Raw genomic sequence first — 57,671 nt, forward strand, 5'->3', positions numbered from 1 at the left:
ACATCCACGGCGAACGCTTCAAGCCGTTGCCGCACAACCGAAAGCTCGTCAGGGGTCACCGCAACATCGAACTACCCAGACCGCCCCGATGACCCCACGACACGCCGACCTAACAAAGCACTACTAGTCGGCGTTCTCCTCGGAGCGGGCGTCGTCCGGCGCCCGGGCGTCGTCGTCGGTCAGCGCGTCGTCCGACGAGGTGGTGAGGTTGGCGAGCCGGCGCTCGGCCTCCCGGATCTCCTCGTCGAGCCTGGGGTTCTCCTCATCGGGGCCCTGCGACATGGGCGACCTCCATCGGGCGCGACCGGTAGCCCTCCGAATACCCAGCCTGCGGGCGGAGACACGAGGTCTGCCGCCATCCCTTGATGATGTGATGAAAAGTAACTGAATCCGCTCTCCGAAACCTATTCCTCAACACCTGATCACGTAGATGGAACGTCCTCGGCGACCCACAGGCCGCGGCCCTGTAGACCCACCACCAGGCCACGAGTCTGGAGAACGATGATCGCCCGCTGGACCGTGGTCACGCTGACGTCGTAAAGGTCCGATAGTTCGTTGTAGGTGGGCAGACGCTCCCCTGCCGCGTACTCGCCGCTCTTGATGCGAGCGGCGAGGTCCTCGGCCACCTCGCGGTATCCGCCGGTAGGTATGGGCATGTGAAGGTTCCTTCGTTCGGCACCTTCCATCGGATCACGCTGCCAACACGCCCTCAAGACCAACATTGCCTTAGGTACTAAAGGTCTCTAAGGTCGACAGCAGTGGTCGTTCCTTCGTTCGGCAAGCGGCGGGCCCGACCACCCCCGCCCGGAGACGACGCTGAACACGTTGCCCCTTGGGCGAGCCTGATCGCGTCTCGCGGAAGGTTACCGATCATGCCGATCGACGAGCCCATATCCAAGGCGACCGAGTTGTTCACGGCCGAACGGGTACTGAATACGCACTGGACTCGGGCGCATGACAGACCGTGGCGAGCCGGCGGTTGCCTTGAGTGCAGGGGTCGCGACAACTGCCCGCAACTGGATTGGGCATTGGCGCTTCTGGCCGACGTCGCTTCCGTCATGCTGCAGAAGCGGTGACCTGCGAGCTGGACGCGGCCAGAGGAAGACCGCTGCGCGCTTTCAGCACCAACGTACCGAGCGCCGGGCCGGTCGGCGGTCGCGCCGGGCTGGAACCCGGGAGCGTTGCCGACCCGGCCCGGTGCCGGATCAGCGCTGCTTCAGCTCGCGCCAGGATGGGTGGGTGCCGCGCCAGGCGTCGGCGAGGATGGCCGCCGAGGCCCGGCTGGGGCACTGCTGCACCCGCTCACGACCCGACGCCCCACCGATCTGGGCGCGGACCTCCCAACCCTGCCCGTCAGTACGGATATACACGTCCCGGCGCCCGCGCGGGGTCGTGTCTCCGTTCCACCAGTGCTCCTCCACCTTCATTCGCCGACCGTATAGCAATTCCCGCGCCGAGGGTACGGCGCAGGTATGCCCGGACCGGGGCAGGAGCGACAATCCGGGCGCATTTCGGCCCAACCGTTGGCGGTTCGCAACCATAACGGGCGGTTCTCCCGCCCCTGACTTGCGAATCAGGAACCCCCACTCTGCCTCCTCCCCGCAACTCCCACCGCCAAACCCGCTGTTGATCAAGAAGTCTGCGTCACGAATCGAGCCCCCGATGACGCAAACTTCTTGATCAACGCGGAGAGGGTGGGGGTGGGGGTCAGGGGTGGGTTGTCAGGAGGTAGTCGTCGGCCTCGGGGCTCCAGCGCAGGTCCAGTACGCCGGCGGTGGCGGCCGCCTTGCAGAACTGCAGGAAGCTGCGGTAGCCGAGCTTCTTCTCGCTGAAGTCCGGACGGGCACGGCGTACCTGGTTCTTCAACCCGGACAGCGCCACCGGGTTGCCGCCGCTGCCCAGGTCCGCCACGACGCCCCGGAGCAGGCCGAATGCCACCTCGCGGTCGCCGTGCTCGGGCAGCGAGACCTCGGGGTCACCCTTGGCCGGGCCCTCGGCCAGCTCGATCACGTTGCGTTCGGCGAGGTGGCGCAGCAGCTCGCCGAAGGTGCGGAAGCCGTAGTCGGACTCACTGAAGGTCGGGTCCTTGCGCAGCAGGGTGCGTTTGAGTCGGGAGGCGGTGACCTCACCGTTGGCGCTGCCCTGCAGTCCGGCGACCGACTGGGCGACGAGCACGGCGAGCGCGTCCACGTCCCGATCGGGCTCCGCATCCTGCGGGCGACGGTCCACCTCCTGCTCCGGCTCGGGTGGGCGCTGTTCCGCGCCGGCCTGCCGGGTGGTGGCCCGAGTACGCCGACCACGGGCCGGCGGGATGTCCACGCCCTCCAGCCGGTCGTAGTAGAGGAACTCGTCGCACGCCGGGGGGAGCAGCCCCGAGGTGGACCCCTCGACCCCGACGCCGATGACCCGCTTGTTCAACTCGCGCAGCTTGTGCACCAGCGGGGTGAAGTCGCTGTCCCCACTACAGATCACGAAGGTGGAGATGTAGTCGCGCTCGAACGCCAACTCGATCGCGTCGACGGCCATCTTGATGTCCGCGGCGTTCTTCCGGGACGCGCCCATCCGCTGCGGGATCTCGATCAGCTCGACGTGGGACCGGGTGAGCATCCGGCGGTCCTCGTCGAAGTAGGACCAGTCGGCGTACGCCCGGCGGACCACCACCCGACCTCGTTCGGCCAGCGCGTCGGCGATGGGCCGGAAGTCGAAGGCCGCGCCGCCACGGTGATCACGCGCGCCCAACGCGAGGTTCTCGTAGTCGAGAAATAGGGCGATCCGGTCTTCTTGATCCACGCGGACCAGCCTACGCCGGGCGTGAGCTGGTCGGGGCGGGCGACGCGCGACACCTCAACTCGTCGACCGTCCATTTCTTGCGGCCTGACAGTCGTCAATTTTCGTTGTTCGATAGGTGTCTTGCAGTGCCATGTCTGGTGCTGCATCATGACGATCAATGTCGGGCGTCGGGGGAGCGCCAGGCGGACCTCCACCACCACCCATTCAGGAGGGTCACCGATGTTTCGCAGCCTCACGCCGGCGCGGGGACACCCCCGCCGGCCCAGCGGCACCGCCGTCGCGCTCGCGGCCGGTCTCGCCGTGCTGGTCGCCGGACCCACCTCGGCCACCGCCAGTCCACCGACGTCCGCCGGCGCACGGCCGGTGGTCACCCGGGCCGCCCTCGACCCGGCGCTGGTCGCCGGACGCGGCGCGGACGTCGACTTCCTTGAGCAGGAAGCCGAGAACGCCCGCACCAACGGCGAGATCATCGGGCCCGACCGGTCCGCCTACACGCTGCCCGCGGAGGCCTCCGGACGCCGGGCGGTCCGGCTCACCCCCGGGGAGTACGTGGAGTTCGTCCTGCCCAGCGCGGCGAACGGGATCACCGTGCGGTACAGCATCCCGGACGCGCCGCAGGGTGGTGGGATCACCGCGCCCCTGAAGGTCGCTGTCAACGGCAAGCACCTGCGCACCATGACACTCACGTCGCAGTACTCATGGCTCTACAACCAGTACCCGTTCACCAACGACCCACAGGCCGGGCTGCTGCACCCGGACTGGTGGATCACCGAGTGCCAGTGCGTCCCGTCGGCCACCACGCCGTACCCGAGCATCAGCACGCCGTTCCGGCCCACCCACTTCTACGACGAGCAGCGGCTGCTGCTCGGGCGTACCTACCGCGCCGGCGACAGGGTCCGGCTCACCGCGCCGCCCGGCAGCGCCGCCGCCTGGACGGTCATCGACCTGCTCGACTCCGAGTTGGTCGCACCGCCGCACGTCCGGCTGCTCGCGGCGAACGTGCTCGCCTTCGGCGCCGACCCGACCGGCCGGCGGGACTCCGCCGACGCGCTGGACCGGGCCATCGCCTTCGCCCGGCGCGCCCACCTCACTGTGTACATCCCACCGGGCACCTACCAGGTCAACCGGCACATCATCGTCGACGACGTGACCATCGAGGGCGCCGGCAACTGGTACACCATCATCAAGGGGCGCGAGGTCGCCCTGCCGACCCCCGCGCCGGACGGCTCGGTGCACACCGGAGTCGGGTTCTACGGTCGGGACGCCGCCGACGGCGGCAGCCGCAACGTGCACCTCTCCGGCTTCGCCATCGAGGGCGACGTGCGGGAACGCATTGACACCGACCAGGTCAACGCGATCGGTGGGGCGATGAGCAACTCCACCATCGACGGGCTCTACCTGCACCACACCAAGGCGGGCCTGTGGTTCGACGGCCCGATGCGCAACGTCCGCGTCACCAACAACATCATCGTCGACCAGATCGCCGACGCGCTCAACTTCCACACCGGTGTGACCGACTCGCTGGTGTCGCACAACTTCGTCCGCAACACCGGCGACGACGGCCTGGCCATGTGGTCGGAGAGGACGGCCAACGCGCGGAACACGTTCGACCACAACACGGTGCAGTCACCGACCCTGGCCAACGGCATCGCCATCTACGGCGGCACCGACACCACCGTCTCGCACAACCTGGTCGCCGACCCGGTACGCGAGGGCAGCGGTCTGCACGCCGGGTCCCGCTTCGGCGCGGAGCCGTTCACCGGGCACCTGCGGTTCACCAACAACACCACCGCCCGCGCCGGCACGTACGAGCTGAACTGGAACATCGGGCTGGGAGCGATCTGGATCTTCGCTCTGGATCGCAGCATCGAGGCCCGCGTCGAGGTGACCGGCGACGCGTACCTGGACAACACGTACAACGCGATCATGCTGGTCAGCGACTGGCCGGTGAAGGACCTCTACTCGATCTCCGACGTGCGGTTCCGCGACGTCCGGGTCGACGGCACCGGCACCTCGGTGGTCAGCGCCCGCGCGGCCGGGTCCGCCACGTTCGCCAACGTGGACGCCCGCAACGTGGGCGCGGTCGGCGTCAACAACTGCGGATCGTTCCACTTCACCCCGGCCGGCTCGGAGTTCACACTGACCGACCTCGGCGGCAACGACGGCGGATGGCTCGCGCCGTGGCTGCTGCCCAACACCATCACCTGCGACGACCGGCCACCCGTGTCGCCGCCCCCGCCTCCTTCGCGGTGGTGAACGCGGTGGGCGGCCGGGATCCGGGCCGCCCACCGCACACTCAGGACGGGCGGGTCAGCGCACCCGGGCGTACGCCAGTGGCACGCTGGTCTGCTGACCATCCCAGCTGCCGCTCAGCGTGGCCCCGGTTGCCCCGACGGCGCCGGCGCCCGGCCGCCGGACGACGACCAGCTCGACGGTATCGGTGCTGATGAGCGTGCTGTCCTCGTCGACGAGCCGGCGCAGGGCGCCGACCGAGGGCAGGTTGTCGTTGCCGGTCCCGCTGACGACGATCGTCACCGTCGGCTCACGCACCTCGCGCCGGCCGTCGACCTCGATGTACTGCTCCGCCTGACCGCTGCCGGCGAGGATCGCGTGGGCGAGCGCGGCGGCGTACACCGGGTCGGCGCAGCCGTCGTACACCCAGCGCGGGCCGAGCACCGAGTGCTCGGTCGTGCCGACCAGCCAGTCCTCGGCACCGTCGAGAGGGCTGGCACGGTAGGTGAGGGGGACCTGGTGGACCGGCCCGTCGGCCGCCCCGACCAGCATCGTCTCGATGCCGACCTCGCCGTCCGGGTCGTCGAAGCGGTAAGCCCCCCGGCTCACCACCTCGACCCCCGCCGGTCCGGCGTACCAGGGTTTGCCGGGCAGCCAGGCCGTCAGCAGGTCCAACTTCGTGGGGCGCAGGGTCGCCCTGTGCAGCAGTGCCATGACGGCAGCCTAGTCAGAGGCCCGCGCACTGTTGCCCGCCGATCGTGCAGCTCTCCGGCTCCCGGGCCTTCGGCCGGCTGTCGCGAACATCGAAGCTGATCGTCCGGGATCCTCCGGCAGCCACGGCGGCTCCGGTGAAGGTGATCACCCGCCGGTCCTGTCGCCAGTTCGCGCCGTCGACGTCGTCGACGGTGGTGCCCTCGGCGAGGGTGACCACCACCGCCCAGTCGGCCACCGGCGCGCCGCCGGGATTGCCGACCACGATCTCGCCGGTGTAGCCGAACAGTCGGCTGGACTCGGTCTCGTAGCGGGCCGTCACGGGCGCCGGCGGCGGGGGCGGCGCAGCCGACGCGGGCGTCCGCGAGGGCTTCGCCGACGGGGTCCGGCTCGGTCGGGTGGTCGCCGACGCGGTGGCCCGGGCGGGGCGCGTCGAAGAGGATGCCGTGGGCGCGACGGCGGTCCGGCCGGCCGTCACGGTCGGCGACTCCGTCGCGGTCGGCGCGGGCGCGGCGGTCGGCTTCGAGTCAGGCGGCAACGTCACCCATGCCGCCGTCCCCGCCACCAGCACAGCGCCGGCGACCACGGCGAGCACCGTGCGACGCCGACGGGGGTTGCGGCCGGCCCTGCCACGTACGCCGACCAGAGGCAGTTCCGCGGTCATCCCGCCGTCGGCGCGGCGCAGGTCGACCTGCTGGAACGCGAGCCAGTCGAGGATGGCCGGCAGCCGCACGGTCAGCGCCTGCCGCAGCTGTTGCTCGCGGGGCCCGTGCTGCTCGGCGGACCACGCGCCGTGCGTGCTGACCTCCCGGAGCTCCAGCCGGCAGCCCTGCTTGGTGGCCGTGACCGCGCAGGTCAGCTCGCTGAGCCGGCCGGCCTCGTCGCAGGCCAGCACGAGGAGATCCGGCTCCTGCCGCTCGGTCACCTCGACCTCGACGTTGGCCTCGAAGCCGGGCAGGCCGACCGTGTGCAGCAGCATCCGGTCCGGTACGCCCTCGACCGTCTCGGCCTCGGCGAACCACCGGCCGAGCAACTCCCGGTCGGTCAGGGCGAGCCAGACCCGCTCAGCCGGGTGGGACAGGTCGACCTGCGCACCGATCTCGATCACGGCGAGACTCTAACCGGTTGCCCGCCCGGCCTGTCCCGCCCGCCCGAGCCGGTCGACGGCGCCCTGATCAGCCCCAGCGATTCAACCGTTCGACCACTGTGGCCAGCGCGGCCCGGGCGTCGGCACTCAGCTCGGCGACCACCTGCGCCGCCGGCAGGTCCCGGGCCAGCGGGTGCGCCTGCCCCGCCCACAGGTTGGCCACCGACGCGTCCCCGTCGCGCCGCGCGGCGGCGAGCAGTGGGCGCGTCAGGTGCAGCACCTGGGGGTAACCGCGCGGCGCCATCGCGTCGTGTTGGCGCAGGAAGTCGTTGGCCACGCCGCGGGCCCGCTTACCGGTGAACGACCGGGTCAACGCGGTCGGCGTGGCACCGGCCACCGCCGCCCGGTGCATCGGCGAGGTGCCCGCCTCCGGGCAGCGCAGGAAGGCCGTGCCGAGTTGCGCGGCGGCGGCGCCGGCAGCCAGCACGGCGGCCACCGCGGGACCGTCGACGAGGCCGCCCGCGGCCACCAGCGGCCGGTCACAACGCTCGGCGGTCAGCCGGAGCAGCGGCAGCAGCCCGTAGTCGTCGTCGTCCGGCAGGCCGCCGCGATGCCCACCGGCCTCGGTGCCCTGCACCACCACCGCGTCGACACCCAGGTCGGCGGCGGCGGTAGCCGCGTCCGGGCGGGTGACAGTGGCCCACACCTCGGTGCCCCGCTCGCGCAGGGCGGTCACCGCCGCCCGGTCGGGCAGACCGAACACGAAGGACACCACCGGGACCGGGTCCGCGAGCAGCGCGGCCAACTTCTCCGGGTACGCGTCGTCGCCGCCCGCCGGTTCGCCCAGGCTCACCCCGCGCTGCGCGGCCCGCGGGGCGAGCCGTTCGGCGTACGCCCGGATGGCGGCCTCGTCGACGCCGCCGGGGTCGGGCAGGAAGACGTTGACACCGAACGGCCGATCGGTGTGCGCGCGGACCTCGGCGACGTCGGCGACCAGCCGGTCGGTGTCGATCATCCCGGCGGCGAGGAAGCCCAGTCCACCGGCCGCGGACACGGCGGCCACCAGTTCGGGGGTGGACGGGCCGCCGGCCATCGGGGCGACAATGATCGGGTGGCGCAACGCGGACAGGACGGACATCCCCTCATCCTGCCGCAGGCCCGGTCCGTTCACCGGCGCGCGGTGTGCCTCCACCGCAGCACGCCGGCCAGCCCGAGCAGGACCAGCAGAACCCCGGCACCGGCCGCCAGCGGCCAGGTCCACCCACCCAGCCCGGTGGTGTCCTCGGCGATCGGACGGGCCAGGGTGGACAACGCCGGCGCGGCGGACTCCGTCAGGGGTGCGGCGGTGGCCGTGGTGGCCGTGGCCGGGTAGCGCAGGATGGTCGAGCGGGTGCCGGATGGTTGACCAGCGGACTCGGAGACGGTGAGCAAGGACCGGCCGTCGCGACTGTAGGTGATCGACTCGCCCTGGGGCTCGTCCGGCAACGGGGTGACCCGCGCAGTGCCGGTGGTCAACGCGCGGACCACGTCGCCGTCGGGCACGTCGTACTCGAAGGCGTCGGCGTAGCTGCGCAGCGCCACCCGCCGTCCGTCCGGTGCGCTCGCCGCGCCGGTGATCACCCCGCGTCCCAGGAAGGAGAACGGGTTGCTGGTCGTGGTCGTCGGCAGGGTCACCTGGCCGAGCGCGGTCAGCGGTGTCGTCGCGTCCGCCCGCAGCGCGGTGGTCGGCGCGTACAGGAAGACGGTGCCACTGCCACCCTTGGTGATGATCAACGGCCGACCGGACGCGTCGAGCAGCAGCGCCTCGGCGTCGTGCGGACGGTCCGGGTAGGTCATCCGGTGCAGCACCGGCTGCTTCGCCCCCGGCGCGAGCCGCCACACCCCGACCGTCGGCCGGGAGCGGTCGTTGTCGCCGATGTCAGCGACCCAGATGGTGCCGTCCCGGCCGATGGCCAGGTCCTCGGTGTCGCGGGGCCGGGACGGGAAGGAGACCGTTCGCACCACCGCGCAACGCTGGTCGAGGAAGAAGATCCGACGGCGGGCCTCGTCGTCGGCCCCGTCGTTGATCACCACGTACCCGTCGTCGCTGGCGACCATCCCGGAGATCTCGCGGAGCCGGTCGTCGCGCACCTGGCAGACCGGCGTCCCCGCCGCCGTGCCCGCCGTGGCGGTGCCCGGCACCAGCACCACGGCCGGCGGCAGCGCGCCGGCGAGCAACGCGGTCAGCACCGCCCCCGCACGAGCACGCCGCCCCCAGGTCAACCGTCCGCGTACCCGCATCGCCCACCCTCCTCGTCGCGGCCGTGAGCGGCCACCCGCCCATCCTGGCCGATCCCGGCCACCGGCGGCGGTCATCGGGGGGACGCGCCCGGGCCCCTGGTCGATGTACTGTCGCCCCGCCTGATTCTGAAGCCGGAGGCTGTCCATGTCCGTGAACGACACCGCGCCGGCCAGCCGATTCGGGCGAGGGTTGCTGCGCCGCCTCGGCCGCCCGACCGGTGGCGCCGTCGCGTGGGTGTCGCTCGCAGCGATCATCTGCGGCCTCTTCACCGGCGCGCTGACGAGCCGGGCCGCCTGGGAGACGTCTCGACCACAGCCCGACCGGGCCGAGGCCGCCGCCATCCTCACCGAGGTCTTTCCCGGGCACGACCTCGGTGAGATCGACACCCCGCCGGCGCTCTTCGTCGTCTACGGGCACGCGCTGCGCCTGAAGACCGTCAAGACCCTGTTGTTCGGTGACGGCGGCGAGTACCAGGAGAGCGCCACCGGCGCCGGCGCCCTCGGCGCACCACCGGCGCCCGTCGAGCAGATCCTCGCGGTGGCCCGGGAGCGCCTGACCGGTGCCGGCTGGCGGGTGTACGACCCGCAGGTGTCGGATCGCGTCAGCTGCGCGGACAAGATGTGCGCCACCCCGCAGGCGGTCACCGACACCGCCGTGACCGCCCGACGTGGCGACACCATCCTGAACGCCTCGATCTCCTCGCAGACAGCCGCCGACGCCACCTACCTGTCGGTGGAGCTGCACCGCGCGCCGCCGCCCCTGGTGGTCCCCGCCGGAGTGCTCGGCACGGTGTCGGGCGCGGTGGCCGGTTGGCTGGTCTTCGGCTGGGCGAGCCGACGCACCGAGGGGCGCCGACGCCGCGGCGCGGTGCACGGACTGGTCGGGGTGGCCATGGTGCTGTGGTGGCTGCCGGTGCTGCTGAGCGTCCCGACCCTGCTGGGGCACCACCTTGGCGAGCCGCACCCGGCGTGGCACCCGTACTGGGAGTGGCTGGGCCAGCCGAGCGCCTCGCTGCTCTTCCTGGTCGGCGCGGTGTGCGTGCTGCTGGCGCTGGGGCTGGCTGCCGGATCCCGTCGGGGCGCCAGCGCCGAGGCGACGGCCGACTGACCGCCGTCGGACGGGGTCACGACCCGCCCGGCCCCGGCCCCGGCCACTGCCACCGAGGGCGTGACACCGGCAGCCCCGTTCCGAAAACTGCCGATATCTTGACCGGCCTGGCGGCCTGAGTGCGGCGGTGGCGGGTAGGCAGCGGCCCGGCGGCATGTCGACACCCGCCGGGTGGGAGGCTCCGATGAGCACGTACCGGGATGAACAGGGCGGCACGATCCCTCCTCCGGAGGCGGATGCCCTTGAGCAACGACAGGACGCGTTCGACGTCGGGCCTCCGGACCGGGTGTCGGGTGACGTGGACCCGGAGGCGGCCGAGGCCGACCTGGCCGAGCAGGGCGCCTTCCCGGCGGGCACGCTCGAGGAGGTGACGTCGCTGCCGGCCGACGCCAACCCGGCGGACGCCCTCGAACAGCGCCAGGAGATCCCGGTCCGTGACGAGGGGCGTCGCACCTGAGCACGCCCGCTCCCGCCGGCCCGGCCGGCGCTGACCGGCTGCGCCGACCGGCCGGCTCAACCGGCTGAGCTGGTCGGCCGGCTCAACCGGTGACGACCTGCCAGAGGAGGAACGCGTTGAGCGCGACCACCAACACCGCCACGAGGGACGCGGCGGCGGTGGTGAGCGGGTGGTTGACGAGGTTGCCCATCAGGTCGCGGCGGCGGGTGAAGGCGACCACCGGGATCAGTGCGAACGGGATGCCGAAGCTGAGGATGACCTGGGACAGCACGAGCGCCCGGGTCGGGTCGAGGCCGATGGCGAGCACCCCCAGCGCGGGCAGCAGAGTGACCAGCCGACGCAGCAGCAGCGGAATCCGCCGCCGCAGGAAGCCCTGCATGATCACTTCTCCGGCGTAGGTGCCGACGCTGGTGGAGGCGAGCCCCGAGACCAGCAGGGCGACGGCGAACCCGAACGCGGCGGCGGTCCCGATGGTCTGGCCGAGCCCGGCGTGTACCCCCTCCAGGCTGTCCGCGCCGCCCGGGCCGCCGCCCCGGAAGCTGGCTGCGGCGATCAGCAGCATGGCGAGGTTGACCGCGCCGGCCGCGCTCAGGGCGAGCAGTACGTCGGCGCGCTGGCCACGGAACAGGATCCGGCGCTCGGCGTCGTCGGCGGCGGGAATGCGGTCACGGGTGAGCGCGGAGTGCACGTAGATGACGTGCGGCATGACGGTCGCGCCGAGGATGCCGGCGGCCAGCAGCACGCTGTCTGTGCCCTGCAGGCGCGGCACCAGACCCGCCATGGCCGAGCCGGGATCGGAGCCGGAGGCGAGCAGGTTGGCGGCGAAGGCCAGCACGATCACACCGAGCAGGACGGCGATGGCGACCTCGAAGGCGCGGTAACCGCGTGAGCGCAGCGCGAGCACGGCGAACGCGGCCGTGCCGATGATGAGCCCGCCGGGCAGCAGGGGGATGCCGAAGAGCAGGTACAGGGCAACCGCGCCACCGATCACCTCGGCCAGGTCGGTGGCCATGGCGACCAGTTCGGCCTGCACCCACATCATCCGGTTCACCGGCCGGGGTAGGCGCTCCCGACACAGCTCGGGCAGGCTGCGCCCGGTGGCCAGACCCAGCTTCGCGGTGAGTGTCTGCACCAGCATCGCCATCAGGTTGGCCACCACCACGACCCAGACCAGCAGGTACCCGTAGCGGGCGCCGGCGGCGGAGTTGGTGGCGAAGTTGCCGGGATCGACGTAGGCGACGGCGGCGACGAAGGCCGGGCCGAGCAGGATCAGCCGACCGCGTACGCGGCCCCGGGCGCGAGCGGCCTGTAGTGGAGTCGTCCTCGACGTCGTCAGTTCGTTGGTGACCATCGAACCCCTCCCGTCCGCGCGGATCGCTGCCGGTCCCTTCCCCGCCGGCTGGCCCCTCGGTGCCAACACCTGGCCCGCCGGTGCCACCCGGGTCGGGCCGCCACGGGGGCCGGATGTGCTGAACGTTGCGGGTCGGGCTTGACAGCCGGAAGGTCAGCAATGAAGCTGTCTATTAGTCCTACTGTCGTAGGACAACAGGAAGGATCATCGCGAGTGATCGAGTTCGTACTGGACAGCCGGTCGAAGGTGAACACCTACATGCAGCTCGTGCAGCAGGTGAAACAGGCGCTGCGGGTCGGCCTGCTGACGCCGGGAGACCAGTTGCCGAAGGTCCGGGACGTCGCGCAATCCCTGGCGATCAACCCGAACACGGTGCTGAAGGCGTACCGGGAGTTGGAGATCGAGGGTCTGGTCGGCGGCCGACCCGGGGTGGGCACCTTTGTCCAGCGCACCCTGGCCGGGGCGTCCCTGCCCAACCAGGCCGAGCTGCGCGACGACCTGGTCGCCTGGCTGCACCGGGCGCAGGCCGCCGGCCTCACGGCCGAGGACGTCATCGCCCTCGTGGAGACGACGCTGCGCGCCACCCTCACCGACGACGCCCCGCAGAAGGAGCCCGCATGAGCGGAACGAGAGGACAGAGGATGGACATGGTCTTGGAGACCGACCGGCTCGGCAAGCGGTACGGCAGCACCTGGGCGTTGCGGGACTGCTCGCTGCATCTGCCGGCCGGCCGGATCGCCGCCTTGGTCGGGCCGAACGGCGCGGGCAAGAGCACGCTGTTGCACCTGGCCGTCGGGCTGCTCAAGCCCGACGCCGGCACGGTCCGGGTGTTCGGCCGGTCCCCCTACGGCGACACCGAGGGCCTGGCCGACATCGGCTTCGTCGCCCAGGACACCCCGCTGTACCGGGACTTCACGGCGGCCGAGTTGGTCATCGCCGGCGGCAAGCTGAACAGGCGGTGGGACGCGACGTTGGCCCGTCAGCGGCTGGCCCAGCTCGGCATACCGCCGGACAAGCCGGTCGGCAAGCTCTCCGGCGGTCAACGAGCCCAGGTCGCGCTCGCCCTGGCACTGGCCAAACAGCCGCGGCTGCTGCTGCTCGACGAACCGGTCGCCAGCCTCGACCCGCTGGCTCGACGGGAGTTCCTCCAGTCGCTGATGGGTAGCGTCGCGGAGTCGGGCACCACAGTCCTGCTCTCGTCGCACCTGCTGGCCGACCTGGAACGCGTCTGCGACTACCTGATCGTGCTGAACGCCTCGCAGGTGCAGCTCACCGGCGCGGTCGACGACCTGGTCAGCGAGCACCGGCAGCTCGTCGGGCCGCGCCACGACGGCGGCGCTGTCGGGGGCGTCGCCGCAGTGGTCCGGGCCAGCCACACCGACCGGCAGTCCACACTGCTCGTCCGCACCGACGGGCCGGTCACCGATCCGGCCTGGACGGTCCGCGAGGTCAGCCTGGAGGACGTCGTGCTGGCCTACCTGGCCGACGGCACCACGCAGACCAGTCACAGCGAGTGGGGGGTGCCGGCATGATCTGGCTGACCTGGCGGCAACACCGCAAGCAGGCGTTCTACACCCTGCTGGCGCTCGCGGCGCTCGCCGCCCTTCTGGTGCCCATCGGCCTGGCGATGCGGCACACCTTCTCCGACCTCGGGCTGACGGACTGCGCCAGTCAACTCGCCCGCGCCGACGTGGCGCAGGCAACCCGGGAGACGTGCGACGCGGGCTACCGGCGCTTCGGCAACCAGTACGGCAACCTCAGTCTGGTGGCCGTACTGCTGATCACCCTGCCGGTGCTGATCGGCCTCTTCTGGGGTGCGCCACTGGTCGCCCGCGAGGTGGAGCAGGGCACGCACCGGTTCGTCTGGACCCAGGGCGTCGGCCGGACCCGCTGGGCCCTGGTGAAGTTCGGTCTGGTGAGCGGGTCCGTTCTGATCCTCGCGACGGTCTACGGGCTGGGCATGTCCTGGTGGGTCGACCCGCTCACCAAGGCCGCGCACGAGGGCCGGTTCGGCATGATCGTCTTCGATCTGCAGGGCATTGTCCCGATCGGGTACACACTGTTCGCCGTGGCGCTGGGCGTCTTCGCCGGCACCGTCTGGAAGCGGATGCTGCCCGCAATGGGCATCACCCTCGCCGGCTTCATCGGCGTACGGGCGGCGGTGGAGCTGCTGGCCCGACGGCACTATCAGCCGGCCCGGACGCAGACCTTCCCGATCGAGGGGGAAGGGCCACCGGAGGTCAGCCGGGGAGACTGGGTCCTCGCGCAGGGCGTCCGGAACCCCGACGGCACGATGATCGCGGAGGGCGGCCGGATTCAGTGCCCGTCGGGTGGCAAGGGGCCGGAGGGTCGGGTCTGCGGGGCCGAGTTGGGCCTCGAACCGGGCGCGTACAACTGGCAGCTCTACCAGCCGGCGGACCGGTTCTGGCTGTTCCAGGGCATCGAGACCGGCGTCTTCGTCGCCCTCGCCGTGCTGCTGCTCTATCTCGCCATCCGACGGGTCCGGCGGATCGCCTAGCCGCTTGACGGGTGCTCGTCGGGGCGCGGGGGCCTCGGCGATCACCCGTCAGCGTGCGACCTCGACGGTCAGCGACAGCCAGGACGCGAGGTCGTGCAGCTCATCGTGCACGGCCCGGGTCACCTCCGGGGTGAAGGGCACATCCTCGTGGATGGCGTGCACGGTGAGCGTGGCGCGCCGACGCTCGGCCGTGGCGTCCACCTTTCCGACCAGCCGATCGCCGTGCAGGATCGGCAATGCGAAGTAGCCCCACCGCCGACTCGCCCTGGGCTTGTACATCTCCAGCACGTACTGGTACTCGAAGAGGTCCGCGAGACGGACCCGGTCGTGCACCAGCCGGTCGAACGGCGACAACAGCGCCGTACGCCCGGTGAAGGGCTGCCCGAGCGCGGCCGGGTCCACCCGCCACTCCCCCGCGACGCCCTCAATGATCGCTGGCTCGCCGGCGTCGCCGACCTCGGCCGGCTCGCCGGGGACCACGACCGCCTTCGCCCGCGCGATGCCCAGCGCCCGCAGCCGTCGCTCGTTGCGGAGCCGGCGTGCCTGTTCCAGCTCGACGACGGGCACACCGGCCGGGTAGACCCGCTCCGCCACGTCCCAGAGACGCTGTCGGCCCTGGCGGCCGGCGATCGCTACCTCGCCGCGCAGGACCAGGAACTCCAGCAGCTGGGTGACGTTGCGGTTGTTGGTCCAGCCGGACGACGGCCAGGGCACGGCGCTCGTGTCCGGGATGTCGCGGGAGAGCAGCGGACCGGAACGGCCGAGCAGGTCGAGCACGTCGCGCCGGAACGAGTCGTTGGCGCGCAGCCACTCGCGGTGGCGCTGGTGACCGGGCGACGCCGCCATCGCCGCGAGGAAGAGCCCGAGATCGTCCATCGGTCGCACCATGGCCTGGTGCTCGAAGAGCGTCCGGTCCCGTTCGAGGGCCACGCTCAGCTGGGCGGGTTGGTACGACGAGCCGAGCCGGCTCCAGCAGACGAGGTCGGCGCTGGGCGCGACGGCGGCGGTCGGGTCGATCTGCACCAGCGTCAGCTGACGGACCACGGTGAGGAGGTCGCTCGGACGCGGAGCGGCCAGCAGTTGGGCCCGGATGGCGATGCGCCGCGCCTGGGCCCGATCGAGTCGGTGCACATCCACGCCGGCGAGCCTAACGGCGGCCACCGACAGGGAGCGGGCCGCTCACCACCGACGGCCAGAGCTACATCAGTGGTCTCGGGACGGGCATGGAACTGCCGACGGCGACGGCTGTGCCGAGGCGGTGGGCCCGACCTGGCCCGCGACGCCGACGTTCAGCGGATCGGCCAGGAGTTTGTCGAACGCCAGCTCGGCGGCACCGATCAGGACCGCGTCGCGGCCGAGTGCCGCCGCGCGCAACCGCAGGTGCTCGCGGGAGGCCGGCAGTGGCATGGTGTCCAGCCGGGCCCGGACCACGTCCGCCCCGGCGGTGAAAATGTCGCGCAGCGAGCCGCCGAACACCACGGCGTCCGGGTTGACCACGTTGACCAGGTTCGCCACGCCGAAGCCGAGCCAGTCCGCCACCTGCTCGACCGCCGCGCGGGCGGTCGGGTCGCCGTCCGCGGACGCGCGCAGCACCTCGGCCACCGCCGCCCGGTCGCTCGGGTCACGGCCCGCGTGCCGCAGCAGCGCGGCCTCGGAGATCTCGGTCTCCCAGCAGCCGCGTGAACCGCAGCCGCAGGGCAGGCCGTTGGGGTTGACCACCATGTGGCCGACCTTGCCGCTGTGGCCCCGGTGGCCGATCACCAGTCGACCACCGACGATGATGCCGGCGCTGATGCCCAGGTCGCCGTGCAGGTAGATGACGTCGTCGATGCCGACCGCGACGCCCCGGACGTGCTCGGCCAGGCCGGCGATGTCGGCCAGGTCCCCGGCCACGAAACCGGGGCCGGCGCTGAACTCCGCCTCCAGCGTGGCGCCGAGCGTCTCGTCGATGCTGGCGATCCGGATCCTGCCGTCCGGGTCGCGGGTGGTGTCGGCGACCGCGGCGGCGCCGCCGACCAGCAGCGCGTCGCCGGCCACGGAACGTTCCATGTCACGGACCAGGTCGGCGAGGGGCCCGACGGCTTCGATCGCGGACATGCCGCTGGGTCGAGGGATCTCCCGCAGGTCGAGGATCTGCCCGCCCAGGCCGACCCGGGCGGCGCGCAACCGGTCCGCGTCGATGCTCAACGCATGCGCGTAGACCCGCTCGGAGCGGGGACTGACCACCAGTGAGGGGCGGCCGGCGCGCCGGGTGGTGGTCGGCGCCTCCTCGGTGACCAGACCGCTGGTGACCAGGTCGGCGGCGAGGGCGCCGATGGTGCTTCGGTTGAGGCCGAGCCGGCTGGTCAGCTCGGCGCGGGACGTCGGTCCGTGCAGGTGGACGTAGCGCAGCACAGCACCGAGGTTCTGCCGCCGGATCTCCTCCTGGCTGGCGCCGGGAACCGACGGCAGCGGGGATTCGGCGTTGCGGCCGACGCCGGCTGGTCTGGACCGTACTGGTGCCGCCACGGTCAGACCTCCTTCCGGGTCGATGCCGGTTGGTGCGGGGGTGCAGGGACGACGATGGGTCCCGGTAGAGGAGACCCGGGACCCATCGTCGTTACTACCTACCGTGCGGTGATTACTTGGTGAGCGGAGCGAGCTTCGGGTCGTTGGCGTACGCCTCAGCCGCGTTCGCCTTGGTGACGGCGACCGGCGGGAGCAGGTACGTGTCGACGACCTTGCTGCCGTTGTTGTAGGAGGTGGTGTCGTTCACCTGCGGCTTGTCGCCGGCCTGGAGAGCCTTGACCATGTTGATGGTCTCCTTCACCAGGTTGCGGGTGTCCTTGTTGATCGTCATGTACTGCTCGCCCTTGACGATCGACTTGACCGACTCGACCTCGGAGTCCTGACCGGTGACGATCGGGGTCGGCTTGCCGGCACCCTTGACCGAGGTCAGGATGGCGCGGGCCAGCGTGTCGTTCGGGGAGAGGACGCCGTCCAGCTCCTTGTTGCCGTAGGTCGAGGTCAGCAGCTGGTCCATGCGGGCCTGCGCACCCTCGGCCTTCCAGCCCTGGATGGCGGTCTGCTTGACCTCCTTCTGACCCGAGGCGACGACGACGTTGCCCTTGTCGATCTCCGGCTTGAGCACGTCCATCGCGCCGTTGAAGAAGACACCGGCGTTGTTGTCGTCCGGCGAGCCGGAGAACAGCTCGATGTTGTACGGGCCGTTCGGCTTCTTGGCCTTCATGCCCTCGAGCAGGGCCTGGCCCTGGAGCTGGCCGACCTTGAAGTTGTCGAACGCGACGTAGTAGTCGAGGTCCGGCGTGTTGGTGATCAGCCGGTCGTAGGCGATGACCTTCACACCGGCGGCGTGGGCCGCGGCGACCTGGGTCGACAGCTGGGCGGCGTCGGTCGCGCCGATGACGATGACCTTGGCGCCCTTGGTCACCATGGAGGTGATCTGCGCCTGCTGGTCGGCGACAGTGGTCGACGCGCCGGCGTACTGCACGTTGCCCTCGAAGCCGGCTTCCTTGAGGCCGTTGGTGAACAGGTCACCGGCGAGAACCCAGTTCTCGGAGGTCTTGGCCGGGAGGGCCACACCGATCAGGGAGTTGGCCGGGAAGCCCTTGGCGGCCTCGCCGCTGGAGCCGCTGTCACCGTCGCGGCCAGAGCCGCAGCCGGCGAGGGCAAGCATGGCGGCGGCGCTGATGGCCACCACCGACGTGCCGAAGAATTTACGCATGGTGAGGACTTGCCTTTCTTGATGTGAGACGGGTGGTGAGGTCGGTGGCCGTCAGCCGGACACCGCTGCCTTGGCGGGCTTGCGCTCCGCGTCCGGCGGTGAGGCGGGTGGGGCGGAGTCCTCGCGACGGAACGGCCGCATCAGGCTCCCGATGATGGAGAAGCGCCCCTGGCTCTTGTTGTAGACGTCGATCGCGACGGCCAGCAGCAGGACCAGGCCCTTGATGATCTGGACCTTGTCGGTGCCCACGCCCTGGAGCTGGAGGCCGTTGTTGAGCACGGCCATGACGAGACCACCGACGATCGAGCCGCTGATGGTGCCGATACCGCCGGCGACGGCCGCGCCACCGATGAAGACCGCGGCGATGGCGTCCAACTCCCAACCGTTGCCGTCCTGCGGTCCGGAGGCCGCCGAACGGGCCACGAAGATCATGCCGGCCAGCGCGGCCAGGACGGACATGTTCATCATGACGAAGAAGTTGACCCGCTTGAGCTTCACGCCGGACAGCTCGGCCGCCCGGGAGTTGCCGCCCACCGCGTAGATGTGCCGGCCACCGGCGGTGTTACGGGTGTAGAAGGAGTACGCGATGACCAGCAGCAGCAGGATGATGCCGGAGATCGGGAAGCTCGTGCCGACGCGACCGCTGGCGAAGCGCAGCGAGGCGAAGGCGATGACCCCGACCATGATGGCCATCCGCAGGATCGAGACCCACATCGGCGCCGGATCGGCGTCCATTGCCCGACGGGTGTTGCGGGTCCGGATCTCGCGCCACACCACGGCCGCCGCCGCGGCCAGGCCGAGCAGCAGCGTGGCGTTGTTGTAGCCGGTGTTCGGACCGAACTCGGGCAGGAAGCCGGAGCCGATCTCCCGGAAGCCCTCCGGCACCGGGATGCTCTGCGCGTTGCCGATGAACTGGTTGCCACCGCGGAACAGCAGCATGCCGGCCAGGGTGACGATGAACGCCGGCACCCCGACATACGCCACCCAGAAGCCCTGCCAGGCGCCGATCACCGCGCCGATGGCGAGGCCGAACACGATGGCGGCGGGCCAGGGCAGATCCCATTCGGTCATCGACTTGGCGACCAGGATGCCGGTGAAGGCCGCGATCGAGCCGACCGACAGGTCGATGTGCCCGGCGACGATCACCATGAGCATGCCGATGGCCAGAATCAGGATGTACGAGTTCTGTTGGAACAGCGCGATCAGGTTGTCCGACCGCAGCGTCAGCCCATCGGTCCAGATCTGGAAGATCAGGACGATCGCCACCAGGGTGAAGATCATCCCGAACTGGCGAGCGTTGGAGGTCGTACCTCCAAACAGGTTCTTCTGAAGGTCCTTGATACGGCTCATCGGGTGGCCAACTTCTTCGTCGAGGTCATCTGCTTCATGAGGTTTTCCGGGGTGGCGTCCGCCCGAGCGATCTCGCCCGTGATGGCGCCCTCGAACACGGTGTAGATGCGGTCGCAGAGCCCGATCAGCTCAGGCAGCTCCGAGGAGATGACGACGACGCCCTTCCCCTCGTCGGCGAGCCGCTGGATGATGCCGTAGATCTCATACTTGGCACCCACGTCGATGCCGCGCGTCGGCTCGTCGAGGATCAGCAGGTCCGGGTCGGTGAACATCCACTTCGCCAGGACGACCTTCTGCTGGTTGCCGCCGGAGAGCTTCGAGACACCCACGTCGACCGACGGGGCCTTGGTCCGCAACTCCTTGCGGTACGCCTCGGCCGCCTGGTACTCCTCGACCTCGCTCAGCACGCCGTGGTGCGAGATCTTGGACAGCTTGGCGGCCACCGTCGACGACTTGATGTCGTCGAGCAGGTTAAGGCCGATCGCCTTGCGGTCCTCGCTGACGTACGCGAGCCCGTTGTCGATCGCGTCGGCGACCGACTTGAGGACGATCTCCTTGCCGTCCTTGATGATCGTGCCCGACTCGTACACCCCGTAGGAGCGGCCGAAGACACTCATCGCGAGTTCGGTGCGGCCCGCGCCCATCAGGCCGGCGAAGCCGACGATCTCGCCGCGGCGCACCACGAAGCTCTCGTTCTTGCAGACCTGCCGGTCGGCGGAGATCGGGTGCCGGACGTTCCAGTCGCGGACCTCGAAGAAGACGTCACCGATCTTCGGGGTGTGGTCCGGGAACCGGCTGCTCAGCTCACGGCCGACCATGCCCCGCACGATCCGGTCCTCGTCGACCCCGTCCGCCTTGACGTCGAGGGTCTCCACGGTCCGGCCGTCGCGCAGGATGGTGATCTGGTCGGCGATCGCCTCGATCTCGTTCAGCTTGTGCGAGATCATGATCGAGGTGATGCCGCGGGAACGGAAGCCGCGCAGCAGGTCCAGCAGGTGCCGGGAGTCCGCCTCGTTGAGCGCAGCCGTCGGCTCGTCCAGGATGAGCAGCTTCACGTCCTTGGCGAACGCCTTGGCGATCTCCACGAGCTGCTGCTTGCCGACACCGATGTCCTTGATCAGGGTGTCCGGGTCCTCTTGCAGGCCGACCCGGGCCATCAGGTCCAGCGCCATCCGGTTCGCGGCCTTCCAGTCGATCGCGCCCCGCTTGCGCGGTTCGTTGCCGAGGAAGATGTTCTCGGCGATCGACATGCCGGGGATGAGCGCGAGCTCCTGGTGGATGATCACGATGCCGGCGTTCTCGCTGGCCCGGATGTCGGAGAACTTGCTCTCCGACCCCTGGTAGACGATCTGGCCGTCGTAGCTTCCGTACGGGTAGACCCCGCTGAGGACCTTCATCAGCGTGGACTTGCCCGCACCGTTCTCGCCGCAGATGGCATGGATCTCTCCGGCGCGCACCACCAGGTTGACGTCGGAGAGGGCCTTGACTCCGGGGAACTCCTTGGTGATAGAGCGCATCTCAAGGAGGGTCGGCACGTTGCTCATCGCTCGTACCACCTCGCCAACGTCATCGGTTGCCTCCGGAAGGTTGAACCTTCACTTGGTTTTGTTGTTGACGGCAACGTATTGCGGCCGGAGGGCCATCCGCAAGGCGAGAGACTGTTGAAAAAGTAACAATCCGGCAATATAGACGTAACGCAGTATTCGCCCGTCACAGCCACCTCACTGGCCCCGTGAGGCACCTTGGACTGCGGATGGCAACGTTGTCAAATGCCGAGCAACGCCGTGATCGACTCCGGTCCTCCTCGACAAGCCTGCCACCAGGCACGATCCGCGACCAACCGGAGCAGGGCGCACTGGGCGGCAAACTCGTTACGATCGAATGATCTTGATTGGACCGCGACGCCGACATCGCCCCCGACGACGGCCAACGCCCTCGGGTCAACGCTGTGACCCACGCCTCCACACACGGCCTCGATCGACGGCAATCGTCTCGTCGGGCCCACGACCAGGAGGGGAAGGTGCGCCTGACGTCCCTTAAGGGCGAATCGGGGGCGTTCGCCGCTACCGCGTCTTCGGTGCCCGTCGCTCAGGACGGGTGCAGCACCGCCTTGATCACGCCGTGCTCCCGCCGGTCGAAATGGCGATACAGCTCGGGGGCGTCGGCGAGGGTGCCGTGATGGGTGACGATCATGCTGGGTCGCGCTCGGCCCGCGACGACCAGATCGCGCAGCATCGCGGTGTAGCGGCGGTCGTGGGTGCGACCGAAGCGGACCGCCACCCCCTTACTGAACAGCGCACCCCAGGGCACGACCAGGTTCTCGTGGCCGTCCGCGCCGGGGCCGGGGTGCGGATCCCGGTCCGGGAAGACACCGGCGACCGCTATCGCGCCGGTGGCGTTGACCAGCCGGGCCGCATCGGCGATGACCTGACCCGGACGCTCCTGGTCCGGGTGCTCCCGGTCGCGGGCCTGGAACCCCACCGCGTCGATGACCTTGTCGACCCCGCCCAGTTTCTCCTCGCCGGGCGGCAGCCCGCTCCGGGACCGGTCGGCGCGGATCTGCTCGACCGGGTCGCCCCGACGGAAGTCGATCGGCACCGCGCCGATCTCGCCGGCCTTGTCGAGCCGGGCGTCGACACCGTCGACGGAATACACCACCCGGGCACCTCGGAGCAGCGCCGAGTAGGCGCTGAGCAGACCGATGGTGCCGGCCCCGAACACCGCCACGGTGTCACCGGGCTCGACCTCGGCGAGGGTGGCCGCGGCGTGCCACCCGGTGACGAACGCGTCGGCGAGCAGCACGAAGTCGTCCTCGTACCCGTCCCCCGGCTCGCCCGGCAGGGGTACGCAGTTGGCATCGGCCCAGGGCACGCGCAGCAGGTCGGCCTGCGCACCCCGGTACGGACCCATCCCCGCGTACCCGTACGCCGCGCCCGGCCCCTCGACCCGGGCCCGTAGACAGGCCGCGGAGAGCCCGCGAGCGCACATCACACACGTTCCGCAGAACAGGTGGGTGGGGATCACCACCCGCGTGCCCGGCCGGACGCTCTGCACCGCGGCGCCCACCTCCTGCACCACACCCAACGGTTCGTGACCGAGCACCAGGCCCGGTTCGGCGCTGGTTCGTCCGTCGTACATGTGCAGGTCGGTGCCGCACAGCGCGGTGGAGGTGATCCGCACGAGCGCATCGGTCTCCGCCTCCAGTGTCGCGTCGGGCACCTCCCGCACCGCCACCGTCCGGACGTCCGCGTACACGACGGCTCTCATCCCGGCTCTCCTGTTCGGCGGTGGGCAGACCCGGCCGCCTTCCCCCGGCTGGGCCCTTCATGCCGGCCCGGCCCAGGGCCGGGCCCGGCGGTGCTATCTTAGGGTTCCTAAGTTTCTGCTTAGTGAAGCAAAGGATCGGTATGCCACGGCAGGGGTTGACCAGCGAGCGCGTCTCGGCCGCCGCGGCCGAGCTGGCGGACGCGGTCGGCCTGTCCCGGCTGACCGTCGCGGCCGTCGCGCGGCACTTCGGGGTCTCGGACGCCGCCCTGTACGGGCACGTCCGCAGCCGCGACGCGTTGATCGAGCACGTCGCGGTCCGGGCGGCGGCCACCTTCGCCGACGCGCTCGCCATCGCGGTGGCCGGGCGGGCCGGGCACCAGGCCCTGGTCGGGTTCGGCGACGCCTGGCGCGCCTTCGCCGTCACACACCCGGGGCAGTACGCGGCGACCCAGCTCCAGCTGCCGCCCGAGGTCGGCACACGGTCCGCGGGGCACCTCCGCCTGATCGAGCTGAGCTACGCGATGCTGCGCGGGTACGGGCTCGACGAACCGGCTCTGACCGACGCGCTGCGGTTCGTCCGCAGCACCTTCCACGGCTTCGCAAGCCTCGAAGCGGTCGACGGTTTCGGGCATCCCCGCGCCGTCGACGCGTCGTGGCAGGCGCTCCTCGACGCGGTGCACACCACGTTGAGCAACTGGCCAACCGAGACCCGGGAGCAGCAGTGAACAGCCACGATCAGTCGGTCGAGTCGGCCGACGGAACCCGCCTGGTGGTGCGGCGCCTGGGCGCCGGAGACCCCGTCGTCCTGGTGCACGGATCGGGTGGCGGGCTGCACTCCTGGGCCGCCGTCGCGGAGCACCTCGCCAACGACCACGAGGTGTGGCTGCCGGCCCGACGCGGATACGGTCCCAGCGACGTCCCGGCCGGCACCAAGTCCTTCCGGGACGAGACCGCCGATCTGACCGCCGTCATCGAGGCGGCCCGCCAACCCTCGGGCCGGCCGGTCCATCTCGCCGGCGCGTCCTACGGAGCGACACTGGCGCTGCACACCGCCGCGACTGATCCGCGCGACGTACGCTCCCTGGCCGTCTTCGAGCCGCCGCTCTTCGCGGCCGGGGCGGAGATCGCGCCGCTGCTCGACCGGTACCGTGGCGCCTTCGAGCGCGACGACGCCGCCGCGATGGCCGCGGCCCTCAACGCCGTGACGCGGGTTCCGGCCGAGATCGTCGCCGCGATCGCCGCCAGCGCGGGCGATCGGGTGCCCGACCCGGTCGAGGCGCGCCGCTCGGCGGTCGGCTGGCTGCACGATCTGGAGGCTCTCGCGCAGGACAGCACTGACATCAGCCGATGGTCCTCGATCGCCGTACCGACTCTCCTGCTGGCCGGCGCGGACACCTGGGAGCCGATGCCCACCACGATGAACACCCTCGCGACGACGATCCCGACGGCCCGCTATGTGGTCTGGCCAGGTCAGTCGCACTTCGTGACCATGACGGCACCCACCCTGGTCGCCGACGCGCTGCGGCAGTTCTTCGCCGAGGCTCCGCCGGTCTGATCCGGGACGCCGTCCGCCGGCGGCGGGTATTCCACCGGCGCGCGAGTCGGTGACCGCCACTGCGCGGTCGCTCAGTAGCATCGATAAGGCACGATATTCAGGCGGACCACTCCCCGACCGGATCGAGCCTCGACATGACCACCGAGCAGACCACGTCTCCCCCGCGCGCCGGTGTCGGCATCGCCGCTCGGGGGCTGGGCCAGAGCGTCCGGAGCGGCCGCCAGATCCTGGCCGACATCTCCCTGAGCATCGCGCCGGGCGAGGTGGTCGCGATCGTCGGTGCCAGCGGCGCCGGTAAGACCACCCTGTTGGAGATCCTCGCCGGCGTACAGCAACCGACGGCGGGCACCGTGACGTACGACGGCACCGCCGCGGCCGGCACCATCGGGGTGGTTCCGCAGGACGACATCATCCACCGCGAGCTGCCCCTGGCCCGCACCCTGCGCTACGCCGCCCGACTGCGCCTCCCCAGCGCCACCGGGCCGGACGAGATCGGTGACCGGGTCGCGGAGGTGCTCGCCGAGCTGCGACTCACCGACCGGGCCGCCACGCCGGTCGGCCTGCTCAGCGGCGGTGAACGCAAGCGCGCCAGCATCGCCGTCGAGCTGCTCACCCGACCCGGCGTGTTCCTCCTGGACGAACCCACCTCCGGGTTGGACCCGGCGATCGCCGTGGAGTTGCTCCGGGTGCTCCGCGCGCTCGCCGACACGGGAGCCACCATCGTGCTGACCACCCACCAGGTCACCGATGTGGACCATTGCGACCGGGTCGTCGTGCTGACCCGTCAGGGCCGCCTGGCATTCACCGGCACCCCGGCCGCCGCCCGGGAGTTCTTCGGCCTGCGCTCCCTCGTCGAGGTGCACCTGCGACTCGACGAGGCGACGCGACCCGCCGAGTGGCCCGATCGCTTCGCCGAGCAGCGCGACGCCGAACAGCCGCCCTTGAGCACCGACGATGCTGACGTCGCCGCGACGCCGCCCCGGCGCGTCGGCCGGCTGCGCCAGTGGGCGGTCCTCACCGCGCGCAACGCGGAGATCGTCGTCCGCAACCGGCTGACTCTGGCGATCCTGCTCGGCTCGCCGCTGATGGTGCTCGGCATGTTCGCGCTGCTGTTCCGTCCGGGGGCGTTCGAGCCGAGCAGACCCAGCCCGACGGTGACCGTGATGATCCTGTTCTGGATCGCGTTCGGCGGCTTCTTCTTCGGGCTGACCTACGGGCTCCTCCAGATCTGCACCGAGCTGCCGATCCTGCGCCGGGAGCGGCTGGCCGGGGTCCGGCTGGCCCCGTACCTGTTGGCGAAGGTCACGGTGCTGCTGCCGCTGCTGGCCCTGGTGGACCTCGCCCTGCTCGGGGTGCTGCGTGGCATGGACCGGCTCCCGCCGGTCGGCGGCACCGACTTCGCCGCCCTGTACGCGACCCTGCTGCTCTCCTCGGCGGCGGCGCTCGCCCTCGGCCTGCTCTGCTCGGCGGCCGTGTCCGACGCGGCTCAGGCCACGCTCATGCTGCCGATGCTGTGCTTCCCACAGGTGCTGTTCGTCGGCGCGATCCTGCCGGTGCCGGCCATGGCGGTCGGCGGTCAGTGGCTCAGCTACGCGATGTCGAACCGGTGGGCGTTCGAGGGCTTGGGGCACACCGCCGGGGTGGAGCGACTCTGGCGCGACGGTGGCTCCCCGCTCGGCCCGCCGCTGCTGGCCACGTACGGCGACAGCTTCTCCCGACCGGTGTGGGTCGACTGGCTGGTGCTCGGCGGTTTCGTGCTGCTCTTCCTGGGCGCGGCCTGGGCGGTCCTGGTCCGACGGGATCTTCGTCGTGCGTCCTGAGCCGATCCCGCACACCTCCCCCACGGCGCTGCCGGGTTACGCCGCCACCGGGCGGATCGACGAGCTGCGCGCCGCCGAGTACCGACACCTGGACGCCGACGGGCAGGTGTACCTCGACTACGCCGGGGCCGGGGTGGCGGCCCAGGCCCAGGTCCGCGCCCATCACGATCGGCTGCTCGCCGGCCTGTACAGCAACCCGCACTCGGAGAACCCCACGAGTGTGGCGGCGGGCTCGCTGGTGGAGTCGGCACGCCGCACGGTGCTCGACTTCTTCCGCGCGGACCCGGCCGAGTACGCGGTCGTCTTCACCCCGAACGCCAGCGGCGCCTGCCGGCTGGTCGGCGAGGCGTACGACTTCGGCCGGGCCGCGCCGCTGGTGCTGACCTGGGACAACCACAACTCGGTAAACGGCATCCGCGAGTACGCCCGGTCGGCACGCGGGTCGGTCCGCTACGTGCCGCTGAACGGGCCGGAGCTGCGGGTCGCCGAGTCGGACGTGGTCGCGGCGCTCGACGCCGGCCGGGGTGGCCTGGCCGGTCGGTGGGGTCGGCCCGGTCGTCGTGGGCTGTTCGCCTATCCGGCGCAGAGCAACTTCTCCGGCGTACAGCACCCGCTGAGCTGGGTGGAGCTGGCCCACCAGCGGGGCTACGACGTGCTGCTCGACGCTGCCGCCTTCGCGCCGACGAACCGGCTGGACCTCAGCGTCGTGCGGCCGGACTTCGTGTGCCTGAGCTGGTACAAGCTCTTCGGTTACCCCACCGGGATCGGTGCGCTGCTGGCCCGCCGTTCGGCGCTGGCCCGGTTACGCCGGCCGTGGTTCGCCGGCGGCACGATCCGGGCGGTGAGCGTGCAGGGCGACTGGCACCGGCCGATGGACGACGAGTCTGCGTTCGAGGACGGCACCCTCAACTTCCTGAGCATCCCGGACGTGGAGTTCGGGTTGCGCTGGCTCGACTCGATCGGTGTGGACCTCGTCCACTCCCGGGTCGGCCTGCTCACCGAATGGCTGCTGGGCCGGCTGGCCACCCTGCGCCACGACACCGGCGGGTCGCTGGTCCAGGTGTACGGGCCGACGACGGGGGTGGGGCGCGGTGGCACTGTGACGTTCAACTTCCGGCACCCGGACGGCACGCTGGTCGACGAACGGCTCGTGGCGCGGGAGGCGGCAGCTGCCGGTTTCTCCCTGCGTACCGGCTGTTTCTGCAACCCGGGCGCGGGCGAGGGCGCGTTCGGGGTCAGCCGGGCCTCGACGCGGCAGCGGTCGGTGTCGAGGGTCGACTCGATCGACCAGTACCTCACGGCGCTACGGCTGCCGACGGGCGGCGCGGTCCGTGTCTCGTTCGGACTGGCCTCCACGGCGACGGACGCGGAACGCTTCCTGGCCTTCGCCCAGTCGACCTACCTCAACCGTGAGGTGGGTGCCGAGTCACCGCTGCCACCTCGGCTGCGCTGTTGACCTGCCGGCCGGGCCAGCTGGCTGACCCGCCCGAGCGCGCCGGCTAGCTGACCTGGGCCACCGGCGCCGGGCGGTGCTTGATCTCCTCCATGAACGGGAACCGGGCGGTCAGCTCGGCGGTCGTCAGGCCGGCCCGCCAGGCCGCGGCTACCTGGGCGACCTGCACCAGGTCCATGACGTCACCGCAGGCGAGGACCTCTCCCGCGACCCGAAGGTCAATCATGAAGTATCGGGCCTGTGATCCCAGCCCCACGCAGACCACACCCTCGTCGGAGTGCAGCTCGGCGCAGGTGAACCGGGCCCGCCCCTGCTCCGGCGCGGTCACCCGACCGACATCGAGCCCGTGACGGGCAGCGGTTTCGATGAGCGCGGGGGCCAGGCCACCCCGCTCGACCAGATCCGGGTAGAGGCGCACACCCAGCGCCGTCGACGCCTCGCTCATGACTGACTCCCACTTCCTTGTGACAGAGACCAGCAGCGCGCAGGTAACGGGAAAGTTTCCGGCACGCCTCGTCATCCTGTCCCGGTTGGACGCCTCACGGCAATAGGAAGGGTCGATTCGACCGCTATCGAGTAACCCTGGACCGCGCGGAGTCCCTTCGATGGGTCAGCGCCGTCCATCTCGGAGGCACCTACCCGTCTCGCTGTGGTGACCCCGCCCGACGCCCTGCCGCTCACTGGTCAGCATCGGGTGGTAACGGACGGTCGTGATATTGGAAACACTCTTGACAGAAAGCCATGATATCGACATGCTTCGCTCTAGAGAGCGCTCTCTATCCTGGTAGACCGCTTCCACCACCCCCACGCTGAGGAGCCTCCCGTGTTCACAGCCCGGCCCAGCCTCCGCTTCCGCCCTCTCGTACTCCTGGCTGTCGCCCTCGTCGCGACCGCGACCGCGCTCGTCCTGCCGGCTTACCCCGACCGGGCCGAGGCCGCCATCGGCGGCATCAGCTGGCAGGACGAGTTCAACTCGCCCGCCGGCACCCCCGTCGACCAGAACAAGTGGCGGTTCGACATCGGCGGCGGCGGCTGGGGCAACAACGAGCGGCAGTACTACACGAACAGCACCAGCAACGCCGTCCACGACGGCCAGGGCAACCTGGTCATCACCGCCCGCCGGGACAACCCCGCCAACTACCAGTGCCACTACGGGCGCTGCGAGTACACCTCGGCGCGACTGCTGACGGCAGCCACCTTCACTCAGACGTACGGGCGATTCGAGGCCCGGATCAAGATCCCGCGCGGTCAGGGCATCTGGCCGGCCTTCTGGATGCTCGGCACCGGCGGCGGGTGGCCCGACGCCGGCGAGATCGACGTCATGGAGAACATCGGCCGGGAGCCGAACACCGTCTACGGCACGGTGCACGGTCCCGGCTACTCCGGCGGCGGCGGCATCACCGGCAGCCGCACCCTCGGCGCGCCGCTCGCCGACACCTTCCACACCTACCGGGTGGACTGGGAGCCGAATGTGATCACGTGGTACGTCGACGGCGTGCAGTACCACCGGGTCGATCCCGCCCGACTCGGCGGCAATCGCTGGGTGTTCGACCACCCCTTCTTCATGATCCTCAACGTGGCGGTCGGTGGTAACTGGCCCGGCTACCCGGACGGCTCGACCCAGTTCCCGCAGCAGATGCTCGTCGACTACGTCCGGGTGTCCAGCTACACCTCGGGCGGGGGCGACCCGGCTCCCGGCACCAGCCGGATCAGGGGCGCGCAGAGCGGTCGTTGCATCGACATCCCCGGCGCCAACCCGGTGGAGGGCGCCAAGCTCCAGATCTGGGACTGCAACACCACTGCGGCCCAGAGCTGGACCTTCGCCTCCGACGGGACCATCCGCGCGATGGGCAAGTGCATGGACCCGGCCTGGGCCGGCACCGCCAACGGCACCGAGGTCAACCTGGTCAGTTGCAACGGCAACACCGCCCAACGCTTCACCCTCAACGCCGCCGGCGACCTGGTCAACCTCAACGCCAACAAGTGCGTGGACGTGCGGGAGGCCAACCCCAACAACGGCGGCAAGCTGCACCTGTGGGACTGCCTCGGCGCCGCCAACCAGAAGTGGTCTCGCATCTGACGACCGGTCACCAGTGCGGTGGGCCGTCCGGGCACGACTCGGCCGGCCCACCGCGGTGCGCTCCGCTCACCTCATCAGAGCGATTGGCTCGATGAGCGGGGGAAGCCCCGCTTGCGCCCTATATGTTCAGATTAGTCCATAATCTGGCAGTTCCGGGAGTGAGCCCATGTCGCACCACCTCGATACGCCCCTCGCGGCCCAGGGCGGTCAGCTGTTTCTCAACGACCTCTTCGTCTTCAACGGTGACCGCGCCACGGTCTTCGTCATGGACGTCAACAGTTCGGTGACCAAGGCCGACATCAAGCGCGGCTTCCACGCCGAGGCGCGCTACGAGATCAAGATTCACATCAACGGCGCCAAGGCGGAGGACCTGACCTACCGGTTCGCCTTCGGCGAGCCGGACGGCGACGCCCGGCAGACCTTCCAGTTGTACGAGCTCACCGGCGCGGACGCCCGCGACGACGCCGCGATGGGCACCCCCGTCGCCCAGGGGCGAACCGGCGAGGTGACGGCCGGCGGCAACGTGCGGATCTGGGCCGGCCGGATCACCGACCCCTTCTTCATCGATCTCGACGAGCTCGCCATCATCAACGGCGCGGTCAAGAACGGTTCGCGGGTGGACCGCTCAGCGTGGCGAGCCGACCAGGCCAAGAACACCTTCGCCGGCACCACCGTCGAGTCGATCGTCCTTGAGGTCTCCCATGACGAGCCACTGCTGCGCGAGGGCACCGAGATCGGCGTGTGGTGCCGCACCATGCTGGCCACCGACGCGGGCGGGTGGCGCCAGATCAACCGCGCCGGCCACCCCATGATGTGGCCGATCTTCTGGCCCCACGACACCGACTTCTCCGACCCGGCCAACTTCCGGCACCCCGGCAGCGACCTCGCCGAAGGCGGCGAGGAGATCGCGAACGCGGTCGCCGGAGTCGTCAAGGCGAACGGCACCGCGTCGGACCCCCAGGCATACGGCTGGAGCGTCGCCCGGCAGCTCTACCCCGACCTGCTGTCGTACAAGGTCGGCACGGCCGCGAACTTCGGCTTCGCGGTCCGCAACGGACGCGGCCTGGCCGACAACGTTCCCGAGGTGATGTTCTCCCTGGTGCTCAACACCGGCACCACGTCCGGTCTCACCTCGGAGGTCACGAAGGCCGCGCGTGCCGCCACGTTCCCGTACGTGGTCCCGGCCTGAAGGTGGCCGCGAGGGCTCGCGGCGGAGCGGGTGAAAGCGGACCGGCCCCTTCGGTCACACCGAGGAGGTCGGTCCGCTGAGGCTGGAAGACGTCAGCCCTCGATATCCCTGGGGTCACGGCCGCGGGGGTAGGTGTTCTTCTCCCCGATCGTGCCGTCCTGCTTCTTGACCACGTGTTCGACGCCGCGGTCGGCCGCCATCTCGCGGCCCTGGGCCTGCGCGTCGGCCTTCACGTCATGCGTGCTGCTGGCCCGCTCGTTGCCCTCCGGCTTGTTCTTCCACTGCCCGTCCTCGTGGTACGTGTCGACGTCACCCTTGACCATGGCCGGCTCCTCCCTGCGTCTGCGCTGTCCCCGAATCAGTGCCCCCAGCCGCGCCGGGCAAACCGGGGTCCTCAGGAGACGGCCGGGCAGTTGTTGCTCACCCGCCGGAGGATCTGTTCGCGTTCGTCGGTGGTGATGCCTGACGGCTCGCCGTCGAAGTGCGTCTCGACCTTGTCCCAGCCTCGGCGCTGCTCGTAGTGCAGGTGCGGCGCGCCGGAGTTGCCGGTGCTGCCCAGCCGCCCGATCTGGTCACCCTGGGCGACCTCCTGACCGACAGTGACCAGTGGCGGTTCGAGCATGTGCAGGTACTGCGTCTCCCACTTGCCGCCGTGGTCGATCTTCACCCAGTAGCCGCCGCCGCGCCCCCGTGGGCCGTCCGGGTTCTCCGGTGTGCGGCCGCCCAGCGATCCGTTGATGCCCGCCACCGTGACCGTGCCGGCGTACGAGGCGAGCACCGGTCGCCCCCACGCCTCGCCCTCGATCGGGAAGAAGTCGACGTCGTAGTCGTCGTGGCCGGGATAGGTGCTGAGCTGCCACGTCTCCCCACAGGCCACCGGCATCTGGAAGAGCGGACGCGGCCCGGCCGGTCGCAGCATCGGCACCGCGACAACTGCGATGCCCAGCACGGCTGCCACCGCGACGAGTGCGAGGAGGACACGGATGGCACGGCGTCGCGGGCGGCGGTGGGTGCGGGCTCTGGCGGGGCGGCCGGTCGTCACCGGCCCGAGCATGGCAGACGCCGGCAACGCCTCGACGCCGGGTCGGTGACATTGCAGTCGCATCGTGAACGAGGTACGGTCGGTTCCAATGCAGTCGTATTGCGATGAGAGTGGGACCCATGCACGTCATCCCGTTGTCCGAGGCGACCACTGACCTGTTCCACATGGTCGGCGGCAAGGCCGCCGGGCTGGGCGAGCTGATTCGGCGCGGCGAACGGGTTCCCGAGGGCTTCTGCGTCACCACCGAGGCACACCGACTCGGCGTGGTACCCGCCGCCGAGGTCCTCGCCGCGTACCAGCGGCTCGGCGCGGGCCGGGTAGCGGTGCGCTCCAGCGCCACCGCGGAGGACCTGCCCGACGCGAGCTTCGCCGGGCAACACGACACCGTGCTCGACGTCGTCGGCGACGCCGAGCTGATCGCCGCCGTCGAGAAGTGCTGGGCCTCGCTGCACAGCGACCGGGCGACCGCCTACCGCGACGCCCGGCAGATCGACAACCGGCAGGTGCGGATGGCCGTCGTGGTGCAACGCATGATCACGCCCAAGGTGGCCGGGGTGCTGTTCACCGCGAACCCGCTGATCGGGCGGCGCGACGAGATGGCTGTCGACGCGGCCCCTGGTCTCGGCACGGCGGTGGTGGGCGGCGCGGCGACGGTGGACCACTACGTCCTCGACGGCGTCCGCCGAGACGACACCGGATGCCTGACCTCCGCGCACCTGGCCGACCTGCGCGCCACCGGCGAGCGGCTGCAGGCCCACTTCGGTTGCCCGCAGGACATCGAGTGGGCGGTCGACGCACACGACGTCCAGTGGCTCCTGCAATCCCGGCCGATCACCACAGTGTTTCCGCAGCCGCCGGTCACCGACAAGCCCCTCCCCCGGGTCTACCTGGAGTTCGGTCACGTCCAGGGCATGCTGCGACCGGTCACCCCGATGGGCATGTCGACCCTGCGGACGCAGATCACCGCCATGCTGGCCGCGCTCGGTGTGCGGGTGGAGATCGTGGACATCGGTGGCCGGCTCTACGGCGACCTGACCGACCTGGCCCGGGACAGGTCGTCCCGCAGACGGCTGGTCAAGCTCATGGCTGTCGACTTCGGGCCGCGCGCCCAGGCGGTGATGCAGCACGTGCTGGACGACCCCCGCTTCGCCCCGACCAGCGGCCGCCCCCGGCGCGGCGGAGCGCCGGGGGCGGCGTCGCGGCGGACGGCCCGGCGTGCGGCTGTCGGGATCCTGCGGGCCCTGGCCCGTCCCGACACCGCACGGATTCGGATGTTCGAGGCTGTCGAGCAGCTGAGAACCCGATCGACAGCCCCCACCGACCTGCGCACCGCCGCCGAACGGCTGCGCTTCGTGCAGGCGCAGGACGCCGACGACAGCGCTGACGCGATCATGTGGCCGATCGTCGCGGGAATGCTCGCCGCCGCGCTGCCGGCCACGCTGCTCAAGGGCCTCGCCGGGCCGGACGAGATCCACACCGTGCTGGGCGGCATGCCGCACAACGTCACGATCGAGATGGACCTGGCGCTGTGGCGGCTGGCCCAGGGCGCGGGCGAGCACCGTCGACTCCTCCTCGACACCCCGCCGGCCGAACTGGCCACGCGCTACCTGCGCGGAACCCTGCCCGACATCGGCATGGCGGCCTTCCTGGAGGTCTACGGTCACCGGGGCGTCGCCGAAGTCGACCTTGGCGTGCCGCGCTGGGAGGAGGACCCCGCTCCGGTCTTCGCCGCGGTCGCCAACTACCTCCGGGTCGCCGATCCGCGGCAGGGCCCCGATGAACGCTTTCGACGAGCCGCCGTCGCGGCGGAGAGAGCGCTGGCGGAGCTGATCGGGCGAGCCCGCCGTCGGCGGCCGGTGCGGGGCACCATCGCCGGTTTCCTGCTGCGCCGGGCGCGGTCGTTGGCCGGTCTGCGCGAGGCCGGCAAGTTCGCCGGGTTGTACCCACTGCGCGAGACCCGCCGGCAACTGCTGCTCATCGGCGCCGAGCTGCACGGAACTGGGTTGCTGGACCAACCCGACGACATCATGTTCCTGACCGTCGACGAGGTGCACGCCGCCGTACACCAGGGTGTCGACCCGCGAGCGACTGTCACCTCCCGGCGGGCCACCCACCGTCGCGAGCTACGCCGCAGGACGGTGCCGGTGGCGCTGCTCTCCGACGGCACGGACGTCGAGGCGGTCCTGCCCGCGACGGCGGCCGGCGACGGGATGCTCGCCGGCGTGGGTGCGTCGGCGGGTCGGGTGACCGGCCCCGCCCGGGTCGTCCACGACCCAGGCACCGCCCACGTCGAGCCCGGCGACGTCCTGGTGGCCGCGACCACGGACCCCGGGTGGACCCCGCTGTTCCTCACCGCCGCGGCGCTGGTCACCGAGACCGGCGCGATCATGGCGCACGGTCCGACGGTGGCCCGCGAGTACGGCATCCCCGCCGTCATCTGCGTGCCGGACGCCACCCGGACGATCACCACGGGGCAACTCGTCACCGTCGACGGCGGCGCCGGCACCGTCACCGTCCACTGACCGTCCACCCCCTACCGTGAAGGACGACAATGACCGACACCACGGCGTCGACCAGGGCGCGGGTGGGCCCGCTGCTGCGACGCGCGGCCGAGACCGAAGCCGCGACGTGGCGCAGCCTGTACCTGTGGGCGCGGCGGCGTGCACTGCCGTTTGGGGCCCGGCGACGAACCGTTCGGCTACCTCGGTGTGGTCAAGCCGATCCTGGGCATCTTCATCGGCCTGTCGGTGGTGGAGATCCCGATCTTCGATGTCGTCGTCACCCACGTGGTGCCCTGGCGGCCCGCCCGCTGGATCGTGCTCGGCCTCGGCATCTGGGGTCTGCTCTGGATGATCGGGTTGTACGCCGGCATGACCATCCACCCCCACGTCGTGGGTGACAGTGGCCTGCGGGTGCGGCTCAGCTCGGGCATCGACATCTTCATCCCGTGGACCGACGTCGAGGCGCTGCGCAAGCGGTACCGTTCGCTGCCGTCGAGCAGGTCGGTGCAGGTCGAGCAGGAGGGCGACCGCCAGGTGGTGTCCATCGCCGTCGGCAGCCAGACGAGCGTCGACGTCCTGCTGCGCCGGCCGCTGACCTTCGACCTGCCGAGGGGCGGGTCCGCGCCGACGAACGAGCTACGAATGTACGCCGACGACCCCGACGGCCTCCTGCGCAGCGCCCGGGGCACCTCCACGAGCAGCACCGTCAGCCGTTAGCCCCCGCCGCGGCGGGGGTACCCGGGTCAGCCATTGTGAAACGATCGAGGCCATGCCGAAGAAGGTCGACCACCAGGAGCGACGCACCCTCATCGCGGACGCGTTGATGCGGGTCGCCGCGGCTCAAGGGCTGGAAGCGGTCAGCCTCCGACACGTGGCCGCTGCGGCCGGCGTGTCCGCCGGCATGGTCCAGCACTACTTCCGGACCAAGGACGAGATGATGACGTTCGCGTTGAGCGTGGTCCGCGAGCGCAGCCAGATCCGGGTCACCGAGGCGGTGGCCCGGCTGGGTGCGAACCCACCGCCTCGGCTGCTGCTGCGGACCCTGCTCGCCGCGTTGCTGCCAGTCGACGCGCACACCCGCGACGACGGGCGGGTGGCGCTCGCGTTCCTCGCCTACACGGCGGTACGTCCGGCCGCCGGGACCGGCCTGCGTGAGGGCACCCGGCAGCTCACCGAGTTCATCGCCAGCCTCCTACCGGACCGGCACGACGCCTCCGCCGCGGCCGGTCTGCTGGCGCTGATGGAAGGGCTGGGGGTCTACCTGCTCGGCGGGCAGTACACCGCCGAGCAGGCGCTGGGCGCGCTGGACGCCCAGCTGGACCTGCTCTTCGGCGGGTCGGCGGCCGGCTGAGCGGTAGTGGTCGTACCGGGCCCTCAGCAGCGCGGCACGTTCGGGATGTAGCCGTCGTAGCCGGTCAGCACGAAGGCGTCGGAGACGTAGCGGTTGGTGCCGATCCGGTTCCAGACGGCGGTCGTGCCGTACGGGCCGGTGACCGTGCTGCCGACGGCCTGGCAGTAGACGGCGACGGTGGCGCCGTCGGTGACCGAGCCGACGACCGGGTAGCTGACACCGGGGCCGGAGCGCACGTTGAGGCTGGACGCCGTGGCGATCACCGTGCCGGAGCCGATGCCGGTGATCCCGTTCACCAGTTGCAGGTAGTAGGTCCAGTTCCAGTTCGGGCCCGGGTCGGTGTGGGTGGCGCCTGGCACCTCGTGGTGGGCGATGATGTGCGCCCGGTCCTTCGGGATGCCGTACTTGGTGGCGAGGCTGCGGGTGAGCGCGGCCGAGGCGCGGTACATCGCGTCGGTGAGCCAGGCGGGATTGTCGACGTACCCCTCGTGTTCGATGCCGATCGACTGGGTGTTGTAGGTCCAGTTGCCGGCGTGCCAGGCGATGTCCTTCTCCCGTACGGACTGGGTGACGGCCCCGTCGGAGGACCGGAGGGTGTAGTGCGCGCTGGCCTGGGCCGCCGGGTTCTGGAACCAGCTGACGGTGCCCGAGTACGAGCCCTGTGCGGTGTGGATGACGATGTGGGTCACCGGGTGGCTGCCGGGTCGACTGGCCACCGTGTAGTTGCTCGTGCTGGCCGGCGCCCACGCGGCCGGCCCGTAGTCGGTGCTGAGGGTGCCGATCCCGCCGAGCACGGCGGCCCGCTCCAGGCCACCCCGCCGGGGTGCGACCGGCCGCCCGGCCACCGCCTCGCCGCGCCCGGTGAACCCGACCCGCAGCAGGTCGTAGACGGTGTCGGCGTAGAGCCGCGCGACCGACGCCTCGCTGCTTCCGCCGTACCGGGCGACCGGTCCGTACCAGACGTTCACGTCGTCGCGTGTCGCGGCGGTGAGGCCCGCCTGATCGGCGTACGAGCGCAGCACGGCCGCCGCACCGAGCACGTTCGCCGTCGGTTCGGTGCGCAGGGCGGCCGGACTGAGCCGGGTGAGCGCGGCAGCCTCGTCCAGGGTGCGTACGCCGGGGTTGCTCGCCAGGTGCATCAGCCCGTGGCCGCCGGCCGCGCTCGGTGTGCGGGCGTGCATGTCCAGCCGAGACTCGGCGTACCCCAGCGCCACCAACAGGTCGCGCGGAACGTCGTACCGCGCGGCGGCGGTGTCGAACGCGGTGGCCAGCGGGGCGGCCGGCGCTGGCGTCGCACCGGGATCGGCGATGGCCGGTGACCCGACCGCGAGGACTCCGGTCAGGGCGGTGGTCAGGGCGAGCAGGATCCGGCCTCGGTGGATGCTTCGAACGGACATGAGCACTCCCTTGCGGTGACTGAGGTTGGCGGCCGGTGGGCCGCCAACCTCGGCGGTCGAACTCGTCAGCACCAGCCGTTGACCGGACCGTTCACACCCGTCGACAGGTAGGCGTCGGACACCCAACTGCCGTCGCTCAACCGGTTCCAGAGCGCCGTGGTGCCGTACCGGCCGGTGTGGGACGTGCCGTTGGCGGAGCAGGAGATGGTGACCGTGGCGCCGTCGGCCACCGAACCGAGCGAGCCGTACCCGGTTCCCGGGCCGGCCCGGCGGGTGAGCGCCCCACCGCCGTTGGCGTCGACCACCCCCTGGTTGAAGCCGAGCGCGCCGTAGTTGTAGAGGCCCGCTCCGGCACCGGCCCAGGCCGACCCGTGCCGCGCCCCGCCCTGGTAGGCGGCGGCTCCGTTGTTCAGCACCCACTTGCCGATGTCGTGGCCGGCGATCGGCACGTACGCGCTGTTCTGCCGGAGCCCGAAGTGGACGTGCCGGCCGTAGGCGGCTCCGCCGCAGGTGACGTCGGTGCCGGTGTTGCCGAGCACCGCACCCTGGCCGACGCTGGCGCCGTTGACGGAGATGCTGTTCCAGAGGTGGTAGTAGTCGGTGGAGTAGCCCCGGTCGTGAATGACCCGGATCCACCCCTGACACATCGTGTACGCCGCTCCGGCCCGCGCGGCGCGGACCACCTGGTCGCCGCCGGCCAGGTCGACCGAGCTGTACGGTGACTCGGTTCCGCCCCAGCCGTGCGGGCCGCTGGTGAGCGTCCACGTCTGGCCCACACCGAACGGCAGGGCCATTCCGGTCCGGTAGTCGCCGCCCGCGTACATCGGGGCCGGGGTGGTGGTGAGCACGCTCCTCTCCTGCGCCGTCGTCAGGGGCGACTCGGCGGCCAGCGCGCCGAAGGCGGCCTCGCCGTCGAAGGCGATCCGCCACCCGGCGGGCTCGGACCGGGCGATGAAGATCGACCCGGTCGGGTGGGCGTCCTCCTGGCGGGGCGCGAGCGCGACGGCGGTGCCGAACGCCCACCGGCCGCTGGTGCGGCTGACGGTGACCCGGGTTTCGGGTCGCGCGGCGGCTGCGGACAGCTCGGCGGAGCCGAGCAGCTTGGCGGTCACCGCGTCGGTGAGCGCCGGGGTGACGGCTGCTGCGGCGGCGCTGGGCGCGGCCCCGATCAGGCTCGTGACCATCAACAGGGCTGCGGCTGCGCCGCCGGCCAATCGTCGACCGTGTCTCATCGTGCCCTCGCTTTCGATGGGGTCCAGGCCGGAACGATGGAGCGCTCGCGGCCACTGAGGGGTGGGTGATGGTGGCTTTGACCAGGGGTTATCGCCCAGTCACGGAGACGGGTGTAAATATTGATGCTGATTGTTGTGTAGTAAACCGTCGAAGTCAACGCACCAATCGAAGGTTTCCTACATCGCCTGATTTGACGGATTGCCATCCACGCCAAGGCGCACAGGTGCCCGGACGGCCGGGCCGGATCGGACCGTCAGGTGAGCGGCGACGGCGACTCGGCGCCGGGGATCACCAGCGTCGGCGCGCCGGACCCGTCCGCCGCGACGCGCCGCATGCTCGACCAGCTCCAACCACGCGCCGTCGACGTCGACGCGTCCGCTGTACCAGGCCCTCTACCACCACAACGCCGACGTCGTGGTGTGGGGGGCGCACAACCACGTCTACGAGCGGTTCGCCCGGGTGAACCCGGCCGGTGGCGCCGACTCCAGCCGGGGCTGCGCAGCTTCGTCGCCGGGATGGGCGGCGCGGGCCACTGACCCACCCCGTCGATCTTGCACTTTCTGTCCCGACTTCTGCCGCGTAAGCCGCATAACGTCGACACAAAGTGCGAGATCGCGGAGTCGGTTATCCACGCGAGTGGCCCCTGACCGCGGAGCGGTCAGGGGCCACCTACGTGCTTGTCCGGCGTCAGCGGGCCGTGCCGGCGCGACGCTTGTTGTAGACGTCGAAGGCGACCGCGACGAGCAGGACGAGACCCTTCACCACCGACTGGGTCGACTGGTCAATGCCCATCAGCTGCATACCGTTGCTCATCACCGCCATGATCAGACCACCGACCATCGCGCCGACCACGGTGCCCACGCCACCGGTGACCGCCGCGCCGCCGATGAAGGCCGCAGCGATCGCGTCCAGCTCGAACATGTTGCCAGCGGCGGGCTGGGCGCCGTTGGACCGCGACGAGTAGATGACGCCGGCCACCGCCGCCAGGAAGCCCATGTTGACGAACATCCAGAAGTTGACGGTGCGGACCTTCACCCCGGACAGCGCCGCCGCCGACAGGTTGCCGCCGATCGCGTAGACCTGGCGACCGAAGACGGTCCGCCGGGTGAGCAGGCCGTACACCAGCACCAGGACCGCCAGGATGATCAGCACGATCGGCAGCCCTCGGGCGTGCGCCAACTGCCACGCGAAGTACATGAGGACCGCGCCGACCAGCACGACCCGGGCGACGAACAGCGGGAACGACTCGACCGGCTGCTGGTAGCGGATACGCGCCACGCGGGTGCGGAAGCCGCTCACCGCGTAGCCGGCCACGGCGATGGCACCGATCAGCAACGTGAAGGCGTCGAAGCCCTCCCCGCCGAGCAGGCCGTTGAGGAAGCCCGCCGCGACCTGCTGGTACTCGGAGGGGAACGGCGACAGCGAGATGTTGTCGAGCACCCGCAGGGTGAGACCCCGGAACAGCAGCATGCCGGCCAGGGTCACGATGAAGGCCGGAATGCCCGCGTACGCCACCCAGAACCCGTGCCAGGCGCCGACCGCGACACCGACGACCAGCGCGGCCACGACGCCGATCCACCAGGGGTGACCCTGCTGGATCACCAGGACGGCGGAGACCGCTCCGGTGAGCGCGACGACCGATCCGACCGACAGGTCGATGTGCCCGCCGATGATCAGGATGACCATTCCGATCGCGAGGACCAGGATGTACGAGTACTGGAGAACGATGTTGGTGATGTTGCCGGGGCTCAGCAACACCCCGTCGGTCAGGACCGCGAAGAGGGCGACGATGACGACCAGGGCGACGTAGATCCCGCTCTGCCGCAGGTTGTTCAACACCAGCGCCCGCAGGTCGTTCGTCCCGCCGTGCAGGGCGGCGGTGGGCGTGCTGTCCGGGGGCGTGGGGCGCTCCGTCGAAGGGGTCTTGATGCTGGTCATCCGACGAGCTCCTTGTCCTTGGTCATCAGCTCCATGAGGCTCTCCTGAGTCGCCTCGGCCACCGGCATCTCGCCGGTGATCCGGCCGGCGGCGAGGGTGTAGATCCGGTCGCACATTCCGAGCAGCTCCGGCAGCTCGGAGGAGATGACGATCACCGCTTTACCGGCCGCCACCAGCCGGTTGATGATTGTGTAGATCTCGTACTTGGCGCCGACGTCGATCCCGCGGGTGGGTTCGTCGAGGATCAACACGTCCGGATCGGTGAACAGCCACTTCGACAGCACCACCTTCTGCTGGTTGCCGCCGGAGAGCTTGCCGACCACCGCCATGACGCTCGGCGTCCGGATGTTCATCTCCTTGCGGCTCGTCTCGGCAACCTTGATCTCCTCGTTGCCGTTCACCCAGCCCAGGCGGGACAGCCGGTCCAACGCGGCGGCGGACACGTTGCGCCGCACGTCGTCGATGAGGTTGAGGCCGTAGCGCTTGCGGTCCTCGGTGACGTAGGCGATGCCGTTGTCGATCGCCTCGGCGACGGTGCGCGCCTGCACCTCCCGCCCGTGGACGAAGAGTCGGCCCCGGATGTCGCGCCCGTAGGACCGACCGAACACGCTCATGGCCAACTCGGTGCGCCCGGCCCCCATCAGGCCCGCGATGCCGACGACCTCACCGGCGCGTACGGACAGGCCGACGCCCTCGACGACCATCCGGTCCTGGACCGGGTGCCGCACCGTCCAGTCCTCGATGCGGAGGACCTCGTCACCGGGAGACGACTCGCGGTCGGGGTAGAAGCTGTCCAGGTCGCGCCCGACCATGCCCCGGATGATCCGCTGCTGGCTCACGTCGTCGGACTTCATGTCGAGGGTCTCCACCGCCCGCCCGTCGCGGATCACCGTGGTGGAGTCGGCGATGGCGGTGATCTCGTTGAGCTTGTGCGAGATCATGATGCAGGTGATGCCCTGCTCCTTGAGGGCCCGCAGCAGGTCGAGCAGGTGCGCCGAGTCGATGTCGTTGAGCGCGGCCGTCGGCTCGTCCAGGATGAGCAGGCGCACCTTCTTCGACAGCGCCTTGGCGATCTCCACCAGCTGCTGCTTGCCGACGCCCAGCTGGATGACCGGGGTGACCGGGTTCTCGTGCAACCCGACGGACGCCAGCAGCTTCGCCGCTTCGGCGTTGGCGAAGTTCCAGTCGATGAGCCCGCTGCGGCCACGCCGCTCGTTGCCGAGGAAGATGTTCTCCGCGATCGACAGGTACGGCACCAGGGCGAGCTCCTGGTGGATGATGACGATGCCGTTGGCCTCGCTGTCGCGGATGCCGCGGAACTGCATCGGCTTGCCGTCGAAGAAGATTTCGCCGTCGTACGAGCCGGACGGGTAGACGCCGGACAGCACCTTCATCAGGGTGGACTTGCCGGCGCCGTTCTCACCGCAGATGGCGTGGATCTCGCCGCGGCGCACTGCGAGGGTGACGTCCTCCAGCGCGGTCACGCCGGGGAAGGTCTTGGTGATGCGACGCATCTCGAGGATGGTGTCGTCCATGGTCACTGTCCTCCGTCAGGTCTGGACGCGGTACACGCCCAGGCGTCGGGCCCGGCGGTGACCGCCGGGCCCGACGAGTGGCTTACTTCTTGGCCTGACCGGCGGCGACCTCTTCCGCCGTCCAGTAGCCGGAGTCGATCAGCGTCGCCTTGATGTCGTCCTTGTAGACGGTCGCGATCGGCAGCAGGTACGACGGGACGACCTTGACGCCGTTGTTGTACGTCTCGGTGTCGTTGGCCTGCGGCTGCTTCTTCTGCAGGAACGCCTCGGCCGCGTTCACGGCCTGCTCGGCCAGCAGTCGGGTGTCCTTGAAGACGGTGGAGTTCTGCACGCCGTCGTTGATCAGCTTGATCGAGGCGATCTCCGCGTCCTGGCCGGTCACCACCGGGAGCTTCTTGGCGCCCTTGCCGTAGCCGGCGTTCTGCAGGGCGGTGATGATGCCGCGGGAGATGCCGTCGTACGGCGACAGCACCCCGTCGACCTTCGAGCCGTCGTTGTAGGCCGAGGTGAGCAGGTTCTCCATCCGCTTCTGCGCGGTCTCCTGCTGCCACCGCAGGGTGGCGACCTGCTCGGGGGTGGTCTGCTTGGACTTGACGATCAGCGTGCCGTCTTCGACGAACGGCTTCAGGGTGTCCATCGCGCCGTTGAAGAAGTACTGGGTGTTGTTGTCATCCAGCGACCCGGCGAAGAGCTCGACGTTCAGCGGCCCCTTGGCCGTGCCCTTCGAGCCGTCCTTGTTCAGCAGGCCGAGCCCGACGAGCAGCGCGGTGCCCTGGGCGACGCCGACCTTGTAGTTGTCGAAGCTGACGTAGAAATCGACGTCCTTGCTGCCGCGGATCAGCCGGTCGTAGGAGATGACCGGGATCTTCGCGGCTGCGGCGGCCTGCAGCTGGCTGTTGAGCGCCGTGCCGTCGATCGCCGCGATGACCAGAACATCAGCGCCCTGGGTGATCATCTGGTCGACCTGCTGCGACTGCGTGGGGATGTCGTCACCGGCGTACTGGAGGTCGACCTTGTAACCCTTGGCCTCCAGCTTCGACTTGACCGCGTTGCCGTCGGCGATCCACCGCTCCGAGGTCTGGGTCGGCATCGACACGCCGATGGTCAAATCGCTGGGCTTGTCGCTGCTGGTGTCGCCACCGCTGCCCGCACCCCCGCCGCTGCACGCCGCCAAACTCAGCGCCAGTGCCGCGCCGCCGAGAGCAACCAGGAATTTCCTGCCCACGGGCTTCTCCTCTCTGGACTCCCCCGCCGACTGCCGGGGCCAACTGTCATCTTTCGGGTAGTGTTAGCGCTCACAAACATTGCGTCAACACCTGATCCGAAATACCGGTGTCACGGTCTCGTAACGGAGCATCCGGGCGAGCGTAGCCATCCGGCCGAGCGACCGGAAGAGCAGGACGCGACAACTCAGCGTGGTCGGCACAGCACCCGACAGCACGATGCCCGCGGACGACGACTGTCGTCCGCGGGCACCAGCACTACTGCCGGATCAGGTGGGTCGCCGGCACCTCGGGGGTCGGCGGACCCGATCGGCTACCGCTGCGACCACCGCTGGTTCGCCGCACCGGTGCAGGTCCAGAGGATCACCGTGGTGCCGTTGGCCGTGCCGTTGTTGTTGACGTCCAGGCAGAGCCCCGACTGCGCGCCGCTGATCGTGCCGTTGGCGTTGACCGTCCATTGCTGGTTGGCCCCGCCGTTGCAGTCCCAGATCTGCACCTTGACGCCGGCCGTGGCGTTGAGGGGCGCGTCCAGACACTTGCCGAGGGCCTGCAGGGTCTGACCGCTGCGGGTCCAGCGCTGGTTGGCGGCGCCGTTGCAGTCCCAGATGACCGGCTGCGTGCCGTTTGCCGTGTTGCTGTTCGGCACGTCGAGGCAGCGACCGGAGGCGGCGCTGGCGTACGCGCTCGACGTGGTCGGCGGCGGCGTCGTCGGAGGAGTCGTTCCGCCACCGCTGACCCGGTACACCACCGTGCCGTGCGCCGGGACGCTGGCGCTGATGGTCCCGCTGCTGGAGCTGGTGCCACCGGTCCACGCGTCCACCAGAGTGAACGACGAGCCGGACTTGCCGATGGCCGCGGCCGTGGTCGAGATCGTCGTCGTCGAGCCGCCCTGGTTGAAAAGGGCGACGGCGACGTCACCGTTGGCGAGCCGCTTGGCCAGCACCCGACGCGTGCCGTCGAACGACACCTGCGTCCCCTGCAACCCGAGCGAGTCCTGGTTGATCGCGATCAGGTTGGCGTTCTTCAGGATGGTCTGCGTCGCGGAGTTCATGTTCCGCACGTCGTTGCCGGCGATCAGCGGAGACGCCATGATCGCCCACATCGCGAAGTGGCTGCGCATCTCCGTGTCGTTCATGCCGCCGCGGCCGACCTCCATCATGTCCGGGTCGTTGAACCCACCCGGCCTCGCGTACGACGCCAGCGGAACGGTCACGTTGATGATGTTCTGGATGCCCATCGGGTAGCCGTTGCTCTGGCCGGTGTCCCACGCGTTGGTGATGTCCTCGGTGGTTCGCCACATGTTGGCCACGTCGCCCCAGTTGCGCTGCGGGCCGGTCTTGGCGTGGATGCTGTTGGAGTTGATGCTGTAGACGATCGGCCGGCCGGTGGCGGCCAGCGCGTCACGCATCTTGGCGAAGGTGGTCACCTGGTCGTTGATGCTGCCCTCCGGCGAGCACCAGTCGTACTTGAGGAAGTCGACACCCCAGGCGGCGAACTGGCGGGCGTCCTGCACCTCGTGACCCCGGCTGCCGGTCGCACCGGGGTAGGCGCCGAAGTACTGCGCGCACGTCTTGTCGACCGGCACCTGGTAGAGGCCGAACTTCAGGCCCCGGGCGTGCAGGTAGTCGCCGAGCGCCTTCATTCCGCTGGGGAACCGGCCGGGGTCGCCCTGGATGTTGCCGGAGCTGTCCCGGTTGGGGTTGAACCAGCAGTCGTCGACCACCACGTACTCGTAGCCCAGGTCCCGCATACCGCTGCTGACGATCGCATCCGCCGTCTGCCGGATCAGCGCCTCGTTGATGTTGCAGCCGAACGAGTTCCACGAATTCCACCCCATGGGGGGAGTCCGCGCCACGCCGTTGTCGAGTGCCTGCGCCGTCGGGGCGCGAAGGCCGACCAGAGCGCCGGCGAGCAGTATTCCGGCCGCCAGTACGCTCCCCCAGCGACGACCTCGGGTAGTGCGGTTCATCGAGCCTCCTTGTCGGTGGCGCCCGCCCGTGACTACGATCGCCGGTTGGTGCGCCGATAGTCGTACGCCAATTTTTGTTAGCGTTAACAGAGACGCTCATCATGTTACGGCGACATTTCACGAGGTTCAATACCTTCACGGCGTCGTATCGCCCGAGGTCGATTGACTACACACGGCAACCCATAGAGTCACGTCATACCGGCGGCAAAGGCCGGGAATTGGCGCACGCGGGCGCGAGCCCGCCACCCCGCTCAGCGGGGAGCGGCGGGACTGACGCTGGGTGCTCCGGCCGTCAGCGACGCGGTGGAGCGACACTCTGGCGGGCCACCAGAGCCGGGGCGACGGTCTGCCGCAGCGCCCCACCGGTGCCCGACTCGATCTGGGACAGCAGCATCTGCAGGCTCGCCCGCGCCACCGCGTCGAAGTCCGGTCGGACGGTGGTCAGCGGCGGAATGAAGTACGCCGCCTCCGGCACGTCGTCGAAGCCGACCACACTGATCTCGTCCGGCACCCGCCGGCCGAACTCGTGCAGCGCCCGCAGCACGCCCAGCGCCAGATGGTCGTTGGCGGTGAAGACGGCGGTGACCTCCGGCATCCGCGCCAACATCTGCCCGCACCGGTAACCCGACGCCGCGGACCAGTCCCCCGGCATCGGCGGCGGCGGATCCAGCCCGGCGGCCAGCAACGCCTGCCGCCAGCCGTCGATCCGGCCGACGCTGTCGAACCAGTCGGTCGGCCCGGAGACGTGCCAGACGGTGCGGTGCCCCGCGTCGAGGAGATGTTGCGTCGCCGCCCGGGCGCCCGCCACCTGGTCGACCGTCACCAGCGGCACCGGCCGGTTCGGGTCACCGTCGACGGTGACCAGTGGGACATCCTTGGGCAGGCGCTCCAGCGCCTCACCGGCCGACTCGACCGGGGCGATGACCACGATGCCGGCGACCCGGTGCGACAGGTGCCGCTCGACAGCCGCCGAGATGGAGCGGTGGTCGAGGTTTCGCACGCTGCCGACACTGACCGCGAAACCCTCTTCGGCGGCGGTCTGCTCCAACGCGGCCAGCAGCGACGCCGGACCGTAGAGCGTCGTATTCTGCGCGACCACACCGATGACCTGCGATCGACCAGTCACCAGGGCGCGTGCCGCGCCATTGGGGCGGTAGCCGAGTTCGGCGATCGCCGCGCGTACCCGAAGCCGGGTCTGCTCACGGACGTTGGGGTGCCCGTTCAGCACCCGCGACACCGTCTGATGGGAGACACCGGCGAGACGAGCAACGTCCGTCATCGCGGGACCGTGGACGGCCATTTCACTCCCCCCGCTACATCGCCGGCCCGCAGCCCGTCGACGTCGACTGGAGCGGCCCGGCCCGATCCCCCTCGCTCAGTCACCACGCCGGTGCTGAATCCCAGGTGACCAGCGCTGGATCGCCGATAGTCTACGCCAGCAACCGCTCTGAACACGGCACGGCTCTGTCGGGACTGCGCGACGCGCCGAAGCCGTGCAACGCGGTGCCCACCGGGACTACGCAGCCAACCGGTACGACGCACGGCCCCCGACGTGGTACGCCGGCCTGCCCTCGCTCCTGGACAGAGCGTGGAGCAGGCCGGCGAGGACCTGACACGGTGGCGCGGACTCGACATGTCACCAGGCATGTGTTGCCAGCGCCACCGGTCAGACCGATGGTGGTGTGACCGGCGTCACGGGGTGGTCAGGTCGAATCGCCGCACGGTGACCGCGCCACCGAGCGCCTGCGTTGCGTGGTTGAAGATGGCGAACCGGTAGCCCATGAAGAACTGCCAGTTGTTCGCCAGTGTCAGGGCGTTGCCGAACGAGGTGAAGTTGACCCCGTCGGTGCTGTACGAGAAACGGGCCTGCCGGCCGGATCCCGGTCTGATGTCGGCGTTGGCCCGCAACCAGATCCGGCCACCGGAGACGGCGGTGCTCGCCACCTCGCTGCCGGTGCTGGTGGTGTTCCAACTGCCGTCCATCGTCAGGCCGTTCTGCATGACCAGCCTGGTGGAGCCGTTGTCCCGGCGGACGCCGATCCAGGCCGACGAGTTGCGCAACACCGCCAGGCCGGTGCGATCACCGTCGCGCATGGTGGAGTAGTCCAACTCGATGGTCGCTGTCGAGGTGGGGCCCTGGATCCGGTGGGTCAGCGTGTTGCGCGCCTTGTACAGGTCACCGGTGACGGTGGCGGTCTGGAGGTTCAGGCCGTTGTTGACCGACCACTTGCTGTTGTCCGGGTTGTGGTTCCACTCCCACTGCGGGCCCAGCGTGGTGCCGGCGAAGGTGTCGGTGCCGGTGAGCGGCTTGACCGCCCGGGGCGGCGCCGGCAGGTTCGGCTTCGGGTACGTGCTGCCCCACGCGCCGTTGACCGTCTGCAACACCGGCCAACCGTCGCCGGTCCAGGTGATCGGGGCCAGGGCCGGCATCCGACCACCGGGGTACGCGTCGACGAAGGACATGTAGTACCAGTCGCCGTTCTGGGTCTGCACCAGACCGCCCTGGTGCGGCACACCGCCGCCGGAGATCGGACCGGGCAGGTTGAGCAGCACCTGCCGCTGCTCGTACGGGCCGAACGGACCGTTCGTGGACTTCAGCACGTACTGGCCGTTGGCCGGGCGGGTGAGCCAGATGTAGTAGGCGCCGTTGCGCTTGTAGAAGCGGGCGCCCTCCAGCGTCCCGATGCTCGACGGCGTCTGGTACACCTGCTGGGCGCGCACCTGCGACTTCCCGTCGGCGGACAGCTGGGCCACGCTGATGGTGCTGTTGCCGTACGCCACGTACATGGTGTCGTTGTCGTCGATCAGCATCCCCGCGTCGTAGTAGCAGTTGGGGATGGTGGTGTGCTTGCTCCAGGTGCCGTCGACGGCGGACGCGGTGTAGATGTGGGTCTGCGCGAAGTCGATGCACCCGGCCCAGTAGTACGTCCGGTTGCTCGGCCGGTAGTTCAGCGTCGACGCCCAGATCCCGTCGACGTACGCGTTGCCACCGCTCATGTCGTACTTCGAGCCGAAGTCGAGCCGGGGCACGGCGTGACCGGCGTACTCCCAGTTCACCAGGTCGTAGGAGCGCAGCACCGGCGCGCCCGGCGAGTAGTGCATGGTGGACGACGTGAGGTAGTACGCGTTGTCGACCCGGATGATGTCGACGTCGGCGAAGTCCTGCCAGATCGCCGGGTTCGAGAAGGTGCCGTTCGACGGGGGCGGCGTGGTGGGGTTGCCACCGCCGTCGACGCGGACGAACTGCCACTGCTGGTTCGCGCCGTTCCAGTCGTCGTACTGCACGATGTTTCCGCCGTCGGCGGTCGAGGCGCCCTGCACCTCCATCACCTTGTTGCTGTTCCGGTTGATCAACCGGACGTAGCCGCCGTCCGAGTCGGCCAACCGGAACTGCTGGTTGCTGCTGTTGTTGTCAGTCCACTGCACGATGCTGCCGCCGTTGGCGGTCGAGAAGCCCGAGACGTCCAGCACCTTGTTGGACAACCGCGACTTCACCCGGTAGTAGCCACCACCGGAATCGACGAACTGCCACTGCTGCTGGTTACCGTTGTTACGGGTCCACTGCGTGATCCGCGCGCCGTCGTTGGTCGCCAGGTTGTAGACGTCCAGAGCCTTGCCGCTGTTGCGGTTCACCAACACGTACCAGGCACTGGTGTCGACCGTCGCCGCTGACGCGGGCGCCGAGGCGACGGCTGCGGCCGCGCCACCGACCACCAGTGTCATCGCGGCGACAGCAAGTCTCGACAGCCACCCGCGCCGACGTGGCGCACCCCGGGGAACCCGACCGATGGAAAACATGATCCTCCTCTGCTGACGCGAACCGAGCGATCTGGGTCGGCGTCCGCGGCACCGGGCGGGGCACCGAGCTGACCGACGTCCGGCCATGTGATCGCTAACACCGCCAGCCCGACAGTCGCGGCGATGAGCTGCCGCAACCGGGAGAGGTGGAACGCGCGCGTGGCCGGACAGTCAAAGACATCGACCATCTTGGCTATAGACTGTGAGCGATAACATGCTGTTAGTCAAGCCGTAACACGGCCGCCTCGCGTCACGCCAGGACCACGCGCGAACGGGTGGTCCACCCAGCCCGCAGGCAGGGATGGACCACCCGTGTCGAGAGCGATCAGGCCGCGCGAATCAGAAGCCGCGGGCCAGCCGGTAGTAGGCCTGGTTCCAGCGGAGTTCGTCGGCGAAGCGGCGGGGCTCCGTCTCGGCGTCGATGACGACGAGCTCGGTGCGGCTCATCTCCGCCAGGTCGTGCAGCTCCTCCACGCCCACCGCCTGCGACAGCACCGTGTGGTGCGGGGCACCCGCGGTGATCCACGCCTCGGCCGAGACCGGCAGGTCGGGGCGCGGACGCCAGACGGCCCGGGCGACCGGCAACCGGCGCAGCGGCTGCGGCGGGGACACCACGTCGATCTCGTTGGCCACGAGCCGGAACCGCTCCCCCATGTCGGACAGGCCGAGCACGACGGCCGGACCGGGTGCCGCGTCGAACACCAGCCGGACCGGGTCCTCCCGGCCACCGATGCTCAGCGGATGGATCTCCACGTTGGGCACGTCCGACGCGATGGTCGGGCACACCTCCAGCATGTGGGCGCCGAGCACCAGCTCGTTGCCCGGGGTGAGGTCGTAGGTGTAGTCCTCCATGAACGAGGTGCCGCCACTCACACCCACCGACATCGCCTTGAGGGTGCGGACCAGGACCGAGGTCTTCCAGTCACCCTCGCCGCCGAAGCCGTAGCCGTCCGCCATCAGCCGCTGCACGGCGATGCCCGGCAGCTGACGCAGCCCCCCGAGGTCCTCGAAGTTCGTCGTGAAGGCCCGGAAACCACCCGCGTCCAGGAAGGCACGCATGCCCAGCTCCAGGCGCGCGGCGTAGCGCAGCGAGTGGTGCTGCTCGCCGCCGGGCAGCAGCTCGCCGACGATGCGGTAGGTGTCCTCGTACTCCTTGACCAGGTCGTCCACCTGCGCGTCGGTGACCTCGCCGACCACCTCGATCAGGTCGTTGACGCCGTAGGTGTTGACCGAGACCCCGAACCGCAGCTCGGCCTCGACCTTGTCGCCCTCGGTCACCGCGACGTCGCGCATGTTGTCACCGAAGCGGGCCAGGCGCAGCGACCGCATCGCCGACCAGCCCAGCGCCGCGCGCGCCCACGCGCCGACCCGAGTGGTCACCCGCGGGTCGCTGACGTGCCCGGCCACCGTCTTACGGGCCACACCGAGACGCGTCTGGATGTACCCGAACTCGCGGTCGCCGTGGGCGGCCTGGTTCAGGTTCATGAAGTCCATGTCGATGTCGTTCCACGGCAGCAGAACGTTCGCCTGGGTGTGCAGGTGCAGCAGCGGCGTCTGCAACGCGTCCAGACCGGAGATCCACATCTTGGCCGGCGAGAACGTGTGCATCCAGGCGATCACCCCGACGGCACCCTGAGCGGCGGCGTCCCGGCAGACCTGCAGGATCTCGCCACTGTTGGTCAGGACGGGCTTCCAGACCACGCGGGCGGGAATCTGCGGCGAGTCGTCGAGCGCTGCCGCGATCTGGCGGGACTGCTCAGCCACCTGGCGGAGCGTCTCCTCGCCGTACATGCCTTGGCTGCCGGTGAGGAACCAGATCTCGGGTTCGGTGTGTGGTGCCATGGGGTTGCCTTCCGCGAGAGGGGCGGTCACTTGTAACGGATTCCGATGAGGCGCTGCAGGAGGATGAACGCGAAGAGCAGGCCGCCAATCACGATCTTGGTCCACCAGGAGTTGAGGCTCCCATCGAAGGTGATGAGGGTCTGGATCACGCCCAGGACCAGCACGCCGAGCACCGTGCCGAAGACGTAACCCGCGCCACCGGTGAGCACCGTGCCACCGATGACGACGGCGGCGATGACGTCCAACTCCATCCCCACGGCGATCAGCGGCGCGCCGGAGAGGGTGTAGAAGGACAGCAGGATGCCGCCGATGGCCGAGCAGAGACCACTGATCGTGTAGACGGCGATCCGGGTCCGCGCCACCGGCAGGCCCATCAGCAACGCCGACTGCGGGTTGCCGCCGATGGCGTACACGTTGCGCCCCAGCCGGGTGTAGGCCAGCGTGTACGCGGCGATGGCGACCACCACGAAGGCGATCAGCACGCTGATCGACACGAAGTTGCCGCGGGGATTCCCGATCCGCTCCTGCGACATCGAGGTCCAGAACCCGTCGGTGATCGGAATCGACGCGCCGGAGATGAACGTGCACATGCCCCGGGCGAAGAACATCCCGGCGAGCGTGACGATGAACGGCTGGATCTCGAAGAAGTGGATGACGCAGCCCATCAACAGGCCGAGCGTCGGGCCGATGAGCAGGGCGATGACGAGCACCAGCGCCGCCGGCATGCCGTCCTGCAGCAACGCGGCCGACACCATCGCCGTCATCGCGACGACCGACCCGACCGACAGGTCGATGCCACCGGTGAGGATCACGAACGTCATACCCACCGCGACAACGAGCAGGAAGCCGTTGTCGATGAAGACGTTGAAGATGACCTGGACATTGGAGAACGCGGTGTACTGCGAGACGCCGATGCCGTACATCACCAGCAGCAGGGCGAGCGTCGCCAGGACCGGTATCTGCTTCCTCGGCAGCCGGAACCGGGTACGACCGGCGGTAAGCGTTCCAGTGGTCATGCCGGCACCTGCTCCTTCGGCTTGTCGGCGACGGGGGCGGGCGGCGGGGAGTTCCGCCTGCGGCGGCTGAACCGGGCCCGGAAGGCCGGTGCCTGGATGAGGCAGACGGCGATGACGACGACCGCTTTGAACAGCAGGGACGTCTGCGGCGAGATGTCCATGGCGTACACCGTGGTGGTCAGGGTCTGAATGATCAGCGCGCCGATGATGGTGCCGCTGAGGAAGAACCGGCCGCCCGCGAGGGACGTACCCCCGATGACGACCGCGAGGATCGCGTCCAATTCCACCCAGAGGCCGACGGCGTTGCCGTCGGCGCTGGAGACGTTGGCCGTCATCATGAAACCGGCGACCGCGGCGCACGCGGCGCTGATCACGTACGCGAGGAAGATGACCCGGCCGGACCGGATGCCGGCGAGCCGGCTGGCCATGGAGTTGCCGCCCACCGACTCGATGATCATGCCGAGCGCGGTGCGACGGGTGAACGCGGCGACGAGCAGGGCCGCGGCGAGGGCGATGAAAATGGCCAGCGGCAGGGTCAGCGCGTGGCCCAGGCCGATCGCCCGGTACGGCTCGGAGTTGATGGTGATGATCTGGCCCTCGGTGATCAGCTGGGCGAGACCCCGGCCGGCGACCATCAGGATCAGGGTGGCGATGATCGGTTGAATACCGATCACGGCCACCAGCACCCCGTTCCAGGCGCCGAGCACGAGCGAGACCCCCATCGCCATCGCGAGGGCGGTAACCACCACGCCAAGGCTGCTCTGGTCGGGCTGCTTGCTGATGTACATGCAGGCGATCGCGCCACTGATCGCGCAGAGCGAGCCGACCGACAGGTCGATGCCGCCGGTCGAGATGACCAGGGTCATGCCCAGCGCGACGAGGATCAACGGTGCGCTCAGCCGCAGGATGTCGATCGGCGTGCCGTACAGGTGCCCGTCCTTGAGCTCAATGGACAGGAACCCGGGCCGGTAGATCGTGTTCGCGGCGAGCATGACGAACAGCACGGCGGCGGGCCAGAACAGCCGGTGTCCGGTGATCGCCCGATAGCGGCTCATGGCGTCGTTCATCGGTCTGCCTCCTCCCGGTGGGATCCGCTGGCGATGGTCTGCATGATGCGGTCGGCGTCGAGGCTCTCGTCGTTGGCGAGCTGCGCGACCATCTGCCGGTCCCGCATCACTGCCACCTTGTGGCTGAGGCGCAGCACCTCCTCCAGCTCGGCGGAGATGAACAGCACCGCCATGCCCCCGTCGGACAGCTGCGTCACGAGCTTCTGGATCTCGGTCTTCGCGCCGATGTCGATGCCCCGGGTCGGCTCGTCGAGGATCAGCAGTCGTGGCTCGGTGATCAGCCACCGGGCCAGGAGCACCTTCTGCTGGTTGCCGCCGGAGAGGTTGCGTACCGGAACCTCCGGGTCAGCGGGCCGGATGTTGAGGGCCTTGACGTACTTGTCGACCAGCTCGTCCTGGCGACGACGCGGAATGGGCCGCAGCCAGCCGCGGGCCGCCTGCATGGCGAGGATCATGTTCTCGCGGACCGACAGGTCAGCGACGATCCCCTCCGCCCGGCGGTTCTCCGAACAGAAACCCACGCCGTGGTCGATGGCCTGGGCGGGGGTGCGCAGGCTGCTCGCCGTGCCGTCGACAGCGACCTGGCCACCGTCGGCCCGGTCGGCCCCGAACAACAACCTCGCTACCTCGGTACGCCCCGAGCCCAACAGGCCGGCCAGGCCCACCACCTCGCCGGCGTGGATGGTGAGGCTGAACGGCTCGACCGCGCCCGCCCGACCGAAGTTCGACACCGCCACCAGGGGGGTGCCCTCCTCCAGCGCGGCCAGGTCCCGCCGGGAGTGCTCCTCGATGCCCTCCAGGACGTCGAGTTCCTTGCCGATCATCTTCTCGACCAGGGAGAGCTGGGGCAGCTCGGTGGTGAGGTACTCACCGACGAGCCCGCCGTTGCGCAGCACGGTGATCCGGTCGGCGATCTCGTAGACCTGGTCGAGGAAGTGGGTCACGAACAGGATGGCGATGCCCTCGTCGCGCAGCTGCCGCATGATGCGGAACAGTTGCGCCACCTCGTCGGCGTCGAGGCTGGACGTCGGCTCGTCCAGGATCAGCACCCGGGCCTTGATGTCGATCGCGCGGGCGATGGCGACCATCTGCTGGATCGCCAGGGAGTACGAGCCGAGTGGCGCGCTGACGTCGAGGTCGAGGTCGAGGTCGGCCAGCAGGGCTCGGGCGCGGCGGCGAACCTCACCCCAGCGGACCGCGCCGAGGAGCCGGGGCTCACGGCCGATGAAGATGTTCTCCGCCACCGAGAGGTTGGTGCAGAGGTTGACTTCCTGGAAAACGGTGCTCACACCAGCGGCGGTCGCCTGCATCGGCCCGGTGAACGACACGGGCTCGTCATGGAGGGTGATCGCGCCCTCGTCGGTGTCGTAGACACCGGTGAGCACCTTGATCAGGGTCGACTTGCCGGCGCCGTTCTCGCCCATCAGGGCGTGCACCTCGCCGGGGAAGAGCCGGAAGTTGACGTCGTGGAGTGCGCGCACCCCGGGGAAGGACTTGCTGATCCCGGTCATCGTCAGGACCGGACGGCTATCCGTCATCCCATCAGACCTCTTCTGGGTTGTCGACACGGAAGGGCCACCACGCCCCCGCGACGCCCGCCCGGTCGCCCCTGGGGGGTCGCTCGGGCGGGCGTGGTACGGGGGTCGTCGCGGGCCAAGCCCGGTCCGTTTCGGGTAGGGAAGCGACGCGGCGGGGCCGCCACGCGAGCGCGGCGACCCCGTCGTCGATCAGTACTTACGGTTGGGCAGAGCTTCCTTCGCCTGCTCAGTCGTGAAGGTGGTCTCCTCGGTCTCGATCCGAGCAGGCACCTCCTGGCCCTCGTGGACCTTCTTGGCCAGGTCCATCAGCTGTGGGCCGAGCAGCGGGCTGCACTCCGCGATGAAGTTGAACTTCCCGTCGGCGAGAGCCTGCATGCCATCCTTCACGGCGTCGACCGTGATGATGGTGATGTCCTTGCCGGGCGTCTTGCCGGCCGCGGTGATCGCCTCAAGCGCGCCCAGACCCATGTCGTCGTTGTGCGCGAACAGCACGTCGATCTTCGGGTACGCCTTGAGGAACTGCTCCATGACCTGCTTGCCGCCGGCCCGGGTGAAGTCACCCGGCTGAGAGGCGATGATCTTCAGGTTCGGGTTGGCGGCGATCGCCTCACCGAAGCCCTTCTTGCGGTCGTTCGCCGGCGCCGCACCGGTGTTGCCCTGCAGCTCGACGATGTTCACCGGGCCCGAGGCGCTCTTCTTCTGCTCGACCAGCCACTCACCGGCGAGCCGGCCCTCCTTGACGAAGTCCGAGCCGAGGAAGGTCTTGTACAGGGTCTTGTCGGCCGAGTCCACCGAGCGGTCGGTCAGGATGACCGGGATGCCGGCGTCCTTGGCCTCCTTGAGCACGGTGTCCCACCCGGACTCCACCACCGGCGAGAAGGCGATCACGTCGACCTTCTGCTGGATGTAGTTGCGGATCGCCTTGATCTGGTTTTCCTGCTTCTGCTGAGCGTCATCGAACTTCAGCTCGATCCCCGCGGCAGCCGCCGACTCCTTGATCGAGGTGGTGTTCGCGGTCCGCCACCCGCTCTCCGCGCCGACCTGGGAGAAGCCCATCGTGATCTTGCCGTCGTCCTTGGACCCGCCGCCGCCGGTGTCGCTGTTGCCGCAGGCCGCCACGCCGCCGACCAGCAGCACGCTGGCGAGGACCGCGGCAGCGCGCCACGGAGCGGACTGCGTTCGCATCTTTCCCATCGAATCTCCTTGGCTGGATGTGGTGGGTAACCGCGCGAACCGCCGAGGTGCGAAGGAGCGGCGTACGCGGGTGGTGCGTGCTGGTGCGTCGTGGTGCAGACCGACGGGTCCCGGATGTTCGGTGAGGGTCAGGAACCCGCCGGTGCGACTGGTTGTTGGCCGTAGACGTTCTGGTAGCGGTCGTAGAGGGAGTCGATGTCGGCCTGCGCCATCGGGACCGGCTGCCCGAGGGTGTGGGCCAGGTGCGCGGTACGGGCCACGTCCTCGCACATGACTGCCGCCTTGACCGCCGCGCGGGCGTCGCGGCCGATGGTGAACACGCCGTGGTTGCGCATCAGCACCGCGGGCGAACGGTGCCCGGCGAGCGTGGCGACGATGCCCTTGCCGATGTCGTCACCGCCGATCAGCGCGAACGGGCCGATCGGGATCTCCCCGCCGAACTCGTCGGCCTGCGCGGTGAGGTGGCAGGGGATCGACTCCCCACACGCCGCCCAGGCGGTCGCGTACGAGCTGTGCGTGTGGACGACCCCACCGACCTCGGGCATGGCCCGATAGACGTAGGCGTGGGCGGCGGTGTCGCTGGACGGGGCGAAGTCGCCCTCGACGAGAACACCGTCGAGGTCGCACACCACCATCGTGGCCGCGGTGAGGTCGTCGTAGCTCACCCCACTCGGCTTGATCACCATCAGATCCTGGCCGGGAACCCGCGCGGAGACGTTGCCGGACGTCCAGGCGACCAGGTTGTACCGGGTCAGCTCGGCGTGCAGGCGGGCGACGGTCTCGCGCAGCTCGCCGATCTGTCGGTTCACCTCGGCGTTCACGCCACCACCTCCAGCGGGGTCTCGTGTGCGGTCGCGGCGGCCTCGACCGCCGCGTTACGGATCGCCCGCAGGCGGAGCATGACGTCGTTGCCGCCGCGACCGAAGTGGTCGTGCAGCGACCGGTACTCGGCGTAGAGCGCGTCGTAGGCGCGGGCCCGCTCGGGGTCCGGACGGTAGACGGCCTCGTGCACCCGACCCATCGCCCGCGACGCCTCGTGGATCGACGGGAACTCACCGGCGGCGACGGCGGCGTGGATCGCCGAGCCCAGCGCCGGCCCCTGCGCCGAGGCGATGATGTTCAGCGGTCGCTTGGTCACGTCGGCGTAGATCTGCATCAGCAACGCGTTGTTGGTCAGACCACCGGCGATCACCAGGTCGTTCACCGGGACTCCGGCGTCGACGAACGCCTCGATGATCATCCGGGTGCCGTACGCGGTGGACTCCAGCAGGGCCCGGTAGATGTCCTGCGGCCGGGTGGCCAGGGTCATCCCGACGATCAGACCGCTGAGGTCGTGGTTGACCAGCAGGGAACGGTTGCCGTTCCACCAGTCCAGGGCGATCAGGCCGTGCGCGCCGACGGGCTGGCTCGCGGCCAGCTCGGTGAGGCGTTCGTGCGAGTCGATGCCAGCCGGGGCGGCGTGCTCGACGAACCAGCCGAAGATGTCGCCGACGCCGCTCTGCCCGGCCTCGTAACCCCACGCGCCGGGGCTGATGCCGCCGTCCACGACACCGCACATGCCGGCCACCTCGGCGACCTCCGCGCCGTTGACGACGTGGCAGGTCGAGGTGCCCATGATGGCGACCAGCCGACCGGGCTCCACCGCCTGCGCGGACGCCGCGGTGACGTGCGCGTCGACGTTGCCGACGGCCACCGCGATCCCCTCCGGCAGGCCGGTCCATGCGGCGGCCTGGGCGGTGAGCGCGCCGGCCCGGGCGCCGAGGGGCAGCAACGGGCCGTCCAGCTTGGCCACGAAGTCGCCGAAGTTGGGGTTGAGCGCGGTCAGGAAGTCCTTGGAGGGATAGTGACCGTCCTGCAGGATGCCCTTGTATCCAGCCGTGCAGACGTTGCGGGTCTCGGTGCCGCAGAGCTGCCAGACGATCCAGTCGGCCGCCTCGATGAAGCGCTCGGCCCGGTCGTAGACCTCCGGGTCCTCCTCCAGCATCTGCAGGCCCTTGGCGTACTGCCACTCGGCGGAGATCTTGCCGCCGTACCGGCCGATCCACGGCTCGGCCC

At 70.0% G+C, this 57,671-nt stretch carries 49 protein-coding genes (1 of these 49 running past the window's edge); 16 read left to right on the forward strand and 33 right to left on the reverse strand.

Features of this window, described 5'->3' with window-relative positions; translation table 11 throughout:
- Positions 1-123: 123 nt before the first annotated feature.
- Together DLJ59_RS36380 and DLJ59_RS19785 are read right to left on the reverse strand one after the other, a co-directional pair.
- Complete coding sequence (locus DLJ59_RS36380; RefSeq protein ID WP_158630876.1) at positions 124-282, reverse strand: hypothetical protein; 159 nt, start codon at positions 280-282, stop codon at positions 124-126.
- 140 nt (positions 283-422) lie between these two features.
- Complete coding sequence (locus DLJ59_RS19785) at positions 423-656, reverse strand: winged helix-turn-helix domain-containing protein (RefSeq protein ID WP_124774123.1); 234 nt, start codon at positions 654-656, stop codon at positions 423-425.
- 216 nt (positions 657-872) lie between these two features.
- Here DLJ59_RS19785 and DLJ59_RS19790 point away from each other — a divergent pair, with 216 nt between their 5' ends.
- The gene (locus tag DLJ59_RS19790; RefSeq protein WP_124774124.1) at positions 873-1,076 is read left to right on the forward strand and encodes a hypothetical protein; all 204 of its coding nucleotides are present in this window, start codon (positions 873-875) and stop codon (positions 1,074-1,076) included.
- A gap of 129 nt (positions 1,077-1,205) precedes the next feature.
- On the opposite strand, the gene DLJ59_RS19795 is transcribed toward DLJ59_RS19790, so the two are convergent.
- Together DLJ59_RS19795 and DLJ59_RS19800 are read right to left on the reverse strand one after the other, a co-directional pair.
- Positions 1,206-1,427, reverse strand: coding sequence for a hypothetical protein (locus DLJ59_RS19795; protein WP_030335934.1), 222 nt, complete (start codon positions 1,425-1,427; stop codon positions 1,206-1,208).
- Between the two features lie 280 nt (positions 1,428-1,707).
- Positions 1,708-2,790, reverse strand: coding sequence for a PIN domain-containing protein (locus DLJ59_RS19800; RefSeq protein WP_124774125.1), 1,083 nt, complete (start codon positions 2,788-2,790; stop codon positions 1,708-1,710).
- A 219-nt stretch (positions 2,791-3,009) separates the two neighbouring features.
- Between DLJ59_RS19800 and DLJ59_RS19805 the strand changes: the two genes are divergently transcribed.
- Positions 3,010-5,046 (forward strand): glycosyl hydrolase family 28-related protein, encoded by a 2,037-nt coding sequence (locus DLJ59_RS19805; RefSeq protein WP_124774126.1) that lies wholly within the window; start codon positions 3,010-3,012, stop codon positions 5,044-5,046.
- Between the two features lie 54 nt (positions 5,047-5,100).
- On the opposite strand, the gene DLJ59_RS19810 is transcribed toward DLJ59_RS19805, so the two are convergent.
- The 4 genes from DLJ59_RS19810 to DLJ59_RS19825 all read right to left on the reverse strand — a co-directional run bounded on the left by DLJ59_RS19810 (position 5,101) and on the right by DLJ59_RS19825 (position 9,100).
- Complete coding sequence (locus tag DLJ59_RS19810; RefSeq protein ID WP_124774127.1) at positions 5,101-5,736, reverse strand: CG0192-related protein; 636 nt, start codon at positions 5,734-5,736, stop codon at positions 5,101-5,103.
- 13 nt (positions 5,737-5,749) lie between these two features.
- The gene (locus tag DLJ59_RS19815) at positions 5,750-6,841 is read right to left on the reverse strand and encodes an SRPBCC domain-containing protein (protein ID WP_124774128.1); all 1,092 of its coding nucleotides are present in this window, start codon (positions 6,839-6,841) and stop codon (positions 5,750-5,752) included.
- Positions 6,842-6,908: 67 nt separating this feature from the next.
- The gene (locus tag DLJ59_RS19820) at positions 6,909-7,958 is read right to left on the reverse strand and encodes an NAD(P)H-dependent flavin oxidoreductase (RefSeq protein WP_124774129.1); all 1,050 of its coding nucleotides are present in this window, start codon (positions 7,956-7,958) and stop codon (positions 6,909-6,911) included.
- 29 nt (positions 7,959-7,987) lie between these two features.
- Positions 7,988-9,100: an NHL repeat-containing protein gene (locus DLJ59_RS19825; protein ID WP_244236132.1), complete on the reverse strand. Its 1,113-nt coding sequence runs from the start codon at positions 9,098-9,100 to the stop codon at positions 7,988-7,990.
- A 145-nt stretch (positions 9,101-9,245) separates the two neighbouring features.
- Between DLJ59_RS19825 and DLJ59_RS19830 the strand changes: the two genes are divergently transcribed.
- Complete coding sequence (locus DLJ59_RS19830) at positions 9,246-10,208, forward strand: hypothetical protein (protein ID WP_124774130.1); 963 nt, start codon at positions 9,246-9,248, stop codon at positions 10,206-10,208.
- 184 nt (positions 10,209-10,392) lie between these two features.
- A complete protein-coding gene (locus DLJ59_RS19835) occupies positions 10,393-10,665 on the forward strand; it encodes a hypothetical protein (protein ID WP_124774131.1) in 273 nt (90 codons plus the stop codon).
- An 82-nt stretch (positions 10,666-10,747) separates the two neighbouring features.
- On the opposite strand, the gene DLJ59_RS19840 is transcribed toward DLJ59_RS19835, so the two are convergent.
- The gene (locus DLJ59_RS19840) at positions 10,748-12,016 is read right to left on the reverse strand and encodes an Nramp family divalent metal transporter (protein ID WP_124774132.1); all 1,269 of its coding nucleotides are present in this window, start codon (positions 12,014-12,016) and stop codon (positions 10,748-10,750) included.
- Between the two features lie 213 nt (positions 12,017-12,229).
- Here DLJ59_RS19840 and DLJ59_RS19845 point away from each other — a divergent pair, with 213 nt between their 5' ends.
- Genes DLJ59_RS19845 through DLJ59_RS19855 form a run of 3 tightly spaced genes read left to right on the forward strand, consistent with a single transcriptional unit; the run spans position 12,230 to position 14,534 of the window.
- Positions 12,230-12,637, forward strand: coding sequence for a GntR family transcriptional regulator (locus tag DLJ59_RS19845; RefSeq protein WP_124774133.1), 408 nt, complete (start codon positions 12,230-12,232; stop codon positions 12,635-12,637).
- A 20-nt stretch (positions 12,638-12,657) separates the two neighbouring features.
- Complete coding sequence (locus tag DLJ59_RS19850; protein ID WP_124774134.1) at positions 12,658-13,548, forward strand: ABC transporter ATP-binding protein; 891 nt, start codon at positions 12,658-12,660, stop codon at positions 13,546-13,548.
- Entirely contained in the window at positions 13,545-14,534 is a 990-nt protein-coding gene (locus DLJ59_RS19855) for an ABC transporter permease (RefSeq protein ID WP_124774135.1), read from the forward strand. Before DLJ59_RS19850 ends, DLJ59_RS19855 begins: the two co-directional genes overlap by 4 nt.
- A 48-nt stretch (positions 14,535-14,582) precedes the next feature.
- Here the strand turns inward: DLJ59_RS19855 and DLJ59_RS19860 are convergent, their stop codons facing one another.
- The 6 genes from DLJ59_RS19860 to DLJ59_RS19885 all read right to left on the reverse strand — a co-directional run bounded on the left by DLJ59_RS19860 (position 14,583) and on the right by DLJ59_RS19885 (position 22,875).
- Complete coding sequence (locus tag DLJ59_RS19860; protein ID WP_124774136.1) at positions 14,583-15,671, reverse strand: DNA glycosylase AlkZ-like family protein; 1,089 nt, start codon at positions 15,669-15,671, stop codon at positions 14,583-14,585.
- Between the two features lie 66 nt (positions 15,672-15,737).
- Entirely contained in the window at positions 15,738-16,985 is a 1,248-nt protein-coding gene (locus tag DLJ59_RS19865) for an ROK family transcriptional regulator (protein ID WP_244236136.1), read from the reverse strand.
- Positions 16,986-17,154: 169 nt separating this feature from the next.
- Positions 17,155-18,258 carry a substrate-binding domain-containing protein gene (locus DLJ59_RS19870; RefSeq protein WP_124774138.1) on the reverse strand — a complete coding sequence of 368 codons (1,104 nt, stop codon included), beginning with the start codon at positions 18,256-18,258 and terminating at the stop codon, positions 17,155-17,157.
- A gap of 51 nt (positions 18,259-18,309) precedes the next feature.
- Positions 18,310-19,608 (reverse strand): multiple monosaccharide ABC transporter permease, encoded by a 1,299-nt coding sequence (mmsB, locus tag DLJ59_RS19875; RefSeq protein ID WP_124774139.1) that lies wholly within the window; start codon positions 19,606-19,608, stop codon positions 18,310-18,312.
- The gene (gene mmsA, locus DLJ59_RS19880; protein WP_124774140.1) at positions 19,605-21,152 is read right to left on the reverse strand and encodes a multiple monosaccharide ABC transporter ATP-binding protein; all 1,548 of its coding nucleotides are present in this window, start codon (positions 21,150-21,152) and stop codon (positions 19,605-19,607) included. Before mmsA (DLJ59_RS19880) ends, mmsB (DLJ59_RS19875) begins: the two co-directional genes overlap by 4 nt.
- Before the next feature lie 544 nt (positions 21,153-21,696).
- Positions 21,697-22,875, reverse strand: coding sequence for a glutathione-independent formaldehyde dehydrogenase (locus tag DLJ59_RS19885; protein ID WP_124774141.1), 1,179 nt, complete (start codon positions 22,873-22,875; stop codon positions 21,697-21,699).
- Positions 22,876-23,015: 140 nt separating this feature from the next.
- On the opposite strand from DLJ59_RS19885, the gene DLJ59_RS19890 reads away from it, so the two are divergent.
- The 4 genes from DLJ59_RS19890 (at position 23,016) to DLJ59_RS19905 (ending at position 27,706) form a co-directional block, all read left to right on the forward strand.
- A complete protein-coding gene (locus DLJ59_RS19890; protein WP_124774142.1) occupies positions 23,016-23,600 on the forward strand; it encodes a TetR/AcrR family transcriptional regulator in 585 nt (194 codons plus the stop codon).
- Complete coding sequence (locus DLJ59_RS19895; RefSeq protein ID WP_158630877.1) at positions 23,597-24,430, forward strand: alpha/beta fold hydrolase; 834 nt, start codon at positions 23,597-23,599, stop codon at positions 24,428-24,430. The genes DLJ59_RS19890 and DLJ59_RS19895 overlap by 4 nt, the downstream gene beginning before the upstream one ends.
- Positions 24,431-24,564: 134 nt before the next feature.
- Positions 24,565-26,250 (forward strand): ABC transporter ATP-binding protein/permease, encoded by a 1,686-nt coding sequence (locus DLJ59_RS19900; RefSeq protein WP_124774144.1) that lies wholly within the window; start codon positions 24,565-24,567, stop codon positions 26,248-26,250.
- Positions 26,240-27,706, forward strand: coding sequence for an aminotransferase class V-fold PLP-dependent enzyme (locus tag DLJ59_RS19905; RefSeq protein ID WP_124774145.1), 1,467 nt, complete (start codon positions 26,240-26,242; stop codon positions 27,704-27,706). Before DLJ59_RS19900 ends, DLJ59_RS19905 begins: the two co-directional genes overlap by 11 nt.
- Positions 27,707-27,749: 43 nt before the next feature.
- On the opposite strand, the gene DLJ59_RS19910 is transcribed toward DLJ59_RS19905, so the two are convergent.
- Positions 27,750-28,148, reverse strand: coding sequence for a hypothetical protein (locus DLJ59_RS19910; RefSeq protein ID WP_124774146.1), 399 nt, complete (start codon positions 28,146-28,148; stop codon positions 27,750-27,752).
- A 378-nt stretch (positions 28,149-28,526) separates the two neighbouring features.
- On the opposite strand from DLJ59_RS19910, the gene DLJ59_RS19915 reads away from it, so the two are divergent.
- Both DLJ59_RS19915 and DLJ59_RS19920 read left to right on the forward strand, forming a co-directional pair.
- Entirely contained in the window at positions 28,527-29,783 is a 1,257-nt protein-coding gene (locus DLJ59_RS19915) for a glycoside hydrolase family 16 protein (protein ID WP_124774147.1), read from the forward strand.
- A gap of 166 nt (positions 29,784-29,949) precedes the next feature.
- Complete coding sequence (locus tag DLJ59_RS19920; RefSeq protein WP_124774148.1) at positions 29,950-30,972, forward strand: DUF4331 family protein; 1,023 nt, start codon at positions 29,950-29,952, stop codon at positions 30,970-30,972.
- Positions 30,973-31,064: 92 nt separating this feature from the next.
- Here the strand turns inward: DLJ59_RS19920 and DLJ59_RS19925 are convergent, their stop codons facing one another.
- Together DLJ59_RS19925 and DLJ59_RS19930 are read right to left on the reverse strand one after the other, a co-directional pair.
- Positions 31,065-31,295 (reverse strand): DUF2188 domain-containing protein, encoded by a 231-nt coding sequence (locus DLJ59_RS19925; RefSeq protein ID WP_124774149.1) that lies wholly within the window; start codon positions 31,293-31,295, stop codon positions 31,065-31,067.
- Positions 31,296-31,366: 71 nt separating this feature from the next.
- Positions 31,367-32,014: a M23 family metallopeptidase gene (locus DLJ59_RS19930; protein ID WP_425271442.1), complete on the reverse strand. Its 648-nt coding sequence runs from the start codon at positions 32,012-32,014 to the stop codon at positions 31,367-31,369.
- 119 nt (positions 32,015-32,133) lie between these two features.
- Here DLJ59_RS19930 and DLJ59_RS19935 point away from each other — a divergent pair, with 119 nt between their 5' ends.
- The 3 genes from DLJ59_RS19935 to DLJ59_RS19945 all read left to right on the forward strand — a co-directional run bounded on the left by DLJ59_RS19935 (position 32,134) and on the right by DLJ59_RS19945 (position 35,866).
- The gene (locus DLJ59_RS19935) at positions 32,134-34,536 is read left to right on the forward strand and encodes a PEP/pyruvate-binding domain-containing protein (RefSeq protein WP_124774150.1); all 2,403 of its coding nucleotides are present in this window, start codon (positions 32,134-32,136) and stop codon (positions 34,534-34,536) included.
- 138 nt (positions 34,537-34,674) lie between these two features.
- The gene (locus tag DLJ59_RS19940) at positions 34,675-35,232 is read left to right on the forward strand and encodes a hypothetical protein (protein ID WP_124774151.1); all 558 of its coding nucleotides are present in this window, start codon (positions 34,675-34,677) and stop codon (positions 35,230-35,232) included.
- 52 nt (positions 35,233-35,284) lie between these two features.
- On the forward strand, positions 35,285-35,866 hold the full coding sequence (locus DLJ59_RS19945; protein ID WP_124774152.1) for a TetR family transcriptional regulator: 582 nt from the start codon (positions 35,285-35,287) through the stop codon (positions 35,864-35,866).
- 23 nt (positions 35,867-35,889) lie between these two features.
- Here the strand turns inward: DLJ59_RS19945 and DLJ59_RS19950 are convergent, their stop codons facing one another.
- The 15 genes from DLJ59_RS19950 to araB form a co-directional block, all read right to left on the reverse strand.
- The gene (locus tag DLJ59_RS19950; RefSeq protein WP_124774153.1) at positions 35,890-37,263 is read right to left on the reverse strand and encodes an N-acetylmuramoyl-L-alanine amidase; all 1,374 of its coding nucleotides are present in this window, start codon (positions 37,261-37,263) and stop codon (positions 35,890-35,892) included.
- Positions 37,264-37,328: 65 nt separating this feature from the next.
- The gene (locus tag DLJ59_RS19955; RefSeq protein ID WP_244236133.1) at positions 37,329-38,495 is read right to left on the reverse strand and encodes a peptidoglycan DD-metalloendopeptidase family protein; all 1,167 of its coding nucleotides are present in this window, start codon (positions 38,493-38,495) and stop codon (positions 37,329-37,331) included.
- 688 nt (positions 38,496-39,183) lie between these two features.
- Positions 39,184-40,434 (reverse strand): multiple monosaccharide ABC transporter permease, encoded by a 1,251-nt coding sequence (gene mmsB / locus DLJ59_RS19965; RefSeq protein WP_124774154.1) that lies wholly within the window; start codon positions 40,432-40,434, stop codon positions 39,184-39,186.
- On the reverse strand, positions 40,431-41,969 hold the full coding sequence (mmsA, locus tag DLJ59_RS19970; RefSeq protein ID WP_124774155.1) for a multiple monosaccharide ABC transporter ATP-binding protein: 1,539 nt from the start codon (positions 41,967-41,969) through the stop codon (positions 40,431-40,433). Before mmsA (DLJ59_RS19970) ends, mmsB (DLJ59_RS19965) begins: the two co-directional genes overlap by 4 nt.
- 82 nt (positions 41,970-42,051) lie before the next feature.
- Positions 42,052-43,194 carry a multiple monosaccharide ABC transporter substrate-binding protein gene (gene chvE, locus DLJ59_RS19975; protein WP_124774156.1) on the reverse strand — a complete coding sequence of 381 codons (1,143 nt, stop codon included), beginning with the start codon at positions 43,192-43,194 and terminating at the stop codon, positions 42,052-42,054.
- A gap of 311 nt (positions 43,195-43,505) precedes the next feature.
- Positions 43,506-45,161, reverse strand: a complete 1,656-nt coding sequence (locus DLJ59_RS19980) for a glycoside hydrolase family 27 protein (RefSeq protein ID WP_124774157.1) — start codon at positions 45,159-45,161, stop codon at positions 43,506-43,508.
- Positions 45,162-45,453: 292 nt separating this feature from the next.
- Positions 45,454-46,440 carry a LacI family DNA-binding transcriptional regulator gene (locus DLJ59_RS19985; RefSeq protein WP_208648774.1) on the reverse strand — a complete coding sequence of 329 codons (987 nt, stop codon included), beginning with the start codon at positions 46,438-46,440 and terminating at the stop codon, positions 45,454-45,456.
- 413 nt (positions 46,441-46,853) lie between these two features.
- Positions 46,854-48,959, reverse strand: a complete 2,106-nt coding sequence (locus DLJ59_RS19990; RefSeq protein WP_124774159.1) for a family 43 glycosylhydrolase — start codon at positions 48,957-48,959, stop codon at positions 46,854-46,856.
- Between the two features lie 339 nt (positions 48,960-49,298).
- The gene (gene araA, locus DLJ59_RS19995; RefSeq protein ID WP_124774160.1) at positions 49,299-50,801 is read right to left on the reverse strand and encodes an L-arabinose isomerase; all 1,503 of its coding nucleotides are present in this window, start codon (positions 50,799-50,801) and stop codon (positions 49,299-49,301) included.
- A gap of 26 nt (positions 50,802-50,827) precedes the next feature.
- Complete coding sequence (gene yjfF / locus DLJ59_RS20000; protein ID WP_124774161.1) at positions 50,828-51,817, reverse strand: galactofuranose ABC transporter, permease protein YjfF; 990 nt, start codon at positions 51,815-51,817, stop codon at positions 50,828-50,830.
- A complete protein-coding gene (locus DLJ59_RS20005) occupies positions 51,814-52,884 on the reverse strand; it encodes an ABC transporter permease (RefSeq protein ID WP_124774162.1) in 1,071 nt (356 codons plus the stop codon). The genes yjfF and DLJ59_RS20005 overlap by 4 nt, the downstream gene beginning before the upstream one ends.
- Complete coding sequence (locus tag DLJ59_RS20010) at positions 52,881-54,422, reverse strand: sugar ABC transporter ATP-binding protein (protein WP_124774163.1); 1,542 nt, start codon at positions 54,420-54,422, stop codon at positions 52,881-52,883. Before DLJ59_RS20010 ends, DLJ59_RS20005 begins: the two co-directional genes overlap by 4 nt.
- Before the next feature lie 189 nt (positions 54,423-54,611).
- The gene (locus DLJ59_RS20015; RefSeq protein WP_425271443.1) at positions 54,612-55,616 is read right to left on the reverse strand and encodes an ABC transporter substrate-binding protein; all 1,005 of its coding nucleotides are present in this window, start codon (positions 55,614-55,616) and stop codon (positions 54,612-54,614) included.
- A 128-nt stretch (positions 55,617-55,744) separates the two neighbouring features.
- Complete coding sequence (locus DLJ59_RS20020) at positions 55,745-56,437, reverse strand: L-ribulose-5-phosphate 4-epimerase (RefSeq protein ID WP_244236134.1); 693 nt, start codon at positions 56,435-56,437, stop codon at positions 55,745-55,747.
- Positions 56,434-57,671, reverse strand: the 3' portion of a protein-coding gene (araB, locus tag DLJ59_RS20025) for a ribulokinase (RefSeq protein ID WP_124774164.1). Its footprint extends 445 nt past the window's final position; only the last 1,238 of its 1,683 coding nucleotides appear in the window; its start codon lies beyond the right edge, outside the window — the gene reads right to left on this strand; it ends in the stop codon at positions 56,434-56,436. Before araB ends, DLJ59_RS20020 begins: the two co-directional genes overlap by 4 nt.

This window comes from Micromonospora inaquosa (assembly GCF_003857055.1).
In the GTDB taxonomy this organism is placed as follows: domain Bacteria; phylum Actinomycetota; class Actinomycetes; order Mycobacteriales; family Micromonosporaceae; genus Micromonospora; species Micromonospora inaquosa.

Bases quoted from the DNA above. Each gene is read 5' to 3' on its own strand.
- DLJ59_RS20015 (WP_425271443.1), bottom strand. From the start codon at position 55,616: ATGGGAAAGATGCGAACGCAGTCCGCTCCGTGGCGCGCTGCCGCGGTC.
- DLJ59_RS19935 (WP_124774150.1), top strand. From the start codon at position 32,134: ATGCACGTCATCCCGTTGTCCGAGGCGACCACTGACCTGTTCCACATG.
- DLJ59_RS20005 (WP_124774162.1), bottom strand. From the start codon at position 52,884: ATGAACGACGCCATGAGCCGCTATCGGGCGATCACCGGACACCGGCTG.
- DLJ59_RS20010 (WP_124774163.1), bottom strand. From the start codon at position 54,422: ATGACGGATAGCCGTCCGGTCCTGACGATGACCGGGATCAGCAAGTCC.
- DLJ59_RS19945 (WP_124774152.1), top strand. From the start codon at position 35,285: ATGCCGAAGAAGGTCGACCACCAGGAGCGACGCACCCTCATCGCGGAC.
- DLJ59_RS19920 (WP_124774148.1), top strand. From the start codon at position 29,950: ATGTCGCACCACCTCGATACGCCCCTCGCGGCCCAGGGCGGTCAGCTG.
- araA (WP_124774160.1), bottom strand. From the start codon at position 50,801: ATGGCACCACACACCGAACCCGAGATCTGGTTCCTCACCGGCAGCCAA.
- DLJ59_RS19990 (WP_124774159.1), bottom strand. From the start codon at position 48,959: ATGTTTTCCATCGGTCGGGTTCCCCGGGGTGCGCCACGTCGGCGCGGG.
- DLJ59_RS19985 (WP_208648774.1), bottom strand. From the start codon at position 46,440: ATGACGGACGTTGCTCGTCTCGCCGGTGTCTCCCATCAGACGGTGTCG.
- DLJ59_RS19890 (WP_124774142.1), top strand. From the start codon at position 23,016: ATGCCACGGCAGGGGTTGACCAGCGAGCGCGTCTCGGCCGCCGCGGCC.
- DLJ59_RS19850 (WP_124774134.1), top strand. From the start codon at position 12,658: ATGGACATGGTCTTGGAGACCGACCGGCTCGGCAAGCGGTACGGCAGC.
- DLJ59_RS19810 (WP_124774127.1), bottom strand. From the start codon at position 5,736: ATGGCACTGCTGCACAGGGCGACCCTGCGCCCCACGAAGTTGGACCTG.
- DLJ59_RS19790 (WP_124774124.1), top strand. From the start codon at position 873: ATGCCGATCGACGAGCCCATATCCAAGGCGACCGAGTTGTTCACGGCC.
- mmsA (WP_124774155.1), bottom strand. From the start codon at position 41,969: ATGGACGACACCATCCTCGAGATGCGTCGCATCACCAAGACCTTCCCC.
- DLJ59_RS19980 (WP_124774157.1), bottom strand. From the start codon at position 45,161: ATGAACCGCACTACCCGAGGTCGTCGCTGGGGGAGCGTACTGGCGGCC.
- DLJ59_RS19885 (WP_124774141.1), bottom strand. From the start codon at position 22,875: ATGAGAGCCGTCGTGTACGCGGACGTCCGGACGGTGGCGGTGCGGGAG.
- mmsB (WP_124774139.1), bottom strand. From the start codon at position 19,608: ATGAGCCGTATCAAGGACCTTCAGAAGAACCTGTTTGGAGGTACGACC.
- DLJ59_RS36380 (WP_158630876.1), bottom strand. From the start codon at position 282: ATGTCGCAGGGCCCCGATGAGGAGAACCCCAGGCTCGACGAGGAGATC.
- mmsB (WP_124774154.1), bottom strand. From the start codon at position 40,434: ATGACCAGCATCAAGACCCCTTCGACGGAGCGCCCCACGCCCCCGGAC.
- DLJ59_RS19855 (WP_124774135.1), top strand. From the start codon at position 13,545: ATGATCTGGCTGACCTGGCGGCAACACCGCAAGCAGGCGTTCTACACC.
- DLJ59_RS19925 (WP_124774149.1), bottom strand. From the start codon at position 31,295: ATGGTCAAGGGTGACGTCGACACGTACCACGAGGACGGGCAGTGGAAG.
- yjfF (WP_124774161.1), bottom strand. From the start codon at position 51,817: ATGACCACTGGAACGCTTACCGCCGGTCGTACCCGGTTCCGGCTGCCG.
- DLJ59_RS19870 (WP_124774138.1), bottom strand. From the start codon at position 18,258: ATGCGTAAATTCTTCGGCACGTCGGTGGTGGCCATCAGCGCCGCCGCC.
- DLJ59_RS19830 (WP_124774130.1), top strand. From the start codon at position 9,246: ATGTCCGTGAACGACACCGCGCCGGCCAGCCGATTCGGGCGAGGGTTG.
- mmsA (WP_124774140.1), bottom strand. From the start codon at position 21,152: ATGAGCAACGTGCCGACCCTCCTTGAGATGCGCTCTATCACCAAGGAG.
- DLJ59_RS19840 (WP_124774132.1), bottom strand. From the start codon at position 12,016: ATGGTCACCAACGAACTGACGACGTCGAGGACGACTCCACTACAGGCC.
- DLJ59_RS19795 (WP_030335934.1), bottom strand. From the start codon at position 1,427: ATGAAGGTGGAGGAGCACTGGTGGAACGGAGACACGACCCCGCGCGGG.
- DLJ59_RS19910 (WP_124774146.1), bottom strand. From the start codon at position 28,148: ATGAGCGAGGCGTCGACGGCGCTGGGTGTGCGCCTCTACCCGGATCTG.
- DLJ59_RS19950 (WP_124774153.1), bottom strand. From the start codon at position 37,263: ATGTCCGTTCGAAGCATCCACCGAGGCCGGATCCTGCTCGCCCTGACC.
- DLJ59_RS19785 (WP_124774123.1), bottom strand. From the start codon at position 656: ATGCCCATACCTACCGGCGGATACCGCGAGGTGGCCGAGGACCTCGCC.
- DLJ59_RS19835 (WP_124774131.1), top strand. From the start codon at position 10,393: ATGAGCACGTACCGGGATGAACAGGGCGGCACGATCCCTCCTCCGGAG.
- DLJ59_RS19825 (WP_244236132.1), bottom strand. From the start codon at position 9,100: ATGCGGGTACGCGGACGGTTGACCTGGGGGCGGCGTGCTCGTGCGGGG.
- DLJ59_RS19820 (WP_124774129.1), bottom strand. From the start codon at position 7,958: ATGTCCGTCCTGTCCGCGTTGCGCCACCCGATCATTGTCGCCCCGATG.
- DLJ59_RS19955 (WP_244236133.1), bottom strand. From the start codon at position 38,495: ATGAGACACGGTCGACGATTGGCCGGCGGCGCAGCCGCAGCCCTGTTG.
- DLJ59_RS19805 (WP_124774126.1), top strand. From the start codon at position 3,010: ATGTTTCGCAGCCTCACGCCGGCGCGGGGACACCCCCGCCGGCCCAGC.
- DLJ59_RS19900 (WP_124774144.1), top strand. From the start codon at position 24,565: ATGACCACCGAGCAGACCACGTCTCCCCCGCGCGCCGGTGTCGGCATC.